The sequence below is a fragment of the Blautia sp. MSK18_10 genome, from assembly GCF_020553185.1.
GTDB lineage: Bacteria > Bacillota > Clostridia > Lachnospirales > Lachnospiraceae > Blautia_A > Blautia_A wexlerae.
In genome coordinates, this window is sequence record NZ_JAJCGT010000018.1 from 1 (window position 1) to 57,671 (window position 57,671).

Below are 57,671 nucleotides of genomic sequence, written 5' to 3' on the forward strand. Positions count from 1 at the left end.
GAAGTCTCGACCTTAACAGGTTCCACTTTGGAAGTCTCGACCTTAACAGGTTCTACTTTAGAAGTTTCAACTCTGACAGGCTCAGTTTTGGAAGTAGTCACTTGTAAAATTTCTGATTCCTGCTTTCTGACTGTTGATGAAGAACGTTTCTTCTGGAGTCTTTTTTTAGCCATAATATTCCTCCCTGGTTTATGAAAAATACAGTAACCGGGCAGTGTCGGGACATATAAAACATAAATATGGAGACACCGGACAGTTACGAATATATACAGAAAGCTGCAATTTCCATATCTGCTGTCAGTTTTTTATCATGATCAGCTATGATGCAGACCAGAGAAACAGTATTTGGAGCAGTTTGGAAATTGGGCTTCTGAAATCATATGTAATATTATATTATAGGAACTGCCATATAGGCAAGTACTGACACGTTTTACAGAGAAATAAATTCCGGTTTACGGTCTTTGAAGATTGTATAGTAACGAAAACCACAGGCTTCCAGTACACTGGCAGCTTTATCAAATGCACAGGCGATTTTATCCGGAGTATGCGCATCTGCTCCGATGGTGATGATCTCTCCGCCGAGTTCTCTATAGCGCCTTATTACGGCAGTACATGGATTGGGTTCTCCAAGACCATAATGATATCCGCCTGTATTAAGTTCGATGCCTTTTCCCATGGAAATCAGTTTCTTCAGAATCTCATCCAAAATATCTTTATACCGTCCGTAAGAATATTCCCGGTTCTTGTTAGGACCATAACGGACAACATAATCAATATGTCCGTAAACGTCAAATCCGTCATATGCGGAAATGTTTTCAAGAATGGATTCAAAATATTCCATATAACATAAAAATTCCTTACGTCCTTCAAAAAATTCCGGGTAATAAGGATCATACCCATGGACAAGATGGGATGAACCGATAACGAAATCAAAAGGTGTCTGAGAGAGAAGTGAGTCAAAATATTCTCTCAGATGCATCTGCAGTCCCAGTTCAATTCCGAAACGTACCTGAATTTTATCCTTATATATATCTGAAAGTTCAGCCAGCTTTTCTTTGTAAGCCGGAATATCCAGAGAAAAATCCAGATTGTCCGGAGTAACAGGGTAATCCGGATCCAGATGTTCCGTAAAAGTAATTCCCTGTAGTCCCGTTTCAACAGCGCGATGGATCATAACTTCCATAGGCGTATCCGAGTCAGCAGAAAAAGAAGAGTGCATATGACAATCCCACAATATTTGTCTGCCCATAATTTCAGTCCTTTCTTCTGTAAAAACAGTACTGTTATATTTGCGTGTGATATATTATAAATGAATACTGTGTCCTCTTAAATGGATATATCTGCACCTGAAATATCACAATTACAGGCCCGGATCAGTGTATTCATAAAGCACTGTATACACAGTATAACATATAATTTACATTTTTTACTTAATTTTTATCTGTTTTTTGGAAAATGGTCTTGAATTTTTGTTTAGAATTATGTACAATACATTACAGGTTGATGATTCTTTAACAAACAAAGGATTACCATAATTAACCACTTAATTCATAGGAGGAATTTTATCATGGCAGTAAAAGTTGCAATTAATGGTTTTGGACGTATTGGACGTCTTGCATTCCGTCAGATGTTTGGAGCAGAAGGATTTGAAATCGTAGCAATCAACGATTTAACATCTCCTAAAATGCTTGCTCACTTATTAAAATATGATTCAACACAGGGAAAATATGCTCTTGCAGATACAGTAACAGCAGGAGAAGATTCCATCACAGTTGACGGAAAAGAAATCAAAATTTACGCAAAAGCTAACGCTGCTGAACTTCCATGGGGAGAAATCGGTGTAGACGTAGTTCTTGAGTGTACAGGATTCTATACATCCAAAGACAAAGCTCAGGCTCATATCGATGCAGGTGCTAAACACGTTATCATTTCCGCTCCGGCTGGAAACGATCTTAAGACAATCGTTTACAATGTAAACCATGAAACTCTTACAAAAGAAGATCACATCATCTCCGCAGCTTCCTGTACAACAAACTGCTTAGCTCCAATGGCTAAAGCATTAAATGATCTTGCTGCAATCAAATCCGGTATCATGTGCACAATCCACGCTTACACAGGCGATCAGATGACACTTGACGGACCACAGAGAAAAGGTGATTTAAGAAGATCTCGTGCAGCTGCAGTTAACATCGTTCCTAACAGCACAGGTGCTGCTAAAGCTATCGGTCTTGTTATTCCGGAACTGAACGGTAAACTTATCGGATCTGCTCAGCGTGTTCCTACCCCAACAGGTTCTACAACAATCTTAACAGCAGTTGTTGAAGGAAACGTAACAAAAGAACAGATCAACGCAGCTATGAAAGCAGCTTCTAATGAATCCTTCGGATACAACGAAGATGAAATCGTATCCAGCGATATCGTTGGTATGAGATTTGGTTCTCTGTTCGATGCTACTCAGACAATGGTTCTTCCACTTGAGAATGGCACAACAGAAGTACAGGTAGTTTCCTGGTATGACAACGAGAACTCCTACACAAGCCAGATGGTTCGTACAATCAAACACTTTGGTAAATTACTGAACGCTTAATTTTCAGTAAGTGTAAAGGAATAGACTCCAACGAAGGGTCCGGTCTGATTTGGACCGGACCCTTTTCGCGTGGTCTGGAATGACAGCAGGAAATCAATAAGTTACTGTTTACAGATATGCAGTAACTGTTAAAGAATATTATTAAGGAGGCACCACAAATGCTGAATAAAAAATCTGTTGATGATATCAATGTAAAAGGCAAAAAAGTTCTTGTAAGATGTGACTTCAATGTTCCTCTTCAGGATGGAAAGATCACAGATGAGAACCGTCTGGTTGCAGCTCTTCCTACAATCAAGAAGCTGATCGCTGACGGCGGAAAGGTTATTCTCTGCTCCCACCTTGGAAAACCGAAGGGAGAGCCGAAACCGGAATTATCTCTTGCACCGGTTGCAAAACGTCTTTCCGAATTATTAGGACAGGAAGTTAAGTTTGCAGCAGATCCTGAAGTAGTAGGACCTAACGCAAAAGCAGCAGTAGCTGAGATGAAAGACGGAGATGTTATCTTACTTGAGAACACACGTTATCGCGCAGAAGAAACAAAGAACGGAGACGAATTCAGCAAAGAACTTGCTTCTCTTTGTGATGTATTTGTTAATGATGCATTTGGTACAGCTCACAGAGCACACTGCTCTAATGTTGGTGTGACCAAATATGTTGATACAGCAGTTGTTGGTTACTTAATGCAGAAGGAAATCGATTTCCTTGGAAATGCAGTGAACAATCCTGAGAGACCGTTTGTTGCTATCCTTGGCGGAGCTAAGGTTTCCAGCAAGATTTCTGTAATCAATAACCTTCTTGATAAAGTAGATACTCTTATCATTGGTGGTGGTATGTCTTACACATTCTCAAAAGCTATGGGTGGACATATCGGAACATCTCTTTGTGAGGATGATTATCTTCAGTATGCATTGGACATGATGAAGAAAGCAGAAGACAAAGGTGTGAAACTTCTTCTTCCGGTAGATAACAGAATCGGTGATAACTTCTCTAATGACTGTAATATCCAGGTTGTTAAACGTGGCGAGATTCCGGACGGATGGGAAGGAATGGATATCGGACCGGAAACAGAGAAGCTTTTTGCTGATGCTGTAAAAGATGCTAAGACAGTTGTATGGAACGGACCGATGGGCTGCTTCGAAATGCCAAACTTCGCTCATGGTACAGAAGCTGTTGCAAAAGCACTTGCTGAAACAGATGCCACAACTATTATCGGTGGTGGTGATTCTGCAGCTGCAGTTAACATCCTTGGTTATGGCGACAAGATGACACACATCTCCACAGGTGGCGGTGCATCTCTTGAATTCCTGGAAGGAAAAGAACTCCCGGGTGTTGCAGCAGCAAACGATAAATAGACATTGAACACTTAATAAGGTCAAGCCGCAGGCGAAGGCCGAATTTAGTGTGAAAGTCCACCTATCTACTTAATGAAAGCGAGCCTTAAGCGAGACTTGAATTTAGTAGATATGGTGATACTATATAATAACATCCCACAGGGATACTAAGGAGATAAATCATCATGGCAAGAAAGAAAATTATCGCTGGTAACTGGAAAATGAACATGACACCAAGCGAAGCCGTTAAATTAGTAGAAACATTAAAACCATTAGTAGTTAACGATGAAGTAGACGTAGTATTCTGCGTACCTGCAATCGATATCATCCCGGTTGTAGAAGCTGCTAAGGGAACAAACATCCAGGTTGGTGCTGAGAACATGTACTTTGAAGAGAAAGGTGCATACACAGGAGAAATCTCCCCTGCAATGCTCGTAGATGCCGGAGTTAAATATGTTGTTCTTGGACATTCCGAAAGAAGAGAATACTTCGGAGAAACAAACGAAGATGTTAACAAGAAAGTTCTCAAAGCTTTCGAACATGGAATTACACCTATCATGTGCTGTGGCGAAACTCTTACTCAGAGAGAACAGGGCGTGACAATGGATTTCATCCGTCAGCAGGTTAAAGTTGGATTCCAGGGTGTTACAGCAGATCAGGCTAAGACAGCAGTTATCGCTTACGAGCCAATCTGGGCAATCGGAACAGGTAAAACAGCTACAACTGAGCAGGCTCAGGAAGTATGCGCAGGTATTCGTGCATGCATCGCTGAAATCTATGATGAAGCAACAGCAGAAGCAATCCGTATCCAGTATGGCGGATCTGTAAATCCTGCAACAGCACCTGACTTATTCGTTCAGAACGATATCGATGGCGGCCTTGTAGGTGGTGCTTCTCTGAAAGCTGATTTCGGAAAGATCGTAAACTACAAATAAGAATAAAAAACTGATTATAAGCAGATAATCTTTGTGTCCAAACGAGAAATAATATAATGCCCCTGAATACAGGAAAATTGGTAATTTTACTGATTGGATTGTATTCAGGGGATTGTTATAGTTGAAGCAGGTAAGTTACCTGCTTTAATTGCTGTTGCGAATATTTGTTTGGCTATGTCAGACACATAGTATCTTATGAAATTAATATGTATAAAGAAAAAGACAGCTTCATTACTGAAACTGTCTTTTTTATCTGGTGTAAAAATCTGCTGTAAGCTGTTTCTTTTGTACTTTGGGTAAATCTCTTTTGCACGAAAGGAATGCCTCGATACTTTTGTATTTTGACTATTTATCAGGTGTATTTAGTTCATGTATTTTATCTTTTGTATTTTGGAGTATTTCTGAGTTTTTATCCTTGGTGATATAAATTTTTTTCTCTTTGGCAATTCGATGATTTTCTCTTTTGTATGTACAAACTATATCATATTTTTCTACATTCGTCTACAAGTTTCAACAGAAATCAGTCAAAAACATTTCGACAGAATCCCTGCTTTTTCGACATTCGGAGAGGAAATTGACAGATAAATAAAGATTGTCTGATTGCGGGAATCCATTTTCGCTGATATAATGTAAAAAATGTGTAATTATAGAAAGCAGGTTAATATTTTATGGAAGAAAAAGTAACAAAATGTAGTGTATCAAAGAAATGCGGAAGCTGCCAGTATCAGGGTGTTCCTTATAAAGAACAGCTTGCCGCCAAGCAGAAAAGGATGAAGAAGCTTCTTGGAAAGTTTGCAAATGTAAAACCAATCATTGGAATGGATGATCCCTTTTATTATAGAAATAAAGTTCATGCAGTATTTGACAGGGATAAAAAAGGTAATATTATCTGTGGAACCTACGAAGCGAAAACACATAAGGTTGTTCCGATAGAAGAGTGCATGATCGAGGATAGGATCAGTCAGGAAATCATCCGTACAATTCGGGATATGCTGAAATCTTTTAGAATCAAAACATATGATGAGGACACAGGATATGGACTTTTGCGCCATGTGCTGGTGAGAAGAGGGTTTTCCACAGATGAGATCATGGTGGTTCTTGTGATTGGTTCCCCGATCTTTCCTTCAAAAAATAATTTTGTGAAAGCTCTGAGAAAGAAATACCCACAGATTACAACAGTTGTGCTTAACGTCAATGATAAGAAGACCAGTATGGTACTGGGTGAGCGTGATATCGTCATTTATGGAAAAGGATATATCCGGGATACGCTCTGCGGATGTACATTCCGCATTTCTCCGCAGTCTTTTTATCAGGTAAATCCTGTACAGACAGAAATTCTGTATAAGACAGCAATTGAATATGCGGGGCTTGGACGAAAAGAAACAGTGATAGATGCATACTGCGGAATAGGAACAATCGGACTTGTAGCTGCAAAGCGGGCAAAGAATGTCATTGGTGTGGAATTAAATCCGGATGCAGTCCGCGATGCCAGAATCAATGCAAAGGAAAATAAGATTACAAATGCACGTTTCTATCAGGGAGATGCAGGAGAATTTATGGAAAATATGGCAGAAAACGGAGAACATGCAGATGTTGTGTTTATGGATCCACCCCGTACAGGCAGTGATAAAAAGTTTATGTCCTCTGTTATCAAACTGAATCCATCAAGAATCGTATATATCTCCTGTGGACCGGAAACACTGGCAAGAGATCTGGAGTATTTGACAAAACATGGCTATGATGTGAGAAAAATACAGCCGGTAGATATGTTCAGTTTTACAGACCATTGTGAAAATATTTGTCTTTTGACGAAAAAATTTGAGAAACAGACGAAAAATCAAAACGAATACAAATACTAAAAGAATATAAATACCAAAAGAAAAGGAAGGTTTCATGGAAATAAGAAAAGCATCAGTGCAAGATCTTGGGCAGATCATGCAAGTTTATGATAAAGCCCGCAAATTTATGAGAGAAAATGGCAATGCAGAACAGTGGGGTGAAGATTACCCCTCAGCAGAACTGATAGAGCATGATATTGATAAAATGTATCTGTGCATGTCAGAAGGGCGGATTGCCTGTGTTTTCTATTATGCGGCGGAAGAAGATGAAGATTATAAAGAAATTAATGGAAAATGGCTGAATGAAGAACCCTATGGAGTAGTTCACAGGGTAGCGTCCACAGGAATAGTAAGAGGAGCCGCATCATTCTGTCTGGACTGGGCCTATGCTCAGACACAGAATCTCCGTATGGATACATACAGCGATAACATCCCCATGCAGAAACTTCTGGAAAAATGCGGATTTCAGTACTGTGGTTCATTTGAACGTCTGGGAATGGATAAATGGATGGCATACCAGAAAATATAATAAACAAGTCCCTATCTGTTTCAACTGTAAGAGACAGATGGGGACTTTAAGGTTATTGATTGCTGTAGTTAGAGGTATCCATCAGAAGAAATCCGGTCTTTTACAGATTCTCAACAATCTGGCGTGCTACATATACACCGCTTGCAGAAGCATGGGACAGGGAATGGGTTACACCGCTTCCGTCTCCAATGATATACAGGCCTTTGTATCTGCTTTCCAGATTTTCATCAATATCAACTTCCATATTATAGAACTTAACCTCCACACCATAGAGGAGGGTGTCGTCATTAGCTGTCCCGGGAGCGATTTTATCCAGAGCATAAATCATTTCAATGATTCCGTCAAGGATACGTTTCGGGAGAACAAGACTCAGATCACCGGGAGTAGCTGCGAGAGTAGGTCGTACCATACCTTCTTCGATACGTGCAACCGTACTCCTTCTTCCGCGCACCAGATCGCCGAAACGCTGTACGATCACTCCGCCGCCCAGCATATTGGAAAGACGGGCAATGCTTTCGCCATATCCATTACTGTCTTTAAATGGCTCGGAGAAATGTTTGGCTACCAACAGTGCGAAGTTTGTATTTTCTGTCTGTTTGGACGGATCTTCATAGCTGTGGCCATTTGCTGTGACAATGCCGTTTGTATTTTCGTTTACAACGATGCCATAAGGATTCATACAGAAAGTCCTCACATTATCTTCGAATTTTTCTGTTCTGTAGACAATCTTACTCTCATACAGTTCGTCTGTCAGGTGGGAGAAGATAACAGCAGGAAGTTCTACACGTACACCCAGGTCTACCCGGTTTGATTTGGTTGGGATATCAAGTTCTTTACAGATCTGTTCCATCCATTTGCTTCCGCTTCTGCCTACGGATACAATGCATTTGCTGCAGTCAGTGGTATCATTCTTTGTGATGATACGGTATCTGTCTTCAAGTACTTCCAGACGTTCTACAGGAGTGTTGAAATGAAAATCAACATGCTCTTTTAATTTTGCATATAAGTTCTCAAGAACCACATAGTTAATGTCTGTTCCCAGATGACGTACGGAAGCATCCAGAAGCTTTAATTTGTTCTGCATACAAAGTTTTTTGAATTTGGTTCCGACTGTAGAATACATTTTTGTGTCCTGTCCGCCGTAGGCAACATTGATCTCATCTACGTAACGCATCAGGTCAAGAGCGTCTTTCTTTCCAATATGTTCATAAAGTGTTCCGCCGAAATCATTTGTGATATTGTATTTGCCGTCAGAGAAAGCACCGGCACCGCCAAAGCCGCTCATAATGGCACAGGTTTTACATTTGATACAGGTTTTTACTTTGTCACCATCAATTGGGCAATGTCTTTTACTGAGAGGATTTCCAGCCTCAAAAACAGCAATCTTTAAATCGTTATTTTGTTTCATCAGTTCATAGGCAGAGAAAATACCGCCAGGTCCTGCGCCGATGATCACTACATCATATTTCATATATACTACGATCCTTTCAGGTAAAAATATTTTGTAAATCTGCAGCAAGTCTCCTGAACGCACTATTTAACTGATAAATTGCGAAGCGGATGATATTATGCGCCTGAAGAGAATGCCATAGATAAGTCTGCGTTACTGAGAACGAAGGAGACAGTAATAAGTATATCATAAATAAATGAAAAAATCTTATGTTTTTGTGAATGGACTTATAGGATAACATTATAAATAATGTTTTAACCGAATCAGGTAAGTCCCCTGTGGAGATTGCGAATATCCGCCTGACTTTCTGCAGGATATGATAAGCAAAATATATTATAGATATGAGAAGATATCAGGTTAGGGGTAAAATACCTTTTGCCCTAACATCATGAGAAAGATAAAAAGAACAAATAGTTCTATAAAAGGACACAACTACATCATATTGATACTGAATCCGAAAAAATTATTTTTCCTCAGGTTTGGCATTATCCGGAATGTGTTCTACAATATCACCGAAATCGCAGTCAAGGATTGAACATAAGATATCAAGACTGCGGATTTCCACATTTTCATTATGACGGAGTTTATCCAGAAAAGAAGTGCTTATGCCATAGTGAGTGTACAGGGCATACTGGCTGATTTTCCGCTCCTTCATAGTCTTCCATAATTTTCTATAGCTTATCATATGTAATAACCGTCCGATTTGTTCTTGATTCATATTTATTATCGGGTTAAAATAGGTCTTGTAACAGTGTCTTTATAAAGACACTATTGAGAAGGAAAGTGATATAATGAAGACGATCAGAAAGATAATGGAAGGCGTGGCCGCAGCCTGCATATCAGTGGCAATGTATTACTGCTTCCTGAGTGGAGCCCCTGCCGGGGGAACAGAGAGAACTGTTTATATGATCCTGGATGGAATATTCTGTATTTCTGCCTGGGTGGCAGGAGTGGGGATATTATGGTATGTGAGATGGCTTCGCAGACGGAACAAAGAACTTGAAAATATGATAAAGATTTTGCTTAAAAATGCAGACAAACTTGACAAATAGGAAATTCTGCCATACTATAAAAACCAACGAAAACGAAAGGGGAATCCTGCAAAATGAATGAAAATGTCATCAAAGCCGCACTGTTAGGATTTGGAACAGTAGGAACAGGTGTATATAAGGTACTGAAGAATCAGGAAAAGGAAATGTCGGCCAAGATTGGCTGTAAAATTGAGATAAAGAAAATCCTTGTGAGAAATATAGAGAAGGCAGCGGCGAAGATAGAAGACGCCTCTTTGCTCACCAGCCAGTGGGATGAGATTATAAATGATCCGGAGATTGAGATTGTGATTGAACTGATGGGTGGGATTAATCCTGCAAAAGAGTATATCCTTTCTGCATTAAAAGCCGGTAAGCATGTAGTCTCTGCAAACAAGGATCTGATCGCAGTACATGGTCATGAGCTTCTGGATGCGGCACATGAGAGTAAAGTGGATTTTCTGTTTGAAGCAGCAGTAGCAGGTGGTATTCCGATCATCAGACCATTGAAACAGTGTCTGGCAGGAAATCACATGACAGAAGTTATGGGTATTGTAAACGGAACCACAAACTTTATTCTGACAAAGATGACTCAGGAAGGCATGGAGTTTAAGGATGCCCTGGCACTTGCAACAGAACTTGGATATGCGGAGGCTGATCCGACTGCTGATATCGAAGGTCTGGATGCAGGACGTAAGGTAGCGATCCTTGCATCTGTGGCATTTAACTCACGTGTGGTATTTAACGATGTATATACAGAGGGAATTGCCAAGATCACATCAAAAGATATTCATTATGCGAAAGAAATGGGACGTGATATCAAGCTTCTGGGTGTTGCAAGAAACGAAGCAGACGGAATTGAAGCATATGTGTGCCCGATGCTGATTCCCAGTTCCCATCCGCTTGCAACTGTAAATGATTCCTATAATGCAGTATTTGTCCATGGAGATGCAGTGGAGGATGCCATGTTCTTCGGAAGAGGAGCAGGAGAACTTCCTACAGCCAGTGCAGTTGTGGGTGATGTATTTGATATTGTGAGAAATATTCTTGCAGGATGCTGCGGCAGAATCGGATGTACCTGTTACAAGAATATCCCTGTTAAGAAAATGGAAGATACACATAACCGTTATTTCCTCCGTCTCAAAGTAGAGGATCGCTGCGGTGTTCTTGCCGAGATGACTGCTATTTTTGCCAAATATCAGGTCAGTGTTGCACAGATTATCCAGAAAGATACCAAGGTGGAAGGGTGTGCGGAAGTAGTTGTGATCACTGAGAAGGTAAGAGAAGGTGATTTCAGAACTGCCATCGAAGAACTGAGAAACAGGGATTCCGTAAGAAAGATTTCCACGATCATTCGTGTATATGGAAAATAAGTTACTGTTCTTTTCATATATATAGTAATGAAAATGAAACAGATACAAAAAAAGAATTGAAAAATCCTGAGATTTTGATACTATATAAGAGATGTCAGATATAAAAGTTTTATTGTGCAGAGATGATCAGTTTTCTGCTCCTGATATCAGCAAAACAGTTATCAATTATGAATAAACATAAAAGGAGAACATTATGAGCAAAAAACCAACCGTATTAATGATTCTTGATGGATATGGTCTGAATGACAAAAAGGAAGGAAACGCTGTATATCTGGCTAAAACACCGGTTATGGACAAGCTGATGGCAGAATATCCATTTGTAAAAGGAAACGCAAGCGGACTGGTAGTAGGTCTTCCGGACGGACAGATGGGTAATTCTGAAGTAGGACATATGAATATGGGCGCAGGCCGTATCGTATATCAGGAACTTACCAGAATCACAAAAGAAATCCAGGACGGTGATTTCTTTAAGAATGAAGCTCTTCTTGCAGCAATGAAGAACGCAAAAGAGAATAACTCTGCAGTACATTTCATGGGACTTCTTTCTGATGGTGGTGTGCACAGTCATAATACACATCTTTATGGATTACTTGAGATGGCTAAGAGAGAGGGCGTTGAGAAGGTTTACGTACATTGTTTCCTTGACGGTCGTGACACACCTCCTGCATCAGGTAAAGAGTTTGTAGAGGCTCTTGAAGCAGAGATGAAGAAGATCGGTGTAGGTGAGATTGCTACTGTTTCCGGACGTTACTATGCGATGGATCGTGATAACCGCTGGGATCGTGTAGAACTTGCATACAATGCTCTTACAACAGGAGAAGGCGTAAAGGGAACAGATGCACCGGCAGCAGTTCAGGCTTCTTATGACAATGATAAGACAGATGAGTTTGTTCTTCCTACAGTTATCGAGAAAGACGGACAGCCGACAGGTGTTATATCTGATAAAGATTCTGTTGTATTCTTTAATTTCCGTCCTGACCGCGCTCGTGAGATCACAAGAGCATTCTGCGATGATGATTTCCAGGGATTTGAAAGAAAAGCAAGACCACAGGTTACTTTCGTATGCTTCACAGATTACGATGACACCATTCAGAATAAACAGGTTGCATTCCACAAGGTTCAGCTTCATAATACATTTGGTGAGTATCTTGCAGCACACAATATGACTCAGGCGCGTATTGCTGAAACAGAGAAATATGCACATGTTACATTTTTCTTCAACGGCGGTGTGGAAGAGCCGAACAAAGGAGAAGACAGAATTCTGGTTAAATCTCCGAAGGTTGCAACCTACGATCTTCAGCCGGAAATGAGTGCACCTCAGGTTTGCGAGAAACTGGTAGATGCGATTAAATCTGACAAATATGATGTGATCGTGATCAACTTTGCAAACCCGGATATGGTTGGACATACAGGCGTACAGGAAGCTGCCATCAAAGCAGTGGAAACTGTTGATGAATGTGTTGGCAAAGCAGTAGAGGCTCTTAAGGAAGTGGACGGACAGATGTTTATCTGTGCTGACCATGGAAATGCAGAACAGCTGATCGACTATGAGACAGGTGCTCCGTGGACTGCACATACAACAAATCCTGTACCATTCATTCTTGTAAATGCAGATCCGAAATATACACTGCGCGAGAACGGATGTCTTGCAGATATCGTTCCTACACTGATCCAGCTTATGGGAATGGAACAGCCTGCGGAAATGACAGGAAAATCACTTCTTGTAGAGAAATAATATAATACAAAAACTGTGAGAACTGCTTTGTAGACATCAGCAGTTCGTGATATTGACGAAACCCTCTGACACAAATCAGAGGGTTTTTTGTTTGCTTTTGGTGATTATGTAGAAAATCATGGAATTAAAAAACACATCTTGAAATGGAAAATTTTTTCAACTATAATCGCTCTGATATCTGATAAAACAGATATCGAAAACAGCAAATAAAGAGGATTAAAAAAGGATTGGGAGGGTTTATTGGAATGCAGACAGACATGACAGTTGGGAAACCAATGAAGATGATACTTGACTTTACGATACCTGTATTTATAGGTAATGTATTCCAGCAGTTTTACAACATGGCAGATGCCATAATCGTAGGAAAATTTGTAGGAACAAAAGGGCTGGCAGCGGTTGGTTCAACAGGAACGATCATGTTTCTGATCATAGGTTTTCTTACAGGACTGACAGCCGGTTTTACAGTTCTGACCTCACAGAAATTCGGTGCAGGAAAGATGGATGAGATGCGGCAGTCAGTGGGAAATGCGGCGTTACTTTCAATTATCATTTCGGTTATAATGACGGCTGTCAGTATGGTGGGGATGCACTCGCTTCTGACATTAATGCATACACCGGAGGATATTTTTCAGGATGCATATACCTACATTATGATCATATGCGGAGGTATTTTTGCACAGGTATTATATAATATCCTGGCCAGTATTCTGAGAGCACTGGGAAACAGTAAGACACCCTTATATTTCCTGATTCTGGCGGCACTTTTGAATATAGTACTTGACCTGACGTTTATTATTGTTTTCCATATGGGAGTCGCTGGGGCTGCCTGGGCAACGATTACAGCACAGGGAGTATCCGGAATGCTTTGCCTGATTTATATCATAAAATGCGTACCGGAATTGAAACTGAAGGCAGATGACTGGAGATTTCGTTCAGAGATTGCCAAAAAAGAAATTCTTGTGGGCATTCCCATGGGACTGCAGTATTCCATCACTGCGATCGGAACCATGATGGTACAGTCTGCACTGAATATTCTTGGTTCCTATGCAGTAGCGGCATTTACGGCAGGAAATAAGATTGAGAATATTTTTACTCAGGCATATGTTGCAATTGGAACAACAATGGCAACATATAATGCACAGAATATAGGAGCGCGTAAACTGGACAGAGTCAGACAGGGATTTAACAGTGCGCATATTATAGGAATTACCTATGCCATTGTTACAGGTGTGATTATTTTCTTCTTTGGCAAATATTTGTCTTATCTGTTTATTTCAGATAATGCCGCAGAAGTCATTCCTATGGTTGATACTTATGTGAAATGCGTGGCAGTATTTTTCATACCACTTCACTTTGTCAATGCACTCAGGAATGGTATTCAGGGCATGGGATACGGACTGCTTCCCATGCTTGCCGGTGTTGCAGAACTGGCAGGACGTGGAATCACTGCTATGGTCGCGGCGGCTCATAAGAGTTACTTTGGAGCATGTATGGCCAGTCCGATGGCATGGGTACTTGCCGGAGGACTTTTGATCGTCATGTATTTCTATGTGATGAAGGATATGAAACGCAGACTTGGCCTGTAAAAATAAGAAAAATCATAAGGGATTTGCCAAAGAAAACATTTTTCGGGGATATTACCTGCAAACAGTAATAAAAAATGAGAAAAAGGTGAATAGTAGGTGCAAATTGGAAGAATTATGTTATAATGAAACATGCAGCGCAGGTTTATGTGGTCAGTACATAAACTCTGTGTATTGTGAAGCGTATTATTAAGAATTATAGCAAGCCTCTTAATTAACCGAATCAACAGTAATATGATTCAGAAGTAATAGGCTTCAGGAAAAATGAACGGTAACATTTATGTTGAGGAGAAAATAGATGGGCAACAAAGAGGAAAAAAACAACACAGTCCCAAATGGCAGTATGGAAATAACTGGCAGACGCCATAAATCCGCAAGACCGGGGAGAATTTCGTATGTACCGATCAGTGATGAAGATCTTGCACCTTATGAACCACCTGTCCGCAAGAAGCATAAAGGATTAAAGATTACAGGAATCGCAGTGGCAATGGTTATTGTAAGTGCCGGAGCCGCATATGCAGGTATGTCATATTATTATTCGGATAAATTCTTTGAAGGAACATCAATCAATGGTATTGACTGTTCAGGTAAAACTGCTTATGAGGCAGAACAGAAGATTGCGAAGACAGTAGAGAACTATTCCATAGAGGTTGATTCCAGAAATCTGGATCCGCAGACGATCAGCGGAGATCAGATCGGCTATAGTTATGTTTCTGATGGAAGTGTTCTGAAACTTCTGAAAGATCAGAAACCTTATGAATGGATCAGAGGTTTTTTTGAAAAGAAGAGCTATACAGCCGCTGAGAACACGACTTACGATAAAGAAAAGCTGAAAAAACAGGTGAAGGCACTTAACTGTGCACAGAAAGAGAATCAGGTAGCTCCTGAGAATGCATATGTCGCATATGGAGATTCGCAGTTTGAGATTGTTCCGGAGACAGAGGGAAGTAAGCTGGATTTGAAAAATGCTTATAACGTGCTTTCGGAAGCTGTTTCGGGAAATAAGACTTCGGTTGATTTCGACAGTGAGCCGGACGTGTATGTAAAAGCAGATATCACCAGCGACAATCCGGATCTGCAGGCGTCTCTTAATGCATGTAACAATTTCACAAAAGCAAGCATTACGTATACTTTTGGAGATGAAACGGAAACCCTGGATGGAAATACGATCAAGGACTGGCTGAATTTTGATGAAAAAGGACAGCTGATCATGGATGATACATCTTTCAGACAGCACATCGCAGATTATGTGGCGCAGCTTGCAGCGGCCCATGATACGGTGGGAACTGAAAGAGAGTTCCAGACAACAAGTGGGAGAACTGTCAGTGTATACGGTTCTGCATATGGATGGCAGATAGACCAGGCTTCAGAGGTTGCACAGCTGACACAGGAAATCCAGTCAGGGACACAGACAACCAGAGAGCCGGTTTATTCTATGACAGCCAATGCACATGGTTACAATGATATAGGAAATACTTATATTGAAGTGGATCTGTCCGAACAGCATATGTATTTCTACCAGAACGGAGAAGATATCTTTGAGTCAGATATTGTTTCCGGTGATATGAGATATTCTGACCGTCAGACTCCGGCCGGTATTTATACGATTTATTATAAGAAGAGCCCGGATGTGCTCAGAGGTAAACAGCTGGCAAACGGTAAATACGAATATGAACAGCCGGTAACGTACTGGATGCCGTTTAATGGCGGTATTGGTTTCCACGATGCAAACTGGCAGCCATACTTTGGTGGAGATCGTTTCATGGAAGGCGGTTCGCATGGATGTATCAATATGCCGCCGGAGAAAGCAGCAGAACTTTATAATATTATTGACTGCAATATTCCAATCGTATGTTTCTATTAATATTGATCAGGAATTACTTTTCTTTAATCTTTTAATTGGAGGCATTGAACAGTTTTCTGAAAAATAAAAACAGGTATGGATATTCCGGGATCATTGTATACGAAACAATAGTCCCGGATTTCTATAAAAAGAAAAAAGGTTCTGTATGGTAAAATGCAGAAAGAAAGGGGAAGGTTATGAATTTTGATTCTTTAAACATCATACTGACAATTGCCGCTTTCATAGTAGGAATAATGCTTCTGACAGGACATGGGGATATTTTCCTAAAAGGTGGAAACTCGGACATCAGTAAGAAGCTTTATGATGAAGAGAAGATGGCAAAAGCAAGTGGAGTTGCGCTTATTTTGATTGGCGTTGTTTCTGCTATAGATCTTTTTACTACAGCACTGGCCTTTAAAATAGCTTACATAGCAGCACTTCTGATCATTATTGTCGGGCTTGTGTGTTATTTGAGATTAAAATGTAAAAAATAATGAATAAGGCAAGAAGGATCGAGATACGGTAAAATGTGTACGGTCCTTTTTATTTTTATGTATTAGCGTTTTTTCCTGTTTTGTGATAAAATGACATACAGGCCAAAATCCAATTGCCACAGGTAATCTGAAATGAATTTTGGCGGTGTTACTGAGAATGGAGTGAACAGTAGTTACTGTTCACTGGTGATATCCCGCGAGGTGTTTTTTGTGAGCGAAGGTCACAGAAAACCCGAGACATACCGCGCGAATTTATGCGATTAGCATAAATTCTGTGCATCGCGAAGCGTGTTGCTGAGAACGGAGTGAACAGTAACGAACAGTAAATAAACGAGGAAAAGATAAATTATGGTACTTGAAGAGATTGTGCAGCCTCTGGTAAAATGGTACAGGGATAATAAGAGGATTCTTCCATGGAGAGATAAGGACAATGCTTATTATACATGGGTGTCGGAGATTATGCTGCAGCAAACCAGAGTGGAGGCAGTGAAACCCTATTTTCAGAGATTTATCACAGAACTCCCGGATATTCAGTCACTGGCGGAATGTCCTGAAGAGAAACTTCTGAAGTTATGGGAGGGACTGGGATATTATAACCGCGTTCGGAACATGCAGGAAGCGGCGAAAACTGTAAAAGATGAATATAATGGCAGACTGCCTGAAGATTATCAGGCACTTTTGTCGTTAAAGGGAATAGGAAGTTATACAGCCGGTGCCATTGCATCGATCGCATATGGGGAAAAGGTTCCGGCTGTAGACGGGAATGTACTGCGTGTGATTTCCAGAATTACAGAGAGTACTGAAGACATCAGCCGGCAGTCTGTCCGCAGAAAAATAGAACAGCAGGTTTCGCAGATCATGCCCTCAGATTGTCCGGGAGACTTTAATCAGGCACTGATGGAACTGGGAGCTGTGATATGTGTTCCCAACGGTCAGGCGAAATGTGCAGAATGTCCGATTGCATTTACCTGTCTGGCTCACAGACATGATAAAGCGGATATGATTCCTGTAAAAGCACCTAAGAAAGCCAGAACACAGGACAACAGGACTGTGTTTATCATTCAGGACGGAGAATGCACAGCTATCAGGAAAAGACCTGAGAAAGGACTTTTGGCAGGCTTATATGAACTGCCAAATACTCAGGGACATTTAAAAAGCGAAGATGCGCTTTTGTACGTAAAAGAGTTGGGACTTGACCCATTATATATAGAAGAACTTCCGCCTGCGAAACATATTTTCTCCCATATTGAATGGAGAATGCAGGCATACAGAATAAAGGTATCATCCCTAAAGACAACACAGGATAAAGAACTCATTTTTGTAAGTAAAGAACAGTCAGGTAAACAATACGCAATTCCATCTGCTTTTGGAGCGTATGCAAAGTATATCAAGGAGGAAACAACAAGATGAAACTGTTAAGTATTGCGATTCCATGTTATAATTCCCAGGATTATATGGAGAATTGTATAGAGTCATTACTGGTGGGAGGAGAAGAAGTAGAGATTCTTATAGTAGATGACGGATCTTCTGACAGAACTGCTGAGATTGCAGATGACTATGCCAGGAAATATCCTACAATTGTAAAGGCAATCCATCAGGAAAATGGTGGTCATGGAGAAGCTGTCAATGCAGGGATCAGAAATGCTACAGGATTGTATTTCAAGGTAGTGGACAGTGATGACTGGGTAAATAAAGAGGCGTATGTACAGATTTTGAAAACTTTATATGAACTGCTCAGAGGTCCACAGACAGTTGACCTTCTGATCAGTAATTTCGTATATGAGAAACAGGGGGCAACCCGTAAGAAAATCATGCAGTACCGCAAATGCCTGCCGCAGGACAGAATATTTGGATGGGAAGAAGTGAAACATATGCCGAAAGGTAAATATCTTCTGATGCACTCCATGATCTATCGTACAAAACTGCTTCATGAATGCAATCTGGAACTGCCGAAGCATACATTTTATGTAGATAATCTATTTGCTTTTGAACCTCTTCCGTATGTAAAGAATCTGTATTATCTGGATGTGAATTTCTACCGTTATTTTATCGGGAGAGATGACCAGTCTGTAAATGAGAAAGTGATGATCAAACGTATTGACCAGCAGATCCGGGTAAACAAACTCATGGTAGATGCATATATCAACTGTAAAAGTACAAATAAGCAGTTGAAAGCGTATATGTTCAGCTATCTGGATATTATTACAACTATTTCTTCCATTATGCTGATACGTGCCAATACAGAAGAGTCCCTTCAGAAGAAGAAAGAACTTCTGGAATATATCAGGACAGAGAATAAACAGGTATACAGAAAACTGCGTCACAGTCTTTTCGGAAGAGTCATGAACCTTCCGGGAAGAGGTGGAAGAAAAATGTCAGTGGCAGCCTACAAAATCAGCCAGAAATTCTATGGATTTAACTGATGTGTAAAAGCTTCACATCCGGATATCGGTTTTGGGAAAATATTTTATGAAATTGTTATAACTGTAAAAAAGCAGAATCTCTGAAAGACAAAAATGTATTTCAAAGATTCTGCTTTTTTTAAATCTTTCTAATTCTCGCTCTTTTTTCTCTTTACTTCTCTAAAGCAGACAGATTCAGAAGAAACGGAAATTCTTCTCGGATAAAAAACCCAAAAGCCAAATAATGCAAGTGTGGCACCCATGCATACATCGATCACAGAATGCTGTTTCAGGAACATGGTGGACATGATGATCAGCGCAGTCAGGGTAAAGGAGGCTGCTTTTATAAGTTTTTTATTTCGCAGTGCTTCGCAGTTTGTAAGCGACATATGTATTGCAAGAGAGTTGAATACATGAATGCTGGGCAGGATATTCGTAGGAGTATCTGTACTGTACAGCCATTTTACTATATCTGTGAAGATATTGTCTCTTGGAAATTCGGTCGGACGTATGTGCTGAGCATTTGGATAAACATAGGAAACAATCAGGAAAACAGTCATTCCCATCATAAGATTAAATGCCAGCTGATAGTATTCATGTTTGTTTTTGTTAAAAAATATAAAATAAATCACAGCCAAGATCATGTATGGAAACCACAGCATATAAGGAACGATAAAGAACTCACAAAATGGAATCCAGTCATCAAATACTGTATGTACGATATGATAGCTGTGAACCGGTCTGTGCTCCAGGTAACTGAAGAGCAGGATATAAATGATGCTGTAAACAGCAATCACAAGTCCATGCCGGTATTTGGAAATAAAACGTTTCAAAATTTCACCTTCTTTGGAGAATTATTTCATACCATACCATATCATAACATCTTCATACTGCTTTTACAAATAAATTTTCTCATAAAGTATATAAAAATTTTATAAAAAAATTCTCAATAAAGTTCAGCGTTTTACAAAGTTTTAACATAAAGCAGAACAAAGATTTTACGGCTTTTTATTATACTGATATCAACTGAGCCGGAGAAATTATAGTGATTTTCGAAAATGTCATGTTGTTTCCGGAGATTGTATACTGGTTTCGGCTTATGGCATTCAGTAAATAATTGTAAATGGAGAACAGAAAAATGATATATTTGGTAGAAGATGATGAGAGTATACGTGAACTGGTGATTTATACATTGAAAAGTCAGGGATTTGAAGCAAAAGGATTTGAAAGACCTTCTCACTTCTGGAAAGCCCTGGAAAAGGAAAAACCTGCACTTCTGCTCCTTGATGTGATGCTGCCGGAAGAGGATGGGATTTCCATATTGAAGAAATTGCGTATGCGTCCGGATACACGTAAACTTCCTATTATCATGCTGACAGCAAAAAGCAGTGAATATGATACAGTGGTAGGTCTTGACAGCGGGGCAGATGACTATATTCCAAAACCATTCCGCATGATGGAACTGATCTCAAGGATCCGCGCATTATTAAGAAGAACAGAAGATGACGGCGCAGAAGAATATCGGACAGGAAACCTTTATGTCTGCCCTTCCAGACATATTGCAACTGTAGATAAAAAGAATGTAAATCTTACATTAAAAGAATATGAAGTATTATGTCTGCTTCTGAAAAACAGCGGAACTGTACTTTCCAGAACCCAGCTTCTGAATCAGGTCTGGGGGTATGAATTCGACGGAGAGAGCAGAACCGTTGATGTACATATCCGAACACTGAGACAAAAACTGGGAAGTGCCGGTGAGCTGGTGGAGACAGTTCGTGGAGTCGGATATAAAATTAATATGAAATAAAGTTAAAGAATAACTGGAAACAGGAATTTATCTATGCTATACTTTTAAATATGAGAATTGCAGGAGTTGCAAAGAGCAAAGCAAAATAGCTTTTGATCCTGACATCTTAAATATAAGCAGATGCCAAAAATAAATGGACAGCTGCCCGAAATCAACGGTCAGGGATATCAGAAACCCTGACTGTAGATTTTTATAAGGAGTTATTTATTTTATGAAATCATTAGTAATAGCAGAGAAACCTTCTGTTGCCAGAGATATTGCCAGAGTACTTCACTGTACACAGAAAGGAAATGGTACTCTTGAGGGAAAAGATTACGTAGTCACCTGGGCACTTGGACACCTTGTTACGCTGGCAGATCCTGAGGAATACGATAAGAAGTATATGAAATGGGAAATATCCACACTTCCCATGATGCCGGATCGAATGAAGCTGGTAGTTATTCGACAGACCGGTAAACAGTACAATGCAGTAAAAACGCAGCTGTACAGAAAAGACGTAAACGATATTATAATAGCCACAGATGCCGGAAGAGAAGGTGAACTGGTAGCCCGCTGGATTCTTGACAAAGCGGACTGTCATAAACCAATCCGCAGACTGTGGATTTCTTCAGTTACAGACAAAGCTATCAAAGAAGGATTCGGAAATCTGAAAAACGGACATGAGTATGATAATCTGTACAGAGCAGCTGTGGCAAGAGCGGAAGCTGACTGGCTGGTGGGAATGAACGGTACAAGGGCACTTACCTGTAAATATAATGCCCAGCTTTCCTGCGGGCGTGTACAGACTCCTACACTGGCGATGATTGCGAAACGGGAAGAAGAGATACGGGCATTTAAGCCGAAGGAATATTACGGAATCACCCTGAAAGCAGGTGATATCACCTGGACATGGAAGGAACCAAAGAGTAAGAGCTTCAGAACTTTTAATAAAGAACGGGCAGAGGAGATTTCCGATGTTCTCAGAAATCAGTCTCTGGAAGTAACTTCCGTAACCAGCAAAGAGAAAAAATCCTTTGCACCGGGTTTGTATGACCTGACCACACTGCAGAGAGAGGCAAATCGGAAATATGGATATTCTGCAAAGCAGACTCTGAATATCATGCAGCGTCTGTATGAAAATCACAAAGTACTCACTTATCCGAGGACAGATTCCAGATATATTGGAAAGGATATTGTTCCTACAATTAAAGAACGACTGAGAGCCTGCGCAACAGGACCGTACAGAAAACCGGCAGGCGCACTGATGAATCAGCCTGTTCGTGCAAATGGAAGTTTTGTGGATGATAAAAAGGTCAGCGACCATCATGCAATTATCCCTACGGAGCAGTTTGTGCAGCTTGACCATATGACAAATGAAGAACGTAAGATTTACGATATGGTAGTTCGCAGATTTCTCAGTGTGCTGTATCCGCCTTTTGTTTATGAACAGGTGAGCATGGAGGGAATTGTTGCTGGAGAACTTTTTGCTGCCAGCGGGAAAGTTGTAAAAAGTGCCGGATGGAAAGATGTGTATGAAAATACGGACGACACTGAAGAGGATGAGGATACTGCTGACGATGCTCAGAAACTGAAAGATCAGAAGCTTCCACAGATGAAGAAGGGTGAGAGACTGCATATAGAGAATGTATCCATGAATACAGGCAGGACAAAGCCACCTGCAAGATTCACAGAAGCAACGCTTCTTGCAGCAATGGAGAATCCGGTACGCTATATGGAGAGTCATGATACAAAGGCAGCGAAAACTCTCGGTGAGACAGGTGGTCTGGGGACAGTTGCTACAAGGGCCGATATTATTGAGAAACTGTTTAACAGCTTTCTGATGGAGAAAAAAGGCAATGAAATCCATCTGACCTCCAAGGCAAAGCAGCTTCTGGAACTGGTACCCGAGGAACTGCGCAAGCCGGAACTGACCGCAGACTGGGAGATGAAGCTTGGAAATATTGCAAAAGGTAAAATGAAACAGGAAACCTTCCTGAAAGAAATCAGGAACTATACCTGTGACATTGTAGATGAGATCAAAACCGGACAGGGAACCTTCAGGCATGATAATCTTACAAACAAGATCTGCCCGAACTGCGGAAAGAAGCTTCTGGCAGTGAATGGAAAGAATGCAAAAATGCTTGTATGTCAGGACAGAGAGTGTGGTTATAAAGAAACCCTGTCCAGAACTACCAATGCCCGTTGTCCCAAGTGTCATAAACGTATGGAAATGTATGTGAAAGGTAAGGAAGAGACATTTATCTGTGCCTGCGGCTATAAAGAAAAGCTCTCTGCTTTTCAGGCGAGAAGAGCCAAAGAGGGAGCAGGAGTCAATAAGCGTGATGTTCAAAAATATATGAGACAGCAGCAGAAAGAAGCCAAGGAGCCGGTGAATAATGCATTTGCACAGGCACTGGCAGGATTAAAACTGGAATAACTATATCACTCTCTTGTCTGCGAATCCGCATTCTATGCGATGGTATAGTTATTTACGAAACGATGTACTAGAGCGTGTCTGAAAAATCATTCCCGCAATCTGCACGCCCCACTTTGCGGGATATTTCACCCGAATTCAGTTGCCGTAGCCCGCTACGGCGCCCTCATCCGGGCAAAATATACCACAAATTGTGACGCACATCTTGCAGAAAGCCTTTTTCAGACACACTCTAGGTAAAATAAAAAAGAAGGGAAGATAATATTATGGCAGTACAGGATGATCATATGATAAGAAATATTCAGGACGTAGGAAGACTGATCGCGAAGCTTCTGCTTCATGAGCAGCAGCCCAATTACAAACTTCCGGAGAAGGAAGCAGATTACACAGAGGCAGACCGGCTTTTTGCTACAATTATGAAACTGGCAGAAGAAGGCAAGATCAATGAAGCAGAAAACGAATTATATATGGGTATGGTAGAAGATGATGTAGACTATCTGGAACTGGCACTGACCTTTTATCTGTATCTGAATGATATGGATGGAGATTTCCTGGATGATAACGGATATTCCAGGGAGGAAGTGCTTGAAGGAATGAAAGATCTCGCTTCTGACTGGGGTGTTACAGGACTGGAGGCTTTCTGATGCGACGAGAACAGACACTGGAAGAGATTTCCGACGGAAAGTTATATGATTCCAATGACATGGTAAAAGCAGACTGTCATGACTGTGAGGGATGCTGTGACTGCTGTCAGGGAATGGGAGATTCTGTGATCCTGGATCCATATGATGTACACAGATTATCTGTGGGACTTAAGAAGCCTGTGGAACAGCTTCTGCAGGAATGTCTGGAACTGGGAGTATCAGACGGAAATGTCCTGCCTCATCTCCGGATGGCAGGTGAGAAAGAACAATGCGTATTCTTGAATAAAGAGGGCCGCTGCAGTATTCATGCTGTCAGACCAGGCTTCTGCAGGCTGTTTCCTCTGGGAAGACTTTATGAAGACGGGGGATTTAAATATATTCTTCAGATTCATGAATGTCCCAAAACAAACAGAAGTAAAATCAAGGTAAAAAAATGGATCGACACACCGGATCTGAAAAATTATGACAAATTTGTCAATGACTGGCATTATTTTTTGCTGGATGTGCAGGAAGTACTGTACAATGCTGAGGATCCAGATCTGATCAGAAATCTGAACCTTTTTGTGGTGAACAGATTCTATCTCAAACCATATGACCAGGATCAGGATTTCTACATACAGTTTTATGAGAGGCTGAAAGAAGGAAAAGATTTGCTGGCACTGGCCTGAGCGTGTTTGAAAAATGCTCTAGTGATAAAAAACCTTGCTGTACAGAACAATATCCGTATAAAGATATTTTCTGTACCGTAAGGTTTTTTTACAAAGCATAAATGTTCATCTGACTACCTGAGGTGTCAGATGATACAGATAAGACAGGGAAAGTATGCATCAGCAGATTTTCAGCAGATTTTCAAAGGAGAAGATCTCTTTTTCAGTCATTAATTCTTCAAATCTGTTCAGGTTAAGATCTGAGTGTTCCAGTTCTCTTGAAAACTGATAACAGATACGGATCTGATCATCCAGCTTAAACTGCCGGTTGTTTTTCAGATAGGTTCCCACATTTAATTCATGGATGAACAGGGTGCACACAACTGCCATTTTCACCTTGGCGAAGATCTCATTATCATAAACTGCACCACAGAAATAGGTATAGATCCAGTAAACAAGAAGCTGTTCCTCCTGAATCTGCCAGTCAGGATAGGAGAAATCAAATTCACTTTTCTGCCAGGAATAAAGATTTCCGGAGTCAGACTGCGGATCTGTATTTCCATTATACAGTGGAGTCAGACAATTCTTTAAGTATTCCTGCCATCCCGGGCGCAGAACCTCCATTTCCGGGACAACAGTTTTCCACATTTTTTTAAATAATTGTTCTGGTGTATTTGCGCAGGCAGATGCAGCAGAACTGTTTTCTATGTTATCTGCATTTATACGAGAGTAAATTTTGTTGCAAAATCTATCTCCGTATCCGGAATCTTCATGTCGTTTTCGCATTTCTTCCCATTTAAAGAGTTCATTTTTATTTACACATAACTGGAAATCATGTGCAGCAGCCAGAAGTTTCCACAGACGTTTCTGCATGGGTACAGCTCTGTCCTGGATGATATCTATAAGCATATCACGGGTGTCCATAAGTGCAGTGAACAGGAAATAATCAAAGTCATCATAGACTTCTTCTTTTGTCTTTTTTTCTTTTGTGATAAAGTGTACCTTTTCTTTTTGGGAAAGTAAAATCCTTGCTGCCTCCGGACAGGAGAGCGACAGGGAAATCTCACGCAGACCTTCAAATTCTTCAATATGTCTAGGATAATTTCTGCAGGTTCTGCAGAACATTTCCGGTCCTGCTTCTGTGTAGATATCACACAGGTTCTCTTCGTTGAGAAAAGCACAGCGTCTGTTATACTGGCGGAAAACATGTTGTTTCCAGTCAATATCATTGTGTAGGCGATTGCGGAACGGACCTTTAAAGTGCTGGTACTTCTTCAGTGTCTGATCGTCAATCACGATCTGCCATCCTGCGCAGCAGGTATCCGGACAGGCTCCTGCAATGCAGGAAAATTCTTTATAGTAGTTTGGAAATGTGTATTGCATGATATTAAATAGGATCCTTTCTTTTTTTCTTAAGTTTACGGTAAGTTCCTGCAGTCATGCCACAGGATTTGCGAAAACTCTGGGAGAGATAACTCTGAGAGGAGAATCCTGTGAGATGCGCAATATCTGAAATCCCATAATCAGTATTTTCCAGAAGTTCTTTACATACCTCAATCCGCTTTCGGTTTAGATAGTTCATAGGAGAAATCCCATAATATTTGGTAAATTCATGGCTGAGATAATACTTGTTCAGGTGGCTGATGGCAGACAGATGATCAAGAGAGATGTTTTCTCCGTAATTAGAATCAAGATATCGCTTGATATGTGCACATTCCTTGCTTGGATGTTGTGCAGTGATCAGTTCAAAAGGAGAATCTGTGATCCGCTGAAGCTGAAGGATCAGAATATTAAGCATATGTCTGCAGATTTTTTCGTACCCTTCCGATTGATTATCCAGTTCTTGAAACAGAGCATTAAAGTAAAAAAGCAGATCTGTTTTCTTTTTTCTGCAGTTAAAGATGCGATATTCTTTCTGATCATTAAAAGAGAAAGATAATCCGTCTACGCCCACTGTGAAATAGCTGAGAGGTGGGTTTCCTCTGGAAATTTCAGTGTGATTAATGTGAGGGTTAACAATGATCAGGTCATCTTTTGAAATAGGGTAGATTTCATCTTCAAGCAGAAATTCCCCCTGTCCGTCCCGCACATAAAATAATTCAGTGAATGCATGGGAGTGGGGAATGCTTGGCCAGTCACCTTCATAGAGGGAAGAAGATGCATTCAGAAGTGTGACCTCCTGTGGTGCAGTATCTTCAGGGCTGAAGCGAAGAGAATGTGTACTCATAAAAAAGTTCCTCCTCCATAATTTAGTGATTTTGTCTAATGCAAAAGAGTGAACAAAAATAATAGAGGGAATCTGTTCTGCATTTAGTTGTTATGATTGGACTAAATGCATAAAAAAACTTTGAAAGATAAAAAAATATAGGGTATTATAATCAAAAACAGAATTCCTTTCAAAATTTTCGATAACATTTTTTATATAATATCACAATTTGATTTGTACAGCAAGATTTCTAAAAAACAAAGCAAAAAGAGAATTGAAAATGTTTTGGAAAGAACGTATTCTATAGACAGATAAGGCGCAAGAAAGAGCAGAATCAGGTTAGATAAGTAAAAAGTAAGACAGGTTTATACAGAGAGAGGAGACAAACAACAATGAAAAAAGGTCGTGTAACAATACCAACCAATCTGGATGTAGTGCCACAGACACTGGAGATACTGGATGAGTGGGGTGCAGATGCGATCCGTGACTGTGACGGAACAGAATTCCCGAAGGAATTAAAAGACACTGGCTCCAAGATATATGCAACCTATTATACAACCCGTAAGGATAATGAATGGGCAAAGGCACATCCTGAGGAAATCCAGCAGATGTATATCATGACATCTTTCCATACAGCAACAGAGGACAAGCTGGAAATTCACCTGATGGATCATTTATATCCGGATATGCTGGCAGTGAATACAAGAGATGATATCTACAGATGGTGGGAAGTTATAGACCGCACCACCGGAGAACCGGTATCAACAGAGCTGTGGAGCTATGAGGAAGAAACAGGTAATGTAGTGATCAGATCTGCAAAGCTGTTTCATGAATACACTGTAAGCTTTCTGGCATATATTATGTGGGACCCGGTACACATGTATAATTCAGTAGTAAATGACTGGAAAGATGTAGAGCCACAGATCACATTTGATGTGCGCCAGCCAAAAACAAAAGCTCATTCTCTGGAACGTTTGCGCAGATTCCTGGATACCCATGAATATGTGGATGTTGTGCGTTTCACTACATTTTTCCATCAGTTTACCCTTATATTTGATGAGCTTGCAAGAGAAAAATATGTAGACTGGTTTGGCTATTCTGCATCTGTCAGCCCATATATTCTGGAGCAGTTTGAGAAAGAAGTGGGCTATCCTTTCAGAGCGGAATATATCATTGATCAGGGATATATGAACAATACATACAGAATCCCGTCTAAAGAATTTAAAGATTTCCAGGCATTCCAGAGAAGAGAAGTAGCGAAGCTTGCCAAAGAAATGGTAGATATTGTTCATGAATATGGCAAAGAGGCTATGATGTTCATGGGAGACCACTGGATCGGTATGGAACCTTTTATGGATGAATTTGCATCCATCGGACTGGACGCTGTAGTGGGAAGTGTTGGAAACGGAGCAACCTTACGCTTGTTCAGTGACATTAAGAATGTGAAATATACAGAAGGAAGATTCCTGCCATATTTCTTCCCGGATACCTTCCATGAAGGAGGAGATCCTGTAAAAGAGGCAAAAGTGAACTGGGTAACAGCAAGAAGAGCAATCTTAAGAAGCCCGATCCAGAGAATAGGCTACGGCGGATATCTGAAACTTGCCCTTGAATTCCCGGACTTTGTACAGTATATCAAAGAAGTATGTGAGGAATTCCGTACTCTGTATGATAATATTCAGGGAACAACTCCCTATTGCGTGAAACGTGTGGCAGTTCTGAACTGTTGGGGAAAAATGCGTTCCTGGGGTAACCACATGGTACATCATGCTATTTATTATAAGCAGAATTATTCTTATTTTGGAATTATAGAAGCATTAAGCGGTGCACCTTTTGACGTGTCATTTATCAGCTTTGATGACATCCGTGAAAACAGAGAACTGCTGAAAAACTTTGATGTTATTATTAATGTGGGAGATGCAGATACTGCACAGACAGGCGGAGAAAACTGGATCGATGAAACAGTTATTACTGCTGTCAGGGAATTTGTATACAACGGCGGAGGATTTATCGGTGTAGGAGAACCGGCTGCACATCAGTGGCAGGGCAAATTCTTCCAGCTGGATGATATTCTTGGTGTGGAAGAGGAGCATGGATTCAATCTGAACACTGATAAATATAACTGGGAAGAACACAGAGACCATTTTATCCTGCAGGATGCAGAGGGAGAGATTGATTTTGGAGAAGGCAAGAAGAATATTTATGCATTGCCGGAGACAGAAATCCTGATCCAGAAAGAACAGGAAGTACAGATGGCTGTAAAGAAATTCGGAAAAGGAAGAGGCGTTTATATCAGTGGACTTCCATACAGCTTCAAAAACAGCCGTGTATTCTACAGAGCAGTTCTCTGGTCAGCATCTGCAGAGGAAGAACTTCACTGCTGGTATTCCACTAACTACAATGTAGAAGTACATGCTTATGTAAAGAATGGTAAATACTGTGTGGTAAATAATACTTATGAGCCACAGGATACTACTGTTTACAGAGGAGATGGAAGCAGCTTCCAGTTACATCTGGAGGCAAATGAGATCAAATGGTATCAGATATAAAGTTAGGGCAAAATGCCTTTTGACCCTAACATCATAACATAAAAATAAACAGGTTCAGATTGAAGTAAAATATACTTTGTATCTGAACCTGTTTTTGTATTTGTTACAGAATTATTTGATTAAGCTGTTATCATCAAAGTAGTTGATCTGCATTGCTGAACGAACATCATGAAGTGTCTGTGCAGCTTTTGCTTCAGCAACCCTGCTTCCCTCTTTGAGGATATCATATACATCATCAAGATGCTGCTCCCAGTATTTACGTCTCTCGCGGATTGGAGAAAGCTCTGCCTGGAGTACTTTGTTCAGGAATTTCTTAACCTTGACATCACCCAGACCGCCGCGTGTATAATGGGCTTTCAGTTCATCCAGATTCTGATATTCAGGCAGGAACTCTGCAAAATATTCCGGTTTGCAGAATGCGTCCAGATAAATAAATACAGGGTTTCCTTCCACACGTCCCGGATCTTCCACACGAAGATGATTCGGGTCTGTGAACATGGACATAACCTTCTTCTTAACATCAGCTTCTTCATCTGAAAGGTAGATGCAGTTTCCGAGAGATTTGCTCATTTTTGCTTTTCCGTCAATACCTGGCAGACGTAAGCATGCTTTATTGGATGGCAGAATAATCTCAGGCTCTGTCAGAGTTTCGCCATAAACAGTATTAAATTTGTGGACGATCTCCTTGCACTGCTCGAGCATTGGAAGCTGATCTTCGCCAACCGGAACAGTAGTAGCGTGGAATGCAGTGATGTCTGCAGCCTGGCTGATCGGATAGCAGAAGAAACCGACGGGGATGCTTGCCTCGAAATTACGCATCTGGATTTCAGATTTAACTGTAGGATTACGCTGTACACGTGCCACAGTAACAAGGTTCATATAATAGAAAGTAAGCTCTGTAAGCTCCGGAACCATGGACTGGATAAAGATAGTGGATTTCTCAGGATCAATGCCGCATGCAAGATAATCCAGGGCGACCTGAAGGATGTTCTGGCGAACTTTCTCAGGGTGTTCAGCGTTATCTGTTAATGCCTGTGCATCTGCGATCATAATATAAATTTCATCATATAAGCCGGAGTTCTGTAAACGAACACGCTCGGATAATGAACCAACATAATGTCCAACATGAAGGCGGCCTGTTGGGCGGTCACCGGTTAAAATAATTTTGCTCATTTTGCTCTCCTAAAAGTAAATTTCGAATTTCCAGAGAATATCTGGAAATTCTCAGTTATCCCTATTATAAAGCCTGCGAATGTTACCGTCAATGATTTTGAGAGAATAAATAGGTATTATGTTACACCAGTATGGTTTTATGTGCGCTAAATAATACCATATATCTGTATGGTATTATGATATATTGGAAGAGAAAAGTGGTCAGAATCAAAAAGCAGCTAAATTTGTGAATAATTATACAGGAAATACATTTCCATAATTGATAAAAAGGAAAGATTCTGCTAAAATAATAAGGAATTATACAAAATTTTACACTGAATAAGGATAAGATAAAAGGAGTAAACACACCATGCCAGTATTTGATTTCAGCGGTGCTTCAGACAAGAAACCAGGTGTACAGTCTGAATGTACCTACACGACTTTCCAGTCCAATGAACAGGAAACATCCCCTGAGAAACCGATCATGGTTCTTGATAACAGCAGCCGCCAGTGGAAACATCATTCCTGCGGTATTTTTACAAACCCGATCAAACGTACTTCCTTTGAGTTTAAAGAGGACGATGGAACTTTCGCAGCAGATATTCTTAGCATTGATTCAAGATTCGTAAGCCTTCTGAAATGGCTTGGAGAGAATCACATCAATGTACGTCTTTCCGGACAGAATCAGGAGAAAGGATATGCAGTTTATAAGATTCGTGAGACTGCATTCGGCGGCGGCACAAAGCTCTCCGCAGAGGACGGATTTCTTCAGTTTATGATCGAGAGACTTCTTGCAAGCAGTGCACCGGCAGAGATCGCAGAAGACGAAGATGAGGAAGAAACAGGAGATGAAATGAAGCTGACAAGTATTCAGAGCATCACTGATTTTATGACCTGCGCAGGCAGAACCCTTCCGGACAACATCCGTCTCTGGGCAAGAAGAAACCTTGCAGTTGCCCGTTCCCACGAAGTATCTCCGGAGGAAAGACGCCATGCTCAGCGAGCTCTTTCCATTATGATGAATGTACAGTGGAAGAGTAATTACTTTGAAGCAATTGATCCTCAGGAAGCCCGCAGAATCCTTGACGAAGAACTCTACGGAATGGAATCTGTAAAGCAGCGTATCATTGAGACGATCATTCAGATTAACCGTACCCATACACTTCCGGCATACGGACTTCTTCTTGTAGGCCCGGCAGGTACAGGTAAATCTCAGATTGCCTATGCGGTTGCCCGTATCCTGAAACTTCCGTGGACAACTCTGGATATGAGTTCCATCAACGATCCGGAACAGCTCACAGGAAGCTCCAGGATCTATGCAAACGCAAAGCCTGGAATCATCATGGAAGCCTTCTCAGCAGCAGGAGAATCCAACCTTGTATTCATCATCAACGAGCTTGATAAAGCAGCATCAGGCAAGGGCAACGGAAACCCGGCAGATGTACTTCTGACACTGCTTGACAACCTTGGATTTACAGATAACTACATGGAATGTATGGTGCCGACAGTGGGCGTTTATCCGATCGCTACAGCAAATGATAAATCCCAGATCAGCGCACCTCTGATGTCCCGTTTTGCAGTGATCGATATTCCGGATTACACCTCAGAAGAGAAGAAGATTATCTTCTCCAAATATGTACTTCCGAAAGTTCTGAAACGTATGAGCCTCAAAGCAGAAGAATGCGTAGTGACAGAAGACGGTCTGGAGGCTATTGTTGAGAAACACAAAAACACCAGCGGAATCCGTGACCTGGAACAGGCGGCAGAGCATATTGCAGCCAATGCCCTGTACCAGATTGAAGTAGACCACCTGACAGGTGTGACATTCAATGCAGAGATGGTAAGAGAATTACTTTCCTGAAAAACTGAAATTATATGTTTGAAAAAATCTTGACATAAATAAAAGTTAAGAGTATACTTTCAGACATCAGCAGGATAAAATTTAGAAATTGCTGATAAAAATAAAATAAGATCTTCAGGGCAGGGTGCAATTCCCTACCGGTGGTAAAGCCCACGAGCCGTAAGGTATGATTCGGTGCAATTCCGAAGCCGACAGTACAGTCTGGATGAAAGAAGATAGTAGTAGAGATACAGAAGAATTAACTGATCTGTGAAAGCGACTGCTCTGGAATAATAAATTTATTCCAGAGCTTTTTTATATCATCAAAGCAGTTTTAATGATGAAGCAAAAAGTCAGATTCACACGAAGATAATTCAAACAGATATTAATTTACAGGCCCTGGATGTTGAAAGACACCGGGGCTTTTTTGGTATCATCAGTACCATCAGAAGAACAGGAGATGAGGGATTGAAAGATATAACGGATATGGAAAAAGACAGGCAATATATGAAAATGGCGTTAGAACTGGCACAAAAAGGAATGGGATTTACAGCACCTAACCCAATGGTAGGTGCCGTGATCGTCAAAAGAGGAAAAGTCATTGGCCAGGGATATCACAGAAAATACGGTGAACCTCATGCAGAAAGGGAAGCTCTGGCATCATGTACAGAACAGCCAGAAGGTGCCTCCATATATGTTACTCTGGAACCTTGCTGCCATTACGGGAAACAGCCTCCGTGTGTCAATGCAATCCTGGAATCGGGGATCAGACGTGTGATCATTGGTTCCTCGGACCCTAATCCCCTGGTTTCAGGAAAAGGAATCCGGATTCTGAAAGAGCATGGGATCGAAGTAACGGAAAACGTTTTAAAAGAAGAGTGCGATAAACTCAATGAAGCATTTTTCTATTACATACAGAATCAAAAACCATATGTAGTCATGAAATATGCGATGACCATGGATGGAAAAATTGCCACTTATACAGGCGCATCCAGATGGGTGACAGGCGAAGCTGCCAGAATGCATGTGCAGAAACAGAGATTGAAATATACAGGGATTATGGCTGGAGTGGGAACTGTGCTGGCAGATGATCCGATGCTTACATGCAGACTGGAAAACGGCAGAAATCCTGTGCGTATTATCTGTGACTCCCACTTGCGGACACCACTGAATTCCAGAATTGTGAAAACGGCATCAACAATTCCAACAATCTTTGCAACCAGCAGTAAAGACCAGCAGAAGATAAAGAATTATGAAGATATGGGATGTAAAGTTCTGGATGTCCCGGAAAAAAACGGACACATAGATTTAAACAGACTAATGGAACTTCTGGGAGCTGCAAAGATAGACAGTATCTTACTGGAAGGAGGAGGCACTTTAAACTGGTCAGCACTCGAAAGCGGTATTGTTCAGAAAGTCCAGACCTATATAGCACCCAAACTTTTTGGGGGAGAAAGTGCAAAGACACCGATAGAAGGAAAAGGATTTCCTGATCCTGCCAGCGCAATATTATTAAAAAACAGCGAAATAATCAGAATAGGAGATGATTTTCTTATAGAGAGTGAGGTGAAGAGTAATGTTCACGGGAATTGTTGAAGAACTGGGAACTGTGAAAAAAATAAAAAAAGGAGCAAATTCAGCAGTATTTACGATACGGGCAGAGAAAATTCTGGATGATCTGAAAACAGGGGACAGTGTAGCTGTAAATGGAATCTGCCTCACTGTAACTGCATGTCTGGAAGATGGTTTTACAGCAGATGTGATGCATGAGACATTGAATCGTTCTGCGCTGATTCAGCTTTCTTTGGGACAGCATGTAAATCTGGAAAGGGCAATGCCTGCAAATGGAAGATTTGGAGGACACATTGTTGCCGGGCATGTGGATGGAACAGGAAAAATCACGGAAATTCGCAGAGATGATAATGCTGTCTGGTACACCATTCAGGCTTCACCACAAATTATGAAATATATTGTGACAAAAGGTTCTGTAACAGTTGATGGAATCAGTCTTACAGTGGCAAAAGTCTCAGAAACAGACTTTTCCATTTCTGCAATTCCTCATACAGTAAAGATTACAGTCCTCGGAGAACGCAAAGAAGGAGATATCGTCAATCTGGAGACAGACATAATTGGAAAATACGTGGAAAAATTAATAACGCCTGTGAAAGAACAGCCGATAAAAAGTAATATTACACGGGATTTTCTGAATAAGTATGGCTTTTGACAGAATTAACCACAAAGCGGTTATTCGATTGATGCAGAACTGTACAGTGGATGTTTTATCTGCCTGACACGAACCAGATAAGCAGCCAATACGAATGATTTTGCCCTCTTAACAACAGAAAAATATATTGTATAAGGAGAGAAAAAATGAACGGATTTGATTCAGTAGAAGAAGCTCTGGAAGAACTTCGGAATGGAAAAATTATTCTGGTAACGGATGATCCGGACAGAGAGAATGAAGGAGATTTTATCTGTGCATCAGAGTTTGCCACAACAGAAAATATTAACTTTATGGCAACTCACGGAAAAGGACTTATCTGTATGCCAATGTCTGAGGAATATGTAAGAAAACTGCAGTTCCCGCAGATGGTAGCAGAAAATTCAGATAATCACGAAACTGCTTTTACTGTTTCCGTAGACCATATCAGCACCACTACAGGAATCTCTGCGGCAGAACGTTCTGTTACTGCCATGAAATGTGTGGATGAGAATGCAAAACCCGAAGATTTCAGACGCCCCGGACATATGTTTCCACTTCTGGCGAAGAAGAACGGTGTTCTGGAAAGAAACGGACATACAGAGGCAACTGTAGACCTGTGCAGACTTGCAGGGTTAAAACAGTGCGGGCTGTGCTGTGAAATTATGAGAGAAGACGGCACTATGATGCGGACTTCTGAGTTACGGGAACTTGCCGGAAAGTGGAATCTTAAATTCATAACAATTAAAGATATTCAGAATTACCGTAAATGCCATGATATTCTGGTGGATCGCGTGACGACCACAAAAATGCCGACCAGATACGGAGAGTTTATGGCGTATGGATTTGTAAACCGCCTGAATGGGGAACATCATGTAGCACTGGTAAAAGGTGAAATCGGAGATGGAGAAAACGTCCTGTGCCGTGTGCATTCAGAGTGCTTGACAGGAGACGTTTTTGGATCACAGCGTTGTGACTGCGGACAGCAGTTTGCAGCGGCGATGGCCCAGATTGAGGAAGAAGGCAGAGGGATACTCCTTTATATGAGACAGGAAGGAAGAGGAATCGGACTGATCAATAAACTTCGTGCCTATGAACTTCAGGAACAGGGAATGGATACACTCGAAGCGAATCTGGCACTTGGATTTGCCGGAGACGAAAGAGAATACTACATTGGTGCGCAGATTCTGAGAAATCTTGGGGTAAAAGAGCTGCGGCTGCTGACAAATAACCCGGATAAAGTTTATCAGTTGGAAGAATTTGGCATCAGGATCAAACAGAGAGTTCCGATACAGATGAATGCCACAGCGTATGATCTGCGTTATCTTAAGACAAAACAATTACGAATGGGACATATTCTGAAGTATTAAATACAGCGGGGATTTTCATATATAACGATAACGTTCCCGAAAATAAAATTTACCGTATATAAAAACCTGTACAGGTTAAAAAATATAAATTTACAGATGAAAGGACCAGAAAAAATGAAAACATTAGAAGGAAAATTAGTATCAGATGGAATGAAAGTAGGAATTGTAGCAGCCCGCTTCAATGAATTTATAACTTCCAAGCTGGTAAGTGGTGCCATGGATGGACTGACACGTCACAATGTAAAAGAAGAGGACATCCAGGTAGCGTGGGTACCAGGTGCTTTTGAAATCCCACTGATCGCGTCTAAAATGGCAAAAAGTGGAAAGTATGATGCGGTTATCTGCGTAGGTGCTGTGATTCGTGGAAATACCAGTCATTATGATTATGTATGCAATGAGGTTTCCAAAGGGATTGCATCAGTATCACTGGAAACAGGAGTTCCGGTATTATTCGGAGTACTTACCACAGAAAACATCGAGCAGGCAATTGAACGCGCAGGTACAAAAGCAGGAAATAAAGGCTATGACTGTGCACTCAGTGCCATTGAAATGGTAAATCTGATCAAAGAACTTGAAGCTTAAATAGACAACAGGTCAGACCCTGAAAGTGAAACCAGTTCACGAAAATCGAAAGGTAATGGTGCTTCCAGAAGGAGCATTTCATCTCTGAAAGGATGCTGAAAAGAAACTTTCCATGCATGAAGGGCTGCCCTGGAAAAGGAAGCACAGGAAGATATTTTATCGTCTGAATGATAAAGAGTATCTCCAAGCAAAGGATGTCCTGTGGATGCCATATGGACACGGATCTGGTGGGTACGTCCGGTATCCAGCTTAAGTGTGATAAGCGACCAGTCCTGACTGGAAAAAAGAGTATGATAATGAGTAACTGCTGTTTTGATTTTTCCCGATAATGCAGATGAATGTAAGGAAAGATCAGCAGCAGTTTTCATTTTCAGATGATTCTCCGGGTCCTGCATCAGCGGTAAATCTAAGGTATGCCAGACACCAGGCATATCTACAGGCAAAGTATCGGATACAGCGGCAAGATATTGCTTGTGAATTTTGCATGGAGATTTTACAGATTGAAGCCTTGAAGCTGCTACCTGATTTTTGGCAAAAACCACAATCCCGGAAGTCTCCTGATCCAGCCGCCCCACCGGGCGGACACAGACCTGTTCATTTTTCTCTCGAAAGTAACCGGCAACAAGATTGGAGAGGCTGTCTGTATAATGCATTCCCGTTGGATGCGTAACCATTCCTGCCGGTTTATCAACCGCCAGAATATCCGTATCTTCATATAAAATATTCAGAGAAAAAGAAGTTTCGGAAACTGGAGCTGAAGCTCTGTTGGAATGGAAATCCGACAAATCCTTACTTCTGATTCCGTCATTATAATTTTCAAGATGCGCAGAAGCAGTCCCGGCTTCCTCCAGACAAACGCGGATCACATCGCCTGGATATATTGTCTCAGTTACACGACAGCGAACTCCGTTTCTGGTAATCCCGTCCGGTCGAAACTTCGCCTGGCTGATCTGCCGTTTTGTAAGTCCTGCATTCTTTTTCAGAAATGCTTCCGTTTTAAGTTCTGTAGTTTGTTCATCTATTCTAAATTCCAGATATCGTTCCATCTTAATACTTTTCCTGCGTAATATATTCTGATATTGATACCATTGATATTACAGGGCAAAAAATAAACTGTCAATGCAAAATTATGTCAGCGTAATGCATAAAATATACTGAAGAAAAATTGCAATTGTGCTATGATATAAGAATCAAAACAATGAAAGCGGGGCAGAAAATAAATATGAAATACTTAATCATTGGAGCCGGAGGAACCGGTGGTGTTACCGGATATTATATGAAAAAAGCAGGCAAGGACGTAACCCTGATCGCGAGAGGCGAACACCTGAAAAAGATCCAGAAACAGGGTCTTACATTGGAGAAAATGTGGGATAAAACAGAGGAAAACATAAGCATTCCTGCTACAGATATGGAGCATTATGCAGAGCATCCGGACGTAATTTTTGTCTGCGTAAAAGGCTATTCCTTACAGGAAACGATTCCGTTTATCAAACGCATTGCCAGGAAAAATACTATTGTAATTCCAGTGTTGAATATATATGGAACAGGTGGAAAAATGCAGAAAGAACTGCCGGATCTTCTGGTAACGGACGGCTGCATCTATGTTTCTGCCAACATTAAAGAACCGGGAAAACTTCTCCAGCATGGACAGATTCTGCACATTGTATTCGGCGTAAGAGACAAAGCAGAATTCCGACCGGAACTGAAAGAGATTCAGAAAGACCTCTGTGACAGTCATATCGACGGGACTCTTTCGGAAAACATCCGCCGTGAAGCACTGGAGAAATTTTCCTATGTATCCCCGATCGGGGCAGCAGGACTCTATTACCACGCAACTGCCGCAGATTTCCAGAAAGAAGGCGAAGCCAGAGAACTTTTTAAGACCATGATAAAAGAAATCGCAGCACTTGCAGAAGCCATGGGAGTTCCTTTCCAGAAAGATATGGCAGAAGTAAATTTAAAAATCCTTTCCAACCTCGCACCGGAAGCAACCACTTCCATGCAGCGGGATATCATGGCAGGAAAACAGTCCGAAATTGACGGATTAGTTTACGAAGTAGTAAGAATGGGAGAAGAATATCACGTTCCGGTACCCGCATATGAGAAAGTGGCAGAAAAACTCAGAGCCCTGTAGCGAAGCGGATTGCGAATATCCGCTTGACCACCGAAACAACATGAAAAAGGGATGCGAATTACTCGCATCCCTTTCGTACTCATTTGGACAATAAAATTATAATTTAATTATAATTAACTTTAATTCAGCAATTATAATTATAACTGAGGACCAGCTGCAACAAGTGCTTTACCAGCTGCATTTCCTTCATATTTAGCGAAGTTCTTGATGAATCTTCCAGCAAGATCTTTCGCTTTTTCTTCCCATTCAGAAGCGTCAGCATATGTGTCACGAGGATCGAGGATACCTGTGTCTACGCCGTTAAGCTCTGTTGGAACTTCGAAATCGAAGAATGGGATCTTCTTAGTAGGAGCGTTAAGGATATCTCCGTTAAGGATTGCATCGATGATACCACGAGTATCTTTGATGGAGATACGTTTTCCTGTTCCGTTCCATCCTGTGTTAACCAGGTAAGCTTTTGCTCCGCTCTTTTCCATTTTCTTAACAAGTTCTTCTGCGTATTTTGTCGGATGCAGTTCAAGGAATGCCTGTCCGAAGCAAGCAGAGAATGTAGGTGTAGGCTCTGTGATTCCACGCTCTGTACCAGCAAGTTTAGCTGTGAATCCAGACAGGAAATAGTACTGAGTCTGAGCTTCTGTCAGGATAGATACCGGAGGAAGTACTCCGAAAGCGTCTGCGGACAGGAAGATTACGTTCTTAGCTGCCGGTGCAGAAGAGATCGGGCGAACGATGTTTTCAATGTGGTTGATCGGATAAGATACACGAGTATTCTCTGTTACACTCTTATCTGCGAAATCAATCTTGCCTTCAGCATCAAGTGTTACGTTCTCAAGAAGAGCGTTACGTTTGATCGCATTGTAGATGTCCGGCTCAGATTCTTTGTCAAGGTTGATAACTTTAGCGTAGCATCCACCTTCAAAGTTGAATACGCCGTTGTCATCCCAGCCATGCTCGTCATCACCGATCAGGAGACGTTTCGGGTCTGTGGAAAGAGTTGTTTTACCTGTTCCGGAAAGACCGAAGAAGATAGCTGTGTTTTCGCCGTTCATATCTGTGTTTGCAGAGCAGTGCATGGAAGCCATGCCTTTCAGTGGAAGGAAGTAGTTCATCATAGAGAACATACCTTTCTTCATTTCTCCGCCGTACCATGTGTTTACGATAACCTGCTCTTTAGTTGTGATGTTGAACATTACAGCTGTTTCAGAGTTCAGGCCTAATTCTTTATAGTTTTCAACTTTAGCTTTGGAAGCGTTGTATACAACGAAATCTGGCTCGAAGTTTTCAAGTTCTTCAGCTGTTGGCTGGATGAACATATTTGTTACGAAATGTGCCTGCCAAGCAACTTCAACGATGAAACGGATAGCCATACGAGTATCTTTGTTAGCACCGCAGAATGCATCTACTACGAAAAGTCTCTTGTTGGAGAGCTCTTTTTTAGCGATTTCTTTTACTGCATCCCATGCTTCCTGAGTTGCAGGATGGTTATCGTTTTTGTATTCGTCTGTTGTCCACCATACTGTATCTTTGGAGTTCTCATCCATAACGATGTATTTATCTTTAGGAGAACGTCCTGTGTAGATACCTGTCATAACGTTAACTGCACCAAGTTCGCTGACCTGACCTTTTTCAAAGCCTTCCAGTTCCGGTTTGGTTTCTTCTTCAAATAATACTTCATAAGAAGGGTTGTAGACAATTTCTGTAGTTCCGGTAATGCCATACTTGCTTAAATCGATTTTTGCCATCTTACGTTTAACCTCTTTTCTTCGTTAATGAAAGCGCCTGTTTAAACAGGCTTAAGATACCTTACCATAAAAGCGAATGGGTATCGCTTCTCTTTTACTATTATACATATTTAACGCTTAAAATCAACAGGATTTTTGCCTTTTTTTGAATTTTGTTAAAGATTTATCAACTGGAATTTGATGAAAAATCCGTCATTTTTCACAAAAGGTATGTAAATTTATTATAGTGGCAATATGGGAATACTATTCGTGGATATGATAATATTCTGTCTGACTGGAACAGACAGGAAAGACAACCAGGAAATACTAACCAGGAAAGCTGCCACTATGTGGTTGTGCTGATAAAAGATGCATGTTAAAATAGGAAAGAATTATCCGGCTGAAAATGACAGAGTATTATACAGCAGAGAAAAATAAAGGTTACTGTGAACGGAGTGAACATTAACAAATAAAGAGAGGATGAAGATTATCAAAACTTATTATTTAATTGATTATGAAAATGTAGGAAGTGAAGGCTTCAAAGGATGCGAAAAATTACGGGAAACAGATATTATCCATCTTTTTTATACAGATAACAGCAGAAAAATAGACCTTGATATTATCAATGATCACGGAGAGTCAAAACTGGTCACACATAAAGTACCGACAGGAAATCAGTCAGCAGATATGCATCTGGGATCTTATCTGGGATATCTGATAGGAAAAGAATGCACAGGTCAGGATGAAGAATGCAAAATTGTTGTAATCAGCAAGGATACAGGCTTTGATCATATTATAGAATTCTGGAAAGCAGAAGAAAATGTGAAAATTTCCAGAAACGAGAAGATTTCCGGAAAACAGGTACAGACAAGAAAACAGGTAAAAAAACAGACCGGTAAAGAAAAAGACAAACAGGTAGCAGAACAAACTGATCAGAAAATAGAAAAACAGTTGAATGAACAACCTGAAAAGCAGTCGGCCAAACAATCAGAGAATCAGAATACAAAAAAGCCAAAACAAAAGATAATTGACATGAAAGCCGGAACAAAGAGATTACAGCAGGAATTGATATCGGTTCTCGACAAGGCAGGCATGCCAAAGGAAGTGGTAAATTATGTTTCAACAACTGTGGAGAAAAATGCAGAAGACAAAAACAGAAAGCAGCAGATTTACAGATCTATCATTTCCAAATACGGACAGACAAAAGGACTGAATATCTATAACCATATTAAAAAGAAAATCTAACGGAATAAAAAATAACGGAATAAAAGAAGGAGGCCGGGAACCTCATCGATTCCCGGCAAAAGTATGAAAAAGAAAAAGTTTTATTTGCAATTACTCTTTGCTCTGTACAGGTAATAATATAACCGGAAAATGTGAGAAATATGTGGTGAGAATTTGAAAAAAATGTGAAATGGATGGAAATTTAAAATGAACAGGCAGGAAAAGAGAAAATATAGCAGGAACAATAATTCTTAAAAAATGGGAGAAAGCATTAGACTATGAATATACAAATATTCGGAACAAAGAAAAACTTTGACAGCAAGAAAGCAGAACGCTATTTCAAAGAACGGGGAATTAAATATCAGTTTATAGATATGAAAGAAAAAGGCTTAAGTAAAGGAGAATTCCAATCTGTCTGCCAGGCAATTGGCGGTTATGATAAACTGATAGATACTGACTGCAAGGATAAAGACCTGCTGGCATTGATCACTTATATCGCAGAGGAAGACAAAGCAGAGAAAATTCTCGAAAACCAGAGCATCATCAAAGTCCCTGTGGTAAGAAACGGAAAACAGGCGACAGTAGGATATCAGCCGGAGATCTGGAAGAGCTGGAAGTGATAGTTATAGCCTTTTACAAGCTTTCAGATTTTACAATATTATATCGAAGAAAATAGCTGTTTGACATATTTATATGTGTTATAATATAAAATTATTATAGAAGTTACTTTATATTATATTGTCGTGCGACAGATATAATGAACTGATTTATAAAAATGGAAATATTGAGGTGATGGAAATGCCATTAACAAAGATTGCAGCAGAAAATTTTACAGTATTTGAAGATATAAAGATTCCTTTTTGTGAAGGATTAAATGTATTAGTTGGTGAAAATGGTGTGGGAAAGACTCATATTATGAAATTAGCCTATGCAGCATGTCAGGCTTCTAAACATGATGTGTCTTTTTCGCAGAAAACAACAATGTTATTTCGTCCTGATCAGTCTGGAATTGGACGTCTGGTAAACAGAGGAAAGAGTGGAAGCAATAAAGCCATGGTTTCTGTGGAATCTGATACTGCCAAAATAGGAATGACATTTTCAACCAAGACACGAAAATGGGATGCAGAGATTAATTCAGAAGAGAAATGGGAAAAGCAGATGTCTGATCTCACAAGCGTATTTATTCCGGCAAAAGAGATTTTATCAAATGCCTGGAATCTGGATGCTGCAGTAAAAATGGGAAATGTGGAATTTGATGATACGTATCTGGATATTATTGCGGCTGCCAAAATTGATATTTCCAGAGGAGTGGATTCAACTGTAAGGAAAAAATATCTGGATATTTTACAGAAAATCAGTAATGGGAAAGTAACATTGCATGAGGATCGTTTTTATTTAAAACCTGGTACACAGGCAAAGTTAGAATTTAATTTGGTAGCAGAAGGATTACGTAAAATTGCTCTTTTATGGCAGTTGATAAAAAACGGGACACTGGAGAAGGGATCCGTTTTGTTTTGGGACGAGCCAGAAGCAAATATCAATCCGAAATATATTCCGGTGCTGGCTGAATTGTTGATCATGCTGGAGACAGAAGGTGTACAGATTTTTGTTTCTACACATGACTATTTTTTATCTAAATATATTGAAGTAAAGCGGAGACAGGACAGTAAACTGCAGTACATTTCTTTATATAAAAATGAAAACAACAAAGTATTATGTGAGATAGCACCGGAATTTGAATTGTTGGAACATAATGCAATTATGGATACATTCCGTCAGTTGTATCGAGAAGAAATTGGGGTGGCATTAAAGTGAGCGTTATACCAGAATCAGGAATGAATTTTGGAAAATATGATGAAAAAGATTTATTTCATATTGAGACATCTGAAATTTATAAAAAACTTGGCGATGGAATCCCAACAGTTGAGTTTATCCTGAAATATAATGGAAATAATATAGTGTTTCTGGAAGCAAAGAAAAGTTGTCCAAATGTGGCGAATCGATATGAATCGAAAGAAAAAGAACAGAAATTCGAAGAATATTATGGTTCAATAACTGAGAAGTTTATATCATCTTTGCAGATATATCTGGCGGCGATTATGAACAGATATCAGGAGACGTCAGAGATAGGAGACAATCTTCAATCAGTAAGCAATATGAAAGATGTAAAATTAAAATTTATTCTGGTTGTAAAAAACGCAGAAGATATTACGTGGCTAGCCGGGCCATTGGCAGAATTAAGAGCCAGATTGCTTAAGGTCAGAAAAATATGGGGTGTTGAGGTGGTTGTTTTAAATGAAGAACTTGCTGGAGAATATAATCTAACGTGTTAGAGTGTTTTTCTGGTTGCATGAAATAAGAACTATATGCTAGGAGATGATAAAATGGCAAAGATCAGAATCATAAAGAAAAATAATGACTGCAGCATGGAATACGAAGTAGGTGATATTTGTGAGGTCACAGGCACCTGGTATGGCGGCGTTCACATCAATGGCCGTTCCGGAATCCCGGTTTCCCTTGATAAAGAAGAATATATGGAACTCAACACAGAACCGGAAGAACCTGACAGTGCGGAAAATGAAAACACTTTAGAAACACCGGAACACGATATTCATGCAGGCGACATTGTACAGCATTTCAAAAGAGAATGGGTATCCCCGGATACTTCCGAATATCTCTATAAAGTCCTTGCAGTAGCCCATCACACAGAAAATGGTGAAAAACTGATGATTTACCAGGCGCTCTACGCACCTTTCAAAATCTGCGCCAGACCCTATGATATGTTTATGAGTGAAGTAGACAGAGACAAATATCCAGATATTAAACAAAAGTATAGATTTGAGAAATATACTACAAAATAGATGATTGATACTTTATGGAATTGCTATAGTAAAACAGGCACTTTTGCCTGTACAAAAACACTTTGTCGTTGTATAGTAATAACAAATAATAACAGCATACGTTTCCAGAGATTTTATAGCATTATCTGAAAAAATGTGCAGAAAGAACGAAAGGAAAGGAAATATGCAGAAGGTATTAGTAGTTGTAGACATGCAGAATGACTTCATCGACGGAGCTCTTGGAACAAAAGAAGCAGTTGCCATTGTACCTGGCGTAAAAGAGAAAATCGAAAATTTTGATGGAGTTGTTCTTTTTACTAGGGACACTCACGAGACTAATTATCTCGACACCCAGGAAGGAAAGAAGCTTCCTGTACCGCACTGTATCCGTGACACTGAAGGATGGCAGATCAGAAGCGAATTAGATGCACTCAGAAAAACAGAACCCATTGACAAAGAAACTTTCGGTTCCACAACTCTGGCAGGAGAATTACAGATGTTAGATGAAAATCAGGGAATCGAAAGTATCACATTCGTAGGTTTATGCACAGACATCTGTGTTATTTCCAATGCACTTCTGGCAAAAGCATCTCTCCCGGAAGTTCCAATCATCGTAGACGCTAAATGCTGCGCAGGCGTAACACCGGAAAGCCATGAGAATGCACTGAAAGCAATGGAAGTATGCCAGATTCAGATTGACAGATAAACTGCAGAGCAGTTATTCAGTTATAAACAAGCAGTAAAGCAGATGATTTTATCCACCTGACAATTCAGATATGAGGAGTGACAAATGAAGACAATAACACGAGACGAGGCATTTACATTATTAAAAAAATACAACAAGGATCCATTCCACATTCAGCATGCCCTGACTGTAGAAGCAGTAATGAAATGGTACGCCAATGAGCTTGGTTATGGCGAAGATGCAGAATACTGGGGAATTGTAGGGCTCCTCCACGACATCGACTTTGAACTATATCCGGAAGAACACTGTCTGAAAGCTCCGGAAATGCTCCGCGAAGCAGGCGTAGGCGAAGACGTGATCCATTCAGTTGTATCCCACGGCTATGGCATCACAGTAGGATGTGGCGCAACCATTGATGTAGCACCGGAACACGAAATGGAAAAAGTACTCTTTGCGGCGGACGAACTTACAGGACTTATCTGGGCAGCAGCACTTATGAGACCATCCAAAAGCACAAAAGACATGGAACTCAAATCCCTCAAGAAGAAATACAAAAGCAAAGGCTTCGCAGCAGGATGCTCCAGAGAAGTCATCGAGCGAGGCGCCGAACAACTCGGATGGGAACTGCAGAAGCTGCTCACTATGACACTGCAGGCAATGGCAGACTGCGAGGATGAGATTAAGGCGGAGATGGACGCGGAAGCATAACGAATTGCAGAATAAGGATAATACATAGACACGACTAGCAGAGTTAGATTTTGTTTGAAAACATATCTGAAAGCATGAAAATGTATATCAGGAATAACTGTATAATCAAAACAGCCCCACAATTGGAGAGAACTTCAGTTGTGGGGCTGTTTTTCGACAGTATCGAGAGAATTATTACAGATTCAGATATTTGATTATATAGAACAATTTTTAATAGCCAGTTAAGGACAATTTTTACTGACTTATTTTGAGCAAAAAAGAGAAAAACAACAAAGTCTTTGTATTGCCGTCGGAAATTAGCATCAACAGATAGATATTAGGGATATTTTTATAGATATGTTTCGCTATAAATGTGGCATATAATATCGCGCAATATTGGACAGAAATGATTGCTGTTTATGTCGAAAAAGAGTATAATATGACGTAAAGTAGTCAACTTTATCAAGTGACTCAGAATGTAAGAAATAATAATGCAATGCTAAAGATAAAACAAAGGAAAATGGGTGTTTAACAGACATTTGAGAATTGGGTAAGGGTAAATATGATGGATAAGACCTTAAACTACTATAACGAAAATGCACAGTCCTTTGCATCTGGAACTGTTTCCGTAGAGTTTACAGAAATACAGGACAAATTTTTGCAAAAGCTTAATCCGGGAGCATATATACTCGATTTTGGCTGCGGCGCAGGAAGGGACACGAAATATTTTTTAGACCAGGGTTATCTGGTAGAGGCAATAGACGGTTCCGAACAGTTATGCCAGATTGCAAGCAAATATACCGGAATCAAAGTCAGACAGATGTTATTTCAGGAACTGGAAGTGAATGAAAAATACGATGGCATATGGGCTTGTGCTTCCATTCTTCATTTACCGAAAAAAGAACTGAAAGAGGTTCTTAAGAAAATGCTCGTAGCGTTAAAACCTGGTGGATGGATTTATACTTCTTTCAAATATGGAGAGTATGAAGGAGAGCGAAACGGACGATACTTTACAGATTTTACAATAGACACATTTGCGGATTTTGTACAGGAGATACACAATCTGCAAATAAAAGAACACTGGATTACAGGAGATGTCCGACCGGGAAGAGGTGAGGAAAAATGGCTGAACTTAATTATGCAGAAAAAATGAACATCGGATATGAAAACGAATACTCCACAGATGCCATGACCGGCGGCTCTGATAAAAGAAGACAACTGTATTATCAGTTAATCCAGAGCATGAAGAAAGCAGAAAGTGTTGATATCATTGTCTCATTCCTCATGGAATCCGGAGTAAAAATGCTTCTTCAGGAACTGGAAAACACCCTGAAACGCGGAGCCAAAATCCGAATCCTGACAGGAAATTATCTCGGAATCACCCAGCCGTCTGCACTATATCTGATTAAAAGAAAACTAGGTGATAGAGCTGATCTTAGATTTTATTGCGAAAAAGACCGTTCTTTTCATCCAAAGTCTTATATATTCCATTATGCAGACCATAGTGAACTTTACATTGGATCATCCAATATTTCAAGAAGTGCGCTGACTTCAGGAATAGAATGGAACTACCGTTTCAGCAGAAAAAAAGATCCGGAAAACTATGCTGAATTTTTTCATACATTTGAAGACTTATTTGAGAACCATTCCATCATAATTGATGATAAAGAATTAAAACGATATTCCCAGAACTGGCACCGTCCTGCAGTGGCAAAAGACCTTGATAAATATGACTTTGAACAGGAAGCAGAAAACACAAAAATAAAACGAATGTATGAGCCAAGAGGCGCACAGATTGAAGCTCTTTGTGCATTGGAAGATACAAGAGCAGAAGGAGCAAAGAAAGGACTCATCCAGGCTGCAACGGGCATCGGAAAAACTTATCTGGCAGCATTTGATTCCAAACCATATGAAAAGGTTTTATTTGTGGCACATAGAGAGAAAATTCTGAAACAGGCAGCAGATTCCTTCCGAAATGTAAGAAATTCAGAGGACTATGGATTCTTTACAGGAGATGAGAAATGTACGGATAAATCCGTTATCTTTGCTTCCGTAGCAACTCTTGGAAAATCAGAATATCTGAATGAAAAATACTTTGTACCGGATTACTTCGACTACGTAGTGATTGATGAATTTCATCATGCAGTCAATGATCAATACAGAAAAATCGTAGAGTATTTTAAACCTCAATTTCTCCTCGGACTGACAGCAACACCTGAGAGAATGGATGGCAAAAATATATATGAAATCTGTAATTATAATGTGCCGTATGAGATTTCATTAAAAGATGGCATCAGTAAAGGAATGCTGGTTCCATTTCACTATTACGGAATCTACGACGAGACAGACTATACCAAACTGCATATAGTCAGAGGAAAATATGCGGAAGAAGAACTGAACAAAACATACATAGGAAATGCTTACAGACATGATCTGATTTACAAATATTACTGTAAATATGGTTCAAAACAGGCATTAGGCTTCTGCTGTTCCAGAAAACATGCAGAAGAAATGGCAAAGGAATTCAGCAGAAGAGGAATCCCATCAGCAGCAGTTTACAGTAATGCAAATGGAGAATTCTCCATGGACAGAACAGAAGCAATTGAGAAATTGGAAAGTGGAAAAATCAAAGTCGTCTTTTCGGTGGATATGTTCAACGAAGGCGTAGATATTCCCTCTGTAGATATGGTAATGTTTCTCCGTCCGACGGAATCTCCAATAGTATTCCTGCAGCAACTTGGAAGAGGATTGCGGAGAAGTAAAGGAAAAGAATATCTCAATGTCCTGGACTTCATCGGCAATTACGAAAAGGCAGGAAGAGTCAGATACTTACTGACAGGAAAAAGTAAAGCAGAGAAACAAACCTATTCTCCAGCAGATAAAACGAATTATCCTGATGATTGTTTTGTTGACTTTGATATGAAACTAATTGACCTGTTTGCAGAAATGGACAAGAAACAACAGACCATCAAAGAACAGATTAGAAATGAATATTTCAGAGTAAAAGAATTACTAGGCAAACAACCATCCAGAATGGATTTATTTACATATATGGACGATGATGTTTATCAGATGGCTATTACACATTCAAATGAAAATCCATTTAAGAAGTATCTAGAATACCTGAATGAATTAAATGAGCTAACAGATGAACAAAAAAGTTTCTGCCAGGGAATAGGAAAAGAGTTTGTAAAACTGCTGGAAAGCACCAATATGACCAAAGTATATAAAATGCCAGTACTGATGGCTTTCTATAATCATGGTGATGTAAGAATGGAAGTGACAGAGACAGAGTTTCTGGCAAGCTGGAAAGAATTCTTTTCTACAGGAACAAACTGGAAAGATCTGGATACAGGGATTACATATGAGCAGTATTGCAAAATTTCGGATAAAGATCATATTAAAAAGATTATCAATATGCCGGTGAACTTCTTAGTGAAATCAGGAAAAGGTTTCTTTGTGAAAAAGGAAGATTCAGCGCTGGCATTAAGGGATGAAATGAAAGAAATCATAAAGAATCCAGTATTAGTAGAACAGATGAAAGATGTAATTGAGTATAGGGCAATGGACTATTATCGGAGACGATATAAAGAACAAATGACCGCTCTTTTACAGTGATGGAGAGATGCGTATGGAAACAGAAAATTATGTATACAAAAGAAATAGTATTTAAGAAGGAGGATATACCAAATGAAGAAACTTGGAATTTTGCATATTTCAGATGTACATATTAATGCTTTTTCGATATCAGAAATTGATTTGTTAGTAGATAAACACCACTTTACAACTTTTTCATAAAAAAATATCGTACAGGACTTTCTGATGTATAATGAATTTGACCCAAAACATTACAAAGGAAAGTGACCCTGTACGACAAAAACATTATACAACGAAAAAACACTGATTGGTAGACTTCATCAATATTTTTTGATTTATTTTGAAACTTTTTCTGTTCCGACAGTAGATACCTTATTTCTGCTGATATTATCCATACTGACCTTAGAATCTGCACATTCCATCCGGTTTCTGTATCAGCATTTTTTATCTGGAATAACGGAGAAATCACTGAATGTATTTTATTATGCATGTTCCTATGCAAAGGTTGATTATTCCAGATTTATGAATACCACTGTCAGGATTACTTTGAAGCTGATACCGGATTCATTGCAGACGCAGCCTGTATTTCTGTGCGTGGATGATACGATGGTATCTAAATTTGGCACAAAATTTGAAAACGTTTCAAAACTGTTTGACCATGCCGCACACAACGGTTCCAACTATCTGAATGGACACTGCTTTGTGAGTGTCATGCTCTGCGTACCTGTCTGGAATAGGGATAAAGTATCTTATCTTTCCGTTCCTCTTGGTTATCGTATGTGGCAGAAAAAAGAATCTAAACTGGAACTGGCAGCCTCCATGATCCGGCAGGTTATGCCTGAATTTCACAGCAAAGATCATGTCATCATCCTTTGTGACAGCTGGTATACAAAACAGAATCTGGTATCCATCGTTGATGAATATCCGAATCTGGATCTGATTGGCAATGCAAGGATTGATTCTGTCATGTATGATCTTGCACCTGCACAGACCGGTCGTCGGGGACGTCCTGCCAAACATGGAAAACATCTTTCTGTTGAAACAGATTTTACGTTTTCCAATGAAAAGATTGGTGATTATTATACCGGTGTCCGCCGGGTTCTCGCTAAGATCTTTGGCAATAGGGAAGTCCTTGCCTATGTCACTGCCACAGAAAAAGAACATGGTACAAAACGACTGTTTTTCAGTACCATTTTCCCGGAAGATCTGCAGATTTTCTGTGCATGGCAGGAAAAAGCACCATTGAACCAGACCGGAAATGACCGTATGAAATACATTCCACTGTTGCTATATTCGTTACGCTGGAATATTGAAACAAGCTACTATGAACAGAAAACGTTCTGGTCTTTTTGTAACTATATGGTGCGAAGCTGCAAAGGGATTGAAATGCTGGTCAATCTGATTAACATCAGTTACTGTGCCATGAAGATTCTGCCCTATCAGAACGAACATTTTTCTGAGTACCGTACAAAAAGCGTACAGGAGTTTTGTTTTGAATTAAGTCAGGGCATTCGCAGTCAGATATTTTTTGCCACTTTCGTGAAAAATATCGAAACACATATAAAATCAAATGCCATGACAAAGGCCTTAAAACAGCTGATTCATCAACAAGTCTATCATTTATAAAGTTGTAAACTGGTGGATAAATTAATTAAAGATATTGAAAAAGTCAAGGATGAAAATAATATCAATATAGATTTGATTTGTTTTGCTGGTGATTTAATTGGAAGAGGGGATATGGCATATGAAAAAGAAATGCAGATACAGTTGGCAGAAGAACATTTTATTCAACCTTTGCTAAAAGCTGTAAGTTTAACGAAAAAGGAATTTATCCTTGTACCAGGAAATCATGAAGTGGATAGAAGAAAAATTGCAAAAAGAACAGAGGCTGGTTTAGCCGCAATCTCTTCGCTAGAAGAAATAGACGAAACTATTTTTGATATGCAAGATGAGTATAAAAGTAGATTACAATATTTTTATGATTATATGTATAAAGAGTATATTCCAGATGCGGAAAGCTGGAATTTAGGATATTCGATTATAAAAAATATTAATGGTATTAGTGTAGGGATTGTAGGACTTGATTCAGCATGGCGCTCAACGGGAGCTGGTTCGGAAGAAAGAGGAAAAATGCTTATTGGTGAGCATCAAGTTGGGGTTTTATATGATAATATAAAAGATACTGATTTAAAAATTTGTTTAATGCACCATCCTCTTGATTGGGTATCTGATTTAGAAATGACGAATATAGAAAGGAAATTTAATTATTTTGATTTGATTTTACGGGGCCATGTTCATGATTTAGAAGATAAACAAATTTGTACACAAAGATACAAAACAATATATAATACATCTGGTAAATTATATCCGATAGATAATTACTATTCTGGGTATTCTATTTTGAACATTGACATGAATTTAAGTACTTGTAGTATTTATTCTCGAGAATATTTAAAATCTCCGAGAGAAGAATTTGATAAAGCGTTGAGAATAAATAAAAATGGAAAGGTAGAATATCAGCTTACTGCTTATGATGAATCAAAATTGATAGAATATGATTTGAAATTACAATTGAAAAAATATTATGAAGAAGCTACAGAGAAGTATGCTATGTTAAAAAATATTGATAGTTATTCTCCGGATAAAATTGGCGATTTTTTTGTAGAACCGATAATTTTTGAAAAATCAGAATATGAACGTTCAGAACTTGTCAGAAAAGGAGAGAAAAGAGAAGTTCCAATTCAGTTAAAGGATTTAATACAAAGTGAGGATAATATTTTATTTATTGGAAAAAAAGAGTCTGGTAAAACAACAATATTACAAAGATTTGGTATTTTTCATGCATGTATTGAAAGCAAATATATTCCAGTATATATTGATATGATGAAATTAAATAAAGGGAAAGACAGAATTTTTTTGGCTTGTCAGAATTTTGTGTTTAATAATATATCATCTGATATGTCAATTACAAAAAATCAAATACGTAATATGCTATTAAATGGGAAACTTATTTGTCTTTTTGATAATATAAATATTTCAAACGTTGATCATTGTTTGTGGATTCAAAATTTTGTAAGAGCTTTTCCTGATAATCGTTTTATTTTTTCATGTGAAGAAAAGTTTTATCAAACATATACATTAAAAGAATTACCACAGTTTGGTGCCGAATACAAATCAGTATATTTGGAATATTTCGGAAGACGTCAAGTAAGAGAAATGGTTACTAAATGGGGAGAGGGAAAATCTGGATTTAATGCGAACGAAATGACCCAGAGGATTGTAACATATTGTAGTAATATTCATTTTGCAATGACGCCATTTAATATTGCTGTATTTATGACTATATGGGATGTTGATAGGAATTTTGTTCCGGTTAATGAAGGAAAAGTCATGCGAACTTATTTAGAAACAGTTTTAGATAAATTTTCTGCAGAAGATTTTCAAAGAAGTAAATATGACTATGATGTAAAACAACATTTTTTAGGATATTTAGCTTATGCAATGTGTCAAAAGGATGAATATTTTTTTTCGATTGATGAATTTAATAATTTAGTTGATAAATATCATGATAAAAAAGGATTCAAAAAATCAGAATCCAAATTTGATGTAATATTTTTTGAAAAAAATATATTATGTATTAATGGTACATGTGTTTATTTTAGTAATACAAGTATTATGGAATATTGCCTTGCTTCATATGCAATTAGTGAACCGACATTATATGAATTAATGACGGCAAAGGGCAATAGATCTAATTTTATACATGAATTGTCATTTTATTCAGGAATTATTCCGGACTGCTCAAAACTATTAAATAGCTTAAACGATGAAATAACTTCTACTATTTTAGAAAATATGGATATATTGGATGAGATAGAAAAACTAAGTATAAATCTTGAATTTGATATAAAAAAGGATACATTTAAAGAAGCAATAATAAATAATCGATATTCAATAGAAGAAGTGGATGAATTAACAGAGTTAAAAACCTTTGACCAAGAGCATTCACCCATGAAAATAAGTAAGATTAATTCTGTAGAAGAAAGTGAATCTTTTATGGATTTATTATTGATATATGGTAATGTCATTAAAAATGCTGAAATAGTTGATAAGGAGCAGAAAAAGATTCACCTTGAAAATTATATTCTAGGGATGAATTTTCAGTTTGGGTTAATAATGAAAGAATTTGCAGCATATTTAACCAGTAAGACGAAAGAGGATTTACCAGATGAAATAAAGGGAAAATATCCGAACTTGACAGATGAAGAATATGAAAAAATGAAACAAGATACATTAGAGTTGATAAAAATAGTTCTGCCTATTGCTATTCAATTTAATATAGCAAATAATGTTGGTTCACCTAAACTAGAAATTGTAATTTCAGAACTTATTCAGGCCTATAAAGATAGAAAGTTTACAAGATTTATGTTATCTTTTTTATTTTGTGATATTGGAAATGGGTCCGTTAAAACGTTTCTGATGAATTATATTGAAGAGGAAACATCTCCAGATATTCTTAAGCTGATATTAGTAAAATTAGGATTTTATTATAATATATGGTATTTTGGAAAAGATGCATATATGGATGAGATGTTACTTGATTTAATTACAGAAACTCAGATTAAACTTTCTGGACAAAAAAGTCTACTTTTGAATATGAATAAAGGAGAATACAAAAAGCAAATAAAACGACGATATGATACCCAAAGAAAAGAATTAGTAGGCTAAAGCTATTAAAGAATTAATCTATTTAATTGATGCAGAAAAATTGAATAATTATGATATTAAATTTTGAAAGTGTGAAGTAGAAAGTATCGAAGTCTTTATAAACTACAGGAATTTTGATAGTTCTGATACATTGTGAGATTCACACAATTAAAATAAACAGAAGCATAATAGAAAGCAAACTTTTTTGCAAATTAATGTAAACAGAAACATTATTTGCTTTATATACAAACAGCACAGAGAATCTAATATCAGTCTTGGGGTAACAGTGTATTCTAATTCTTGTGCGCTTAACAATGAGGTGAGTTTCTATGGTGCTTGAGTAATAACAATGGAACTTGGAACTGATTATATTGGTTTTATAGTAAGCACTTACTTAAAAAGTTACTTTTATTGTATATGGAGACGGTAGTATAGATGTCAAAATAATAAGATTACTTTAGAAACGTGTAATAAAGGTCGGAATGTTTGCGTTCAGTTACTATGGATGTTCAAAATGATTATAGAAAGATTTATAAAAGATTATGGAAATAGAATTTGAAAATTTATCTGAGGCTGATTTAATTGTAGATTGTATTTATAAAGGCGGTAAAACTCCAAATATTTCAGCCGAACCATTTCATAAATTGATTCCTGGGTGTGAGAACTCAGGGGGATTTAGGAAAAAATTAAGAGAAGATGGTTCTAGAAAGTATGCATATATAGTTTTATATACATCAATGGAAGAATTAGAATGGCCTGATTTTTTAGATGAGGAAACAGGGATATTTCGGTATTACGGTGATAACAGAGAACCTGGTAGGGCTTTGACCGATACAAAGAAAAAGGGAAATTTGATTTTAGAAACTACTTTCGCATTATTAAATGAAGGTGTCTATTTAAACGATATTCCACCATTTTTTATATTTAAGAAAACAGGAACGGGACGAGATGTTCAATTTTTAGGGCTTGCAGCACCCGGAAATCCGAAAATATCACCGGATAAAGATTTAGTGGCTTTTTGGCGAACTGTTAAAGAAAAACGATTTCAAAATTATGAGGCATATTTTACTGTATTAAATACAGGAAGTAAACCTATCATGAAAGAGTGGATTAAGATGCTCATTTATGATCATAAAAATAGTATAAAGTATGCGCCAGATGCATGGAAAAAATTTGTTAAAGAAGGCAGAAATGGAATTGAACCACTAAAAGCGTCACGTATTTTTAAACTTCCGACAAGATATGAACAGTTAGGCTCTAGTGATGAAGAAGGAAGAAAATGTGTAGAAATTATAAGAAATCATTACAAAAAATTTCCGCAAGGATTTGAAGAATGTGCAGTTAATATTATTAGTAAAATGGATTCTAATTTTATCGATTTTTCATTAACACGACCTTGGAGGGATGGAGGGCGAGATGCTATAGGTAGATATTCTATTAGTGCTGGAGGAAAAGTAAATCAACCCTTGGTTATTGATTGTGCGCTTGAGGCGAAATGTTATGGGATTAATAGAGGCGTTGGAGTTCGAGAAATGTCAAGGTTGATTTCCAGAATTAAATATCGTCAATTTGGTATTATGATAACAACTGGTTTTGTTGATAGTCAGGCATATTCTGAAGTAGTGGAAGATGGGCATCCGATTTTAATTGTTACTGCGGCAGATATAGCTAGTATATTGAGAAATAATGCGATAAATTCTTTTAATATAGAAAAATGGCTATGTTCAGTTGAAAGTGAAAATACTAGAAGACTGATGGTTTATTACAATAATTTGGAAAATGCAATCAAGTAAGTGTAGGATAAGCTATAAAATTTAAAATGGGAGAAGATGTCACAAACTGATAGTGTGGTTTGTGACATTTTTTGTCAATCATATTAAAAGAAATTTTGATGATAGCTGTTGACAGTAGAATTGACGTTTGTTAAACTAAAATTGCATATCTGGGAGTATTCTAAACCATTCGGTTGATTTAATTCCCCATATAAGGTTAATAGTAAATATGATGGGAATAAATAGTGATGAACATTTGATTCATAATATGTTTTCTGTCATTGTAGTTAAAATAATTATTATGATTTTTTTGAAGTAATATGGTGCAATAGTTGCGGAATATTAGTTTTGATATCATGATATAGTTGAAATGAAATTAAGAAAAATTTGCCTATGAAAATGTATGTGTATATAATATATAAAAAATATTATCTAAGTAGGAATAGAATTAAAAGATATACGATATGAAAATTAAAGAATATTATATATAATAAAAGAAATGCTTAAAATGAAGGATGGTATATTTTATGGCGGAACATATTTATGAAAAAGAGGCATTGATTAATAGGTTAGAATCTTATTTAGGAAAAACTTTTGAAATGATTGATAATAAAGGTATGTTTGAACATGTGCAAGACATCAATCTTCAAAAGGGGATAGCGGGTGCTGTTGTAGAACAGTGCATTTTTGAATATCCACATGATTCAAGACAAGAAGCAGACTTAATTATTGTTGAAGGGGACAAATATATAAAAACTGAACTTAAAACAACAGGATTGTTAATTCAAAAAGCACCTAAAAAACACTATATTGCAAAGGAACCTATGTCTATTACTGCGGTGGGAGTATATGATCTTGCAGAACAAGAATTTGAAACATCCCATTTTTGGGAGAAACTGGAACATATGCTTATTATATATTACCATTATTCTGCGAAACATGCAGTTTCAGCTTATGACTACAAAGATTTTCAGATGGTTGGTTATGAGTTCCACGAATTTTCAAATGAGGATATAGAAATATTGAAAAATGATTGGGAAAATGTGCGTTCATTATGTAAAGAGATTATATCGCATCATCCAGGAGAGAAAAATAAGGAATGGAAAGCAGCTGTAAAAAAAGAATATATTGATGTACATACACAGTTGAGAAGAGTATTAAGTTATATTGATTTAGCACCCAAGTTTCCTCCAAGATTTCGATTAAAAAAACCGATGGTGTCATCCATTATTGCAAAACATTTTGGGTATGATTTAGAACAGTTACCAGGGAAATATATGTCTGTTTCGGATATTGATGCTAAATGTAAAGAGTTAACAGATAAATATGCGGGTAAAAGTATTAGACAACTTAGTAGGACACTTGGTTTAGAAGTTAAAGAAGAAAAGGATTTGGAACAAAAAGGAATCGCTGAAAAAATAGTTGTTTCAATGTTTGGCGGAAAGGCGAAAAAATTAAATCAGATTGCCTTATTTGAAAAGTTTGGCCTTATTGGTAAAACGATAACATTCACATCTAACGGTGGTCGGACTGAAGATATGAAATTGTATCATGTAGATTTTGAAGAAATGCTTAGAGATACTATTATTGACGATAATGGAGATAAACGTCAGATTATGTTTGAAGATTCTGATATGTATGGATACTTTGCTGATCATGAATTGCTATGTATTATATTTAAAGAATCGACACCTAATGATACAAAAAAAGATTCATCAAAATTGTTGGCATCGAACATTTTTGTAGGATTTAAAAGGATTGTATTT

46 protein-coding genes, 2 pseudogenes and 1 riboswitch (1 of these 49 running past the window's edge) are annotated in these 57,671 nt (G+C 38.9%); of the genes and pseudogenes, 38 read left to right on the top strand and 10 right to left on the bottom strand.

Features of this window, described 5'->3' with window-relative positions:
• Nucleotides 1–430: 430 nt before the first annotated feature.
• Nucleotides 431–1,249, bottom strand: a complete 819-nt coding sequence (locus tag LI074_RS08910) for a histidinol-phosphatase HisJ family protein (protein ID WP_118613956.1) — start codon at nucleotides 1,247–1,249, stop codon at nucleotides 431–433.
• 318 nt (nucleotides 1,250–1,567) lie between these two features.
• Here LI074_RS08910 and gap point away from each other — a divergent pair, with 318 nt between their 5' ends.
• From gap to LI074_RS08935, 5 genes are all read left to right on the top strand, one after another.
• Nucleotides 1,568–2,587 (top strand): type I glyceraldehyde-3-phosphate dehydrogenase, encoded by a 1,020-nt coding sequence (gap, locus tag LI074_RS08915; protein WP_008704062.1) that lies wholly within the window; start codon nucleotides 1,568–1,570, stop codon nucleotides 2,585–2,587.
• A gap of 158 nt (nucleotides 2,588–2,745) precedes the next feature.
• Entirely contained in the window at nucleotides 2,746–3,939 is a 1,194-nt protein-coding gene (locus tag LI074_RS08920; RefSeq protein ID WP_008704060.1) for a phosphoglycerate kinase, read from the top strand.
• A 164-nt stretch (nucleotides 3,940–4,103) separates the two neighbouring features.
• Entirely contained in the window at nucleotides 4,104–4,853 is a 750-nt protein-coding gene (gene tpiA, locus LI074_RS08925) for a triose-phosphate isomerase (RefSeq protein WP_022381027.1), read from the top strand.
• A gap of 668 nt (nucleotides 4,854–5,521) precedes the next feature.
• A complete protein-coding gene (gene rlmD / locus LI074_RS08930) occupies nucleotides 5,522–6,712 on the top strand; it encodes a 23S rRNA (uracil(1939)-C(5))-methyltransferase RlmD (RefSeq protein WP_173697675.1) in 1,191 nt (396 codons plus the stop codon).
• A 34-nt stretch (nucleotides 6,713–6,746) separates the two neighbouring features.
• A complete protein-coding gene (locus LI074_RS08935; protein ID WP_022381025.1) occupies nucleotides 6,747–7,220 on the top strand; it encodes a GNAT family N-acetyltransferase in 474 nt (157 codons plus the stop codon).
• A 100-nt stretch (nucleotides 7,221–7,320) separates the two neighbouring features.
• Here LI074_RS08935 and LI074_RS08940 read toward each other — a convergent pair whose 3' ends face one another.
• On the bottom strand, nucleotides 7,321–8,691 hold the full coding sequence (locus LI074_RS08940; RefSeq protein ID WP_173697676.1) for an NAD(P)/FAD-dependent oxidoreductase: 1,371 nt from the start codon (nucleotides 8,689–8,691) through the stop codon (nucleotides 7,321–7,323).
• 442 nt (nucleotides 8,692–9,133) lie between these two features.
• The gene (locus LI074_RS08945; RefSeq protein ID WP_118339014.1) at nucleotides 9,134–9,355 is read right to left on the bottom strand and encodes a helix-turn-helix domain-containing protein; all 222 of its coding nucleotides are present in this window, start codon (nucleotides 9,353–9,355) and stop codon (nucleotides 9,134–9,136) included.
• Nucleotides 9,356–9,461: 106 nt separating this feature from the next.
• On the opposite strand from LI074_RS08945, the gene LI074_RS08950 reads away from it, so the two are divergent.
• From LI074_RS08950 to LI074_RS08985, 8 genes are all read left to right on the top strand, one after another.
• Complete coding sequence (locus tag LI074_RS08950) at nucleotides 9,462–9,722, top strand: hypothetical protein (RefSeq protein ID WP_008704052.1); 261 nt, start codon at nucleotides 9,462–9,464, stop codon at nucleotides 9,720–9,722.
• Between the two features lie 53 nt (nucleotides 9,723–9,775).
• Nucleotides 9,776–11,071, top strand: a complete 1,296-nt coding sequence (locus LI074_RS08955; protein WP_025577274.1) for a homoserine dehydrogenase — start codon at nucleotides 9,776–9,778, stop codon at nucleotides 11,069–11,071.
• A gap of 193 nt (nucleotides 11,072–11,264) precedes the next feature.
• A complete protein-coding gene (gene gpmI, locus LI074_RS08960) occupies nucleotides 11,265–12,806 on the top strand; it encodes a 2,3-bisphosphoglycerate-independent phosphoglycerate mutase (protein WP_173697677.1) in 1,542 nt (513 codons plus the stop codon).
• Nucleotides 12,807–13,051: 245 nt separating this feature from the next.
• A complete protein-coding gene (locus LI074_RS08965; RefSeq protein ID WP_173697678.1) occupies nucleotides 13,052–14,392 on the top strand; it encodes an MATE family efflux transporter in 1,341 nt (446 codons plus the stop codon).
• A gap of 295 nt (nucleotides 14,393–14,687) precedes the next feature.
• Entirely contained in the window at nucleotides 14,688–16,253 is a 1,566-nt protein-coding gene (locus LI074_RS08970) for a L,D-transpeptidase family protein (RefSeq protein ID WP_173697679.1), read from the top strand.
• A gap of 176 nt (nucleotides 16,254–16,429) precedes the next feature.
• Nucleotides 16,430–16,726 carry a DUF3784 domain-containing protein gene (locus LI074_RS08975; RefSeq protein WP_008704043.1) on the top strand — a complete coding sequence of 99 codons (297 nt, stop codon included), beginning with the start codon at nucleotides 16,430–16,432 and terminating at the stop codon, nucleotides 16,724–16,726.
• A 348-nt stretch (nucleotides 16,727–17,074) separates the two neighbouring features.
• Nucleotides 17,075–18,136 carry an A/G-specific adenine glycosylase gene (gene mutY / locus LI074_RS08980; RefSeq protein ID WP_118585608.1) on the top strand — a complete coding sequence of 354 codons (1,062 nt, stop codon included), beginning with the start codon at nucleotides 17,075–17,077 and terminating at the stop codon, nucleotides 18,134–18,136.
• Nucleotides 18,133–19,149, top strand: a complete 1,017-nt coding sequence (locus LI074_RS08985; protein WP_055052476.1) for a glycosyltransferase family 2 protein — start codon at nucleotides 18,133–18,135, stop codon at nucleotides 19,147–19,149. Before mutY ends, LI074_RS08985 begins: the two co-directional genes overlap by 4 nt.
• 128 nt (nucleotides 19,150–19,277) lie before the next feature.
• Here LI074_RS08985 and LI074_RS08990 read toward each other — a convergent pair whose 3' ends face one another.
• Complete coding sequence (locus tag LI074_RS08990; protein ID WP_055149420.1) at nucleotides 19,278–19,961, bottom strand: phosphatase PAP2 family protein; 684 nt, start codon at nucleotides 19,959–19,961, stop codon at nucleotides 19,278–19,280.
• Between the two features lie 305 nt (nucleotides 19,962–20,266).
• On the opposite strand from LI074_RS08990, the gene LI074_RS08995 reads away from it, so the two are divergent.
• Together LI074_RS08995 and LI074_RS09000 are read left to right on the top strand one after the other, a co-directional pair.
• Nucleotides 20,267–20,935 carry a response regulator transcription factor gene (locus LI074_RS08995; RefSeq protein ID WP_008704038.1) on the top strand — a complete coding sequence of 223 codons (669 nt, stop codon included), beginning with the start codon at nucleotides 20,267–20,269 and terminating at the stop codon, nucleotides 20,933–20,935.
• A 211-nt stretch (nucleotides 20,936–21,146) separates the two neighbouring features.
• Nucleotides 21,147–23,351 carry a DNA topoisomerase III gene (locus tag LI074_RS09000; RefSeq protein ID WP_173697680.1) on the top strand — a complete coding sequence of 735 codons (2,205 nt, stop codon included), beginning with the start codon at nucleotides 21,147–21,149 and terminating at the stop codon, nucleotides 23,349–23,351.
• A gap of 48 nt (nucleotides 23,352–23,399) precedes the next feature.
• On the opposite strand, the pseudogene LI074_RS17860 reads toward LI074_RS09000, so the two are convergent.
• A pseudogene (locus tag LI074_RS17860) lies at nucleotides 23,400–23,531 on the bottom strand (DUF6783 domain-containing protein).
• Here LI074_RS17860 and LI074_RS17865 point away from each other — a divergent pair.
• The 3 genes and pseudogenes from LI074_RS17865 to LI074_RS09010 form a co-directional block, all read left to right on the top strand.
• Nucleotides 23,490–23,588 (top strand): annotated as a pseudogene (locus LI074_RS17865) (DUF6783 domain-containing protein); the annotation flags it as partial. The pseudogenes LI074_RS17860 and LI074_RS17865 sit on opposite strands and share 42 nt — an antisense overlap.
• A gap of 26 nt (nucleotides 23,589–23,614) precedes the next feature.
• Entirely contained in the window at nucleotides 23,615–23,992 is a 378-nt protein-coding gene (locus LI074_RS09005; protein WP_008704036.1) for a DUF6483 family protein, read from the top strand.
• Entirely contained in the window at nucleotides 23,992–24,660 is a 669-nt protein-coding gene (locus LI074_RS09010; RefSeq protein ID WP_055057368.1) for a YkgJ family cysteine cluster protein, read from the top strand. The genes LI074_RS09005 and LI074_RS09010 overlap by 1 nt, the downstream gene beginning before the upstream one ends.
• 159 nt (nucleotides 24,661–24,819) lie before the next feature.
• On the opposite strand, the gene fliB is transcribed toward LI074_RS09010, so the two are convergent.
• Both fliB and LI074_RS09020 read right to left on the bottom strand, forming a co-directional pair.
• On the bottom strand, nucleotides 24,820–26,022 hold the full coding sequence (gene fliB / locus LI074_RS09015; protein WP_055057367.1) for a flagellin lysine-N-methylase: 1,203 nt from the start codon (nucleotides 26,020–26,022) through the stop codon (nucleotides 24,820–24,822).
• A gap of 4 nt (nucleotides 26,023–26,026) precedes the next feature.
• Entirely contained in the window at nucleotides 26,027–26,866 is an 840-nt protein-coding gene (locus LI074_RS09020; protein WP_118571553.1) for an AraC family transcriptional regulator, read from the bottom strand.
• 371 nt (nucleotides 26,867–27,237) lie between these two features.
• On the opposite strand from LI074_RS09020, the gene gnpA reads away from it, so the two are divergent.
• Complete coding sequence (gene gnpA / locus LI074_RS09025; protein ID WP_173697681.1) at nucleotides 27,238–29,394, top strand: 1,3-beta-galactosyl-N-acetylhexosamine phosphorylase; 2,157 nt, start codon at nucleotides 27,238–27,240, stop codon at nucleotides 29,392–29,394.
• 111 nt (nucleotides 29,395–29,505) lie between these two features.
• On the opposite strand, the gene trpS is transcribed toward gnpA, so the two are convergent.
• A complete protein-coding gene (gene trpS / locus LI074_RS09030; RefSeq protein ID WP_173697682.1) occupies nucleotides 29,506–30,567 on the bottom strand; it encodes a tryptophan--tRNA ligase in 1,062 nt (353 codons plus the stop codon).
• Between the two features lie 349 nt (nucleotides 30,568–30,916).
• Between trpS and LI074_RS09035 the strand changes: the two genes are divergently transcribed.
• The 5 genes from LI074_RS09035 (at nucleotide 30,917) to ribH (ending at nucleotide 36,538) form a co-directional block, all read left to right on the top strand.
• Entirely contained in the window at nucleotides 30,917–32,407 is a 1,491-nt protein-coding gene (locus LI074_RS09035) for an AAA family ATPase (protein WP_008704018.1), read from the top strand.
• 106 nt (nucleotides 32,408–32,513) lie between these two features.
• Nucleotides 32,514–32,628, top strand: a riboswitch (FMN riboswitch).
• Nucleotides 32,629–32,872: 244 nt separating this feature from the next.
• Nucleotides 32,873–33,982: a bifunctional diaminohydroxyphosphoribosylaminopyrimidine deaminase/5-amino-6-(5-phosphoribosylamino)uracil reductase RibD gene (ribD, locus tag LI074_RS09040; RefSeq protein ID WP_044952695.1), complete on the top strand. Its 1,110-nt coding sequence runs from the start codon at nucleotides 32,873–32,875 to the stop codon at nucleotides 33,980–33,982.
• Nucleotides 33,963–34,610 carry a riboflavin synthase gene (gene ribE, locus LI074_RS09045; protein ID WP_008704016.1) on the top strand — a complete coding sequence of 216 codons (648 nt, stop codon included), beginning with the start codon at nucleotides 33,963–33,965 and terminating at the stop codon, nucleotides 34,608–34,610. Before ribD ends, ribE begins: the two co-directional genes overlap by 20 nt.
• 146 nt (nucleotides 34,611–34,756) lie before the next feature.
• On the top strand, nucleotides 34,757–35,956 hold the full coding sequence (locus LI074_RS09050; protein ID WP_173697683.1) for a bifunctional 3,4-dihydroxy-2-butanone-4-phosphate synthase/GTP cyclohydrolase II: 1,200 nt from the start codon (nucleotides 34,757–34,759) through the stop codon (nucleotides 35,954–35,956).
• Between the two features lie 114 nt (nucleotides 35,957–36,070).
• A complete protein-coding gene (gene ribH, locus LI074_RS09055) occupies nucleotides 36,071–36,538 on the top strand; it encodes a 6,7-dimethyl-8-ribityllumazine synthase (RefSeq protein WP_025579513.1) in 468 nt (155 codons plus the stop codon).
• Here ribH and LI074_RS09060 read toward each other — a convergent pair.
• Nucleotides 36,535–37,584 (bottom strand): RluA family pseudouridine synthase, encoded by a 1,050-nt coding sequence (locus LI074_RS09060; protein WP_173697684.1) that lies wholly within the window; start codon nucleotides 37,582–37,584, stop codon nucleotides 36,535–36,537. The genes ribH and LI074_RS09060 overlap by 4 nt on opposite strands.
• Nucleotides 37,585–37,760: 176 nt before the next feature.
• On the opposite strand from LI074_RS09060, the gene LI074_RS09065 reads away from it, so the two are divergent.
• Nucleotides 37,761–38,672, top strand: coding sequence for a ketopantoate reductase family protein (locus tag LI074_RS09065; RefSeq protein ID WP_044952194.1), 912 nt, complete (start codon nucleotides 37,761–37,763; stop codon nucleotides 38,670–38,672).
• 137 nt (nucleotides 38,673–38,809) lie between these two features.
• On the opposite strand, the gene pckA is transcribed toward LI074_RS09065, so the two are convergent.
• On the bottom strand, nucleotides 38,810–40,414 hold the full coding sequence (gene pckA / locus LI074_RS09070; protein ID WP_117844241.1) for a phosphoenolpyruvate carboxykinase (ATP): 1,605 nt from the start codon (nucleotides 40,412–40,414) through the stop codon (nucleotides 38,810–38,812).
• Nucleotides 40,415–40,873: 459 nt separating this feature from the next.
• Here pckA and LI074_RS09075 point away from each other — a divergent pair, with 459 nt between their 5' ends.
• The 13 genes from LI074_RS09075 to LI074_RS09135 all read left to right on the top strand — a co-directional run.
• A complete protein-coding gene (locus LI074_RS09075; RefSeq protein ID WP_173697685.1) occupies nucleotides 40,874–41,638 on the top strand; it encodes a PIN domain-containing protein in 765 nt (254 codons plus the stop codon).
• A 257-nt stretch (nucleotides 41,639–41,895) separates the two neighbouring features.
• Nucleotides 41,896–42,237, top strand: coding sequence for an arsenate reductase family protein (locus LI074_RS09080; RefSeq protein ID WP_008704002.1), 342 nt, complete (start codon nucleotides 41,896–41,898; stop codon nucleotides 42,235–42,237).
• Nucleotides 42,238–42,415: 178 nt separating this feature from the next.
• Nucleotides 42,416–43,432: an AAA family ATPase gene (locus LI074_RS09085; RefSeq protein WP_020994060.1), complete on the top strand. Its 1,017-nt coding sequence runs from the start codon at nucleotides 42,416–42,418 to the stop codon at nucleotides 43,430–43,432.
• A complete protein-coding gene (locus LI074_RS09090) occupies nucleotides 43,429–43,950 on the top strand; it encodes a hypothetical protein (RefSeq protein ID WP_173697686.1) in 522 nt (173 codons plus the stop codon). Before LI074_RS09085 ends, LI074_RS09090 begins: the two co-directional genes overlap by 4 nt.
• A 51-nt stretch (nucleotides 43,951–44,001) precedes the next feature.
• Nucleotides 44,002–44,478: a DUF1653 domain-containing protein gene (locus LI074_RS09095; protein ID WP_022381391.1), complete on the top strand. Its 477-nt coding sequence runs from the start codon at nucleotides 44,002–44,004 to the stop codon at nucleotides 44,476–44,478.
• A gap of 163 nt (nucleotides 44,479–44,641) precedes the next feature.
• Nucleotides 44,642–45,163: a cysteine hydrolase family protein gene (locus LI074_RS09100; protein WP_173697687.1), complete on the top strand. Its 522-nt coding sequence runs from the start codon at nucleotides 44,642–44,644 to the stop codon at nucleotides 45,161–45,163.
• An 84-nt stretch (nucleotides 45,164–45,247) separates the two neighbouring features.
• Nucleotides 45,248–45,850 carry an HDIG domain-containing metalloprotein gene (locus LI074_RS09105; RefSeq protein ID WP_119241511.1) on the top strand — a complete coding sequence of 201 codons (603 nt, stop codon included), beginning with the start codon at nucleotides 45,248–45,250 and terminating at the stop codon, nucleotides 45,848–45,850.
• A gap of 544 nt (nucleotides 45,851–46,394) precedes the next feature.
• On the top strand, nucleotides 46,395–46,982 hold the full coding sequence (locus LI074_RS09110; RefSeq protein WP_420314064.1) for a class I SAM-dependent methyltransferase: 588 nt from the start codon (nucleotides 46,395–46,397) through the stop codon (nucleotides 46,980–46,982).
• On the top strand, nucleotides 46,952–49,447 hold the full coding sequence (locus tag LI074_RS09115) for a DEAD/DEAH box helicase family protein (RefSeq protein WP_173697689.1): 2,496 nt from the start codon (nucleotides 46,952–46,954) through the stop codon (nucleotides 49,445–49,447). Before LI074_RS09110 ends, LI074_RS09115 begins: the two co-directional genes overlap by 31 nt.
• A gap of 309 nt (nucleotides 49,448–49,756) precedes the next feature.
• The gene (locus tag LI074_RS09120; protein ID WP_330597616.1) at nucleotides 49,757–51,052 is read left to right on the top strand and encodes an IS701 family transposase; all 1,296 of its coding nucleotides are present in this window, start codon (nucleotides 49,757–49,759) and stop codon (nucleotides 51,050–51,052) included.
• A gap of 12 nt (nucleotides 51,053–51,064) precedes the next feature.
• Nucleotides 51,065–54,154: a metallophosphoesterase gene (locus tag LI074_RS09125; protein WP_173697691.1), complete on the top strand. Its 3,090-nt coding sequence runs from the start codon at nucleotides 51,065–51,067 to the stop codon at nucleotides 54,152–54,154.
• Nucleotides 54,155–54,675: 521 nt separating this feature from the next.
• A complete protein-coding gene (locus LI074_RS09130; RefSeq protein ID WP_173697692.1) occupies nucleotides 54,676–55,926 on the top strand; it encodes a restriction endonuclease in 1,251 nt (416 codons plus the stop codon).
• 506 nt (nucleotides 55,927–56,432) lie between these two features.
• A protein-coding gene (locus tag LI074_RS09135; protein ID WP_173697693.1) for a MutH/Sau3AI family endonuclease crosses the window boundary here: on the top strand, nucleotides 56,433–57,671 show its 5' portion. The gene runs 315 nt beyond the window's last position; only the first 1,239 of its 1,554 coding nucleotides appear in the window; its start codon is at nucleotides 56,433–56,435; its stop codon lies beyond the right edge, outside the window.

What these genes read in the sequence shown, in the direction of transcription:
- LI074_RS09050 (WP_173697683.1), top strand. Translation starts at nt 34,757, where the DNA reads ATGAACGGATTTGATTCAGTAGAAGAAGCTCTGGAAGAACTTCGGAAT.
- gnpA (WP_173697681.1), top strand. Translation starts at nt 27,238, where the DNA reads ATGAAAAAAGGTCGTGTAACAATACCAACCAATCTGGATGTAGTGCCA.
- tpiA (WP_022381027.1), top strand. Translation starts at nt 4,104, where the DNA reads ATGGCAAGAAAGAAAATTATCGCTGGTAACTGGAAAATGAACATGACA.
- LI074_RS09115 (WP_173697689.1), top strand. Translation starts at nt 46,952, where the DNA reads ATGGCTGAACTTAATTATGCAGAAAAAATGAACATCGGATATGAAAAC.
- LI074_RS08935 (WP_022381025.1), top strand. Translation starts at nt 6,747, where the DNA reads ATGGAAATAAGAAAAGCATCAGTGCAAGATCTTGGGCAGATCATGCAA.
- LI074_RS08955 (WP_025577274.1), top strand. Translation starts at nt 9,776, where the DNA reads ATGAATGAAAATGTCATCAAAGCCGCACTGTTAGGATTTGGAACAGTA.
- LI074_RS09065 (WP_044952194.1), top strand. Translation starts at nt 37,761, where the DNA reads ATGAAATACTTAATCATTGGAGCCGGAGGAACCGGTGGTGTTACCGGA.
- LI074_RS08950 (WP_008704052.1), top strand. Translation starts at nt 9,462, where the DNA reads ATGAAGACGATCAGAAAGATAATGGAAGGCGTGGCCGCAGCCTGCATA.
- LI074_RS09005 (WP_008704036.1), top strand. Translation starts at nt 23,615, where the DNA reads ATGGCAGTACAGGATGATCATATGATAAGAAATATTCAGGACGTAGGA.
- gap (WP_008704062.1), top strand. Translation starts at nt 1,568, where the DNA reads ATGGCAGTAAAAGTTGCAATTAATGGTTTTGGACGTATTGGACGTCTT.
- LI074_RS09010 (WP_055057368.1), top strand. Translation starts at nt 23,992, where the DNA reads ATGCGACGAGAACAGACACTGGAAGAGATTTCCGACGGAAAGTTATAT.
- ribD (WP_044952695.1), top strand. Translation starts at nt 32,873, where the DNA reads ATGGAAAAAGACAGGCAATATATGAAAATGGCGTTAGAACTGGCACAA.
- LI074_RS08970 (WP_173697679.1), top strand. Translation starts at nt 14,688, where the DNA reads ATGGGCAACAAAGAGGAAAAAAACAACACAGTCCCAAATGGCAGTATG.
- LI074_RS08910 (WP_118613956.1), bottom strand. Translation starts at nt 1,249, where the DNA reads ATGGGCAGACAAATATTGTGGGATTGTCATATGCACTCTTCTTTTTCT.
- LI074_RS09020 (WP_118571553.1), bottom strand. Translation starts at nt 26,866, where the DNA reads ATGAGTACACATTCTCTTCGCTTCAGCCCTGAAGATACTGCACCACAG.
- LI074_RS09060 (WP_173697684.1), bottom strand. Translation starts at nt 37,584, where the DNA reads ATGGAACGATATCTGGAATTTAGAATAGATGAACAAACTACAGAACTT.
- gpmI (WP_173697677.1), top strand. Translation starts at nt 11,265, where the DNA reads ATGAGCAAAAAACCAACCGTATTAATGATTCTTGATGGATATGGTCTG.
- pckA (WP_117844241.1), bottom strand. Translation starts at nt 40,414, where the DNA reads ATGGCAAAAATCGATTTAAGCAAGTATGGCATTACCGGAACTACAGAA.
- LI074_RS09110 (WP_420314064.1), top strand. Translation starts at nt 46,395, where the DNA reads ATGGATAAGACCTTAAACTACTATAACGAAAATGCACAGTCCTTTGCA.
- LI074_RS08985 (WP_055052476.1), top strand. Translation starts at nt 18,133, where the DNA reads ATGAAACTGTTAAGTATTGCGATTCCATGTTATAATTCCCAGGATTAT.
- mutY (WP_118585608.1), top strand. Translation starts at nt 17,075, where the DNA reads ATGGTACTTGAAGAGATTGTGCAGCCTCTGGTAAAATGGTACAGGGAT.
- LI074_RS09075 (WP_173697685.1), top strand. Translation starts at nt 40,874, where the DNA reads ATGAAGATTATCAAAACTTATTATTTAATTGATTATGAAAATGTAGGA.
- fliB (WP_055057367.1), bottom strand. Translation starts at nt 26,022, where the DNA reads ATGCAATACACATTTCCAAACTACTATAAAGAATTTTCCTGCATTGCA.
- LI074_RS08920 (WP_008704060.1), top strand. Translation starts at nt 2,746, where the DNA reads ATGCTGAATAAAAAATCTGTTGATGATATCAATGTAAAAGGCAAAAAA.
- ribH (WP_025579513.1), top strand. Translation starts at nt 36,071, where the DNA reads ATGAAAACATTAGAAGGAAAATTAGTATCAGATGGAATGAAAGTAGGA.
- LI074_RS09085 (WP_020994060.1), top strand. Translation starts at nt 42,416, where the DNA reads ATGCCATTAACAAAGATTGCAGCAGAAAATTTTACAGTATTTGAAGAT.
- LI074_RS08945 (WP_118339014.1), bottom strand. Translation starts at nt 9,355, where the DNA reads ATGATAAGCTATAGAAAATTATGGAAGACTATGAAGGAGCGGAAAATC.
- LI074_RS08975 (WP_008704043.1), top strand. Translation starts at nt 16,430, where the DNA reads ATGAATTTTGATTCTTTAAACATCATACTGACAATTGCCGCTTTCATA.
- LI074_RS08995 (WP_008704038.1), top strand. Translation starts at nt 20,267, where the DNA reads ATGATATATTTGGTAGAAGATGATGAGAGTATACGTGAACTGGTGATT.
- LI074_RS08940 (WP_173697676.1), bottom strand. Translation starts at nt 8,691, where the DNA reads ATGAAATATGATGTAGTGATCATCGGCGCAGGACCTGGCGGTATTTTC.
- LI074_RS09000 (WP_173697680.1), top strand. Translation starts at nt 21,147, where the DNA reads ATGAAATCATTAGTAATAGCAGAGAAACCTTCTGTTGCCAGAGATATT.
- LI074_RS09080 (WP_008704002.1), top strand. Translation starts at nt 41,896, where the DNA reads ATGAATATACAAATATTCGGAACAAAGAAAAACTTTGACAGCAAGAAA.
- rlmD (WP_173697675.1), top strand. Translation starts at nt 5,522, where the DNA reads ATGGAAGAAAAAGTAACAAAATGTAGTGTATCAAAGAAATGCGGAAGC.
- LI074_RS09035 (WP_008704018.1), top strand. Translation starts at nt 30,917, where the DNA reads ATGCCAGTATTTGATTTCAGCGGTGCTTCAGACAAGAAACCAGGTGTA.
- LI074_RS09105 (WP_119241511.1), top strand. Translation starts at nt 45,248, where the DNA reads ATGAAGACAATAACACGAGACGAGGCATTTACATTATTAAAAAAATAC.
- LI074_RS09130 (WP_173697692.1), top strand. Translation starts at nt 54,676, where the DNA reads ATGGAAATAGAATTTGAAAATTTATCTGAGGCTGATTTAATTGTAGAT.
- trpS (WP_173697682.1), bottom strand. Translation starts at nt 30,567, where the DNA reads ATGAGCAAAATTATTTTAACCGGTGACCGCCCAACAGGCCGCCTTCAT.
- LI074_RS08965 (WP_173697678.1), top strand. Translation starts at nt 13,052, where the DNA reads ATGCAGACAGACATGACAGTTGGGAAACCAATGAAGATGATACTTGAC.
- ribE (WP_008704016.1), top strand. Translation starts at nt 33,963, where the DNA reads ATGTTCACGGGAATTGTTGAAGAACTGGGAACTGTGAAAAAAATAAAA.
- LI074_RS09100 (WP_173697687.1), top strand. Translation starts at nt 44,642, where the DNA reads ATGCAGAAGGTATTAGTAGTTGTAGACATGCAGAATGACTTCATCGAC.
- LI074_RS09095 (WP_022381391.1), top strand. Translation starts at nt 44,002, where the DNA reads ATGGCAAAGATCAGAATCATAAAGAAAAATAATGACTGCAGCATGGAA.